The sequence below is a fragment of the Methylobacterium sp. Gmos3 genome, assembly GCF_056430985.1.
This window is the reverse complement of record NZ_JBWJYL010000011.1, coordinates 113,007-164,685: the sequence shown is the minus strand read 5'-3', so window position 1 is coordinate 164,685 and position 51,679 is coordinate 113,007. Positions and strand designations below refer to the sequence as shown.

Here is a 51,679-nt window from a genome sequence, read left to right as displayed (position 1 = left end):
TGCGAGCGAAGCGAAGCAATCCAGGGATCCGCCACATCCGTTCAGGTCCCGCTGCCCTGGATTGCTTCGCTGTCGCTCGCAAAGACGGTGAAGCAGGTGATCCGGATCAAACCGAAACCGCTCCAGTGCATAGCTGTGAGAACGGAGTGAGTGCGTCACTGTACTCGCCGAGCGGCGGACGAGACCCGCTCGCGTGGCTACGCGCTCTCGCGCCGCACACAAAAAAGGGGGCGGCAAAGCCACCCCCTTTCACCTCGACCAGCTTAGTATTAGCCGACGAAGTGGTAGTCCTGCGTGGACAGAGCCTTACCGTTCAGCGAGTTGATCTCGAAGTTGTAGTGCTGTCCGGTGTTGCTGTCCAAGATCGAGTAGTAGTAGAGCTTGGCGTCGCCGCCCGAGCCCGACTTGCCGGCACCGAGGAGCTCGAGGGTCGAATTGGCGCCGAAGCCCGAGAAGGAAATGAAGTCGTTCTCGTGGCCGATCACGGAACCTTCGCCGGCGCCGTGGAAGTCGGTGATGTAGGCGGCAAGCGAACCGAAATCCTTCGTCGCCGTGTCGGTCGTCTGGCCGAACTTGGCGGAAAGGATGAACGTGTCGTTACCAGCGCCACCGTAATACTGGTTGAAGTCGCCGTGTCCCTCGAGCCTATCGTTGCCCGTGCCGCCGGCCATCTTCTGGGTGCCGTCGACCTGGGTCTGGCCAGGCGCGCCCTGGATTACACCGTTCGCGTCGGGAGCCGTGGTCACACCATCAACAGTCGCCATTTTAACCCTCCTGATGCTCGTCGCTAGTCGGCCGTCTGTAGTGACGGCTCAAATTCCGACAACGCTTTATTGAAACGCCCGCATTGCCTAAACGGTTCATTAAGTATGCACAAACGCGATGTCAACTTGATAAGAGTTAAATTCGAGCTAAATTTAAGTCTTCGCGAATAATCCCCGCGAACTTCGAAAAAGAACAAAATTTATCGCGCGGCATCCCGCGTCGGGACTTGCCGGACCGTTCTGCTATTGCAACAGTCGCACAAATTTTCGCGCCGCAACAACGGCGGAAGTGGGATCTACGCGCGTCAACTGAGTAGTTGGCGACGGATTACGCAGTATCCGCGAGAGACCAGAGCCAGCTGCCAGGACGCGGCACGGTCGCCCTCAGGCCGGAGCGTGGCGCCGCTTCATCCCGGCGATCTCAGCGACCAGTTCGGCACATTCCTCGGGCAGGCACAGCCAGGTTGATGGATGCAGTGCGGCGAGGCGGTGTCTTTGCGCACGCAATGTGGCCAGGTCGAGGTCGCGGAACCAGGCTTCGAGCGACGCCTCGACCGGGTCCGCCAGCGTGACACCCACCCCATGAGCCGCGAGCCATCGGCCGGTCGCGGTGCGCGCGAGCGCCAGGGGGACAGCTCCGCCCCACCCGCTTTCGTACAGGCGGTTGGGAAGCAGCCACTCCGAGTTCTGCCCCTCCTCGAAGTAGTCGATGGCCCACGCAAAATCGACGCCACCGTAGATGTCGGCCAGATCTTCCGGGTTTCGATAAGCCCCCTCGAACCGCATGAACGGCTCGGCGGCGACGAGCGCCTCGAAATCGGGAAACACGGCCGCAGTCGGCCGACCGCGGACGATCACCTCAATGGCACCCGCGTGATCGCGGCTCAGCCGTGAGAGCAGGGCGAAACTCTTTAGACAGCGAATGGCACCGAACCATCCGATCCGCCAGGGTCTGCGCTCGTTGCGGTCCTGCCGGGGAGCCGCGACCTGCGCGCCCCCCAGGAAGACCTTGTTCTCCACGAGCCTCACCGGCAGGCGCACCGACGAGATCGGATCGAAATAATTCTCGACGAAGGCCGGCGAGCTCGTGAGCAGCAGCGAGGCGCGGCGTGCCAAGCGTCCCTCCACGCCCCGCAGGATCCGGCTGGCGGCCCCCTGCCCGAGCATGAGCCGGTGGATGTCGAGGCTTTCGTAGACGAGGGGGATGGGCGAGGCGCCGCGCACCGCGACGGCCACCGCCAGCATCTCGAGATTGCGCGCCATGATCGCGTCCGCTCCCTCGATGAAGGGACGCAGCCGCTTGGCCCCTGCGGCGGCCTTGATCGTGGCGACGGCCCGCGCCGCCATGCGGCCATCGGTGGTCTGGCCGAGATCGACCGGCGTGACGCCCTCGATCGGCGCCACCGACGCCTTGCGATGAAAGCCGATCAGCCTGACCTCCGCTCCGCCCATGCGAAGCATCGCGACGCGGCGGCGCACCGCCGGGTCGTTCAGGTCAGGCACAAAGTACGAAATCAGCACGAACCCGGCCCTGCCTCACCGATCTAACGAATAAGGGATGCGAAACGCAGTCCCGGATGACGGATGCCGGGGCCCGGCCTGGGGCGATCCCGCATGCTGCTTTGAATCAACGAAAGGCTGCGATAGACTGACAATCAAGCAACGTATGAGACGCAGGCGCCACAGGGGCATCTAAATCATGGGCGCCAGCCCGCGATAAACAACAGCCCAAGTCGTCCAAGCGCGTCCACTCAGTACTCATCCTTCCATCGCGCGCGCCATCGGGGCTCCGGCTCCTGCGGCGGGTCGGCGGATTGCCCGGCTATCGGCGCCGCCTCGTGGGATGCGGCATCGCGAGACAGCAGAGATCGGCCCCATCCGCATGTCCATGCCCTACCGCAGAGATGTCGACGGTATCCGCGCCGTGGCGGTCATGCCCGTCGTGCTGTTCCATGCGGGCTTCACGTTCATGTCCGGCGGCTTCGTCGGCGTTGATATCTTCTTCGTCATCTCCGGCTTCGTCATCACGTCGAAGCTCATCTCGGATATCGACGACGGGCGCTTCTCGATCACGAGCTTCTATGCCCGCCGGATCCGACGCCTGCTGCCCGCCATGGCCGCGATGCTCGCCGTGGTCTACGCGGTCGGTCTCGTCCTGCTCCTGCCGCCGGCCATGGCCGACCTGTGTTCCAGCATGCTGGCGACACTCGGCTTTTCCGCCAACATCTATTTCTGGAAGGCGAGCGGATACTTCGACGCCGCCGCCCAGACCCGGCCGCTGTTGCACATGTGGTCTCTCGCGGTCGAGGAACAGTTCTACCTGTTCATCCCGCTCCTCCTGGCATTCCTCCGGCTCCGCGCGCCGCGGATCCTGTGGCCGTTCCTCGCCCTCATGGCCGCCGTCTCGCTGGGCCTCAGCATCGCGATGGTCAGCGTGGCGCCGACGGCCAACTTCTTCCTGCTGCCGACCCGCGCCTGGGAATTGCTGGCCGGAGCCCTCGTCGCCGTCGCCCCGCTCCCACGGGTCGGCAACCGGCTCGTGCGCGATCTCGGGGGCGCCTCGGCGCTGGCGCTGATGCTCGTCCCGACGGTCCTCTATGACGAGACGTGGTCGTTCCCCGGCCTCACGGCGGTGGCCCCGGTCCTCGGCGCCGCCCTCGCCATCTACCTCGGCGGCAGCGGTCAAAGCGCGGTCACGCGGCTGCTCGGACACCGGGTGTTCGTCGGAATCGGGTTGATCTCCTACTCGCTCTACCTGGTCCATTGGCCGTTGATCGTCTTCACGCGCACATGGCTGTTGCGCGATCCCTCCATCGCCGAGGCGTTCCTCCTCGTGGCCGCGAGCCTCGTTCTGGCCTGGGCTTCGTGGAAATGGATCGAGACGCCGTTCCGCCGGGGACAGGGCGGCTTCGACAAACCCGCCTTCGTCGGCGCCGGCGCCGTCCTCGGCAGCCTTGCGATGCTCGCGGGCCTCGGCTTCGTCACGCGCGGCCTTCCGCAGCGGATGCCGGGCTTCGAGGCGCGGCCATCGATGCAGGCCAGCGCCAGCCCCTGGATGGACCGGCGCTGCTTCCTGGAGAACCAGGCGGCGAGCGATTGGGCCGGGCGCGACTGTATTCGCACGACCAAAGCCACGAACAACGCCCTGCTGTGGGGCGATTCCTTCGCCGCCCATTATATCGTCGGCCTCTTGGACAACGCCGATCGGCTCGATCAGAACATTGTTCAGTACACCTATGCCGGATGCCCGCCGGTCTTGAGTTACAAGTCTTACGCGCGGCCCGGCTGTGAGGCGTTCAACAACAATGTGTTCAAGGTCATCCGGGATTTCGATATCAAGACCGTGATCATCTCGGCGCGCTGGGACGGTCTTGGCCAGCGCGGCTTTTCCGGTATCGGCGAGACGGTCAAGCGCCTGAAGGACGCCGGCGTGACCGTGTATGTCATCGGACAATCGCCGATGTTCGCCTTCGACGTGAACACGCTGCACTATCGGGGCGCGGGTCAGGACGAGGCCGGCCATGCCAGCTGGTTCACGAGCTTCAACCAGCATCTCAACGCGCGCATCAAGGCGGAGGCGGGATCGTCGTTCATCGATCCGACCCCGACCTTCTGCGAGGGCGGCCGCTGCGACTACCTACGCGACGGCAAGACGCTGTTCAACGATTACGGGCATTTCTCCGCCACCGGCAGCAGCCTCGCCGTGCGAAGCTACTTCCCGATCTTCGCGAAGGCCGCCGGCGAGGCCGCAGCCCGCTGAGCGGACGCTGCCATTCATTAGATCAACGATCTCGCGACCGGAATGCCGGGCCGAGCCGGGCATTGTCTAACAATCTGCCGAAAACCCCTTGCGGAGCAGAGGATCGTTCGCAAGCGGTCCCTGTGAGCGAAGCAGCCTGCTCGAGAACGAGCCCCGGGATGAACCCGACAGGCTGGTGCGTACGTACTTTGCCGCCTTCAGGGGAACTGCGCGGAGCCTCGGATCTAAAGATCGCGCTCGCTCGTTTCGATGCGGCTGCGGGCGATTTCGGCCGCGGCTCGGTACTCTTCGTGATGGAGAATGGGATTAATATTGCCGCAGCGCCGACATCGCGAACGCTAGACGCCTGGCAAGTATCCCAGAATTTATATTGACCTACTCCGATTTTTTCTGAAACTGTTTGGCATGCGTGGGGCCACGTCACACCCGCAGGAAAATATGCGTCCTATCTCGATCGAGGGATTCGAACGGCCGAAGCGACTGCCCGAAGGGCCGGCGCCGATGCTCCAATGGATCAAGATCGCCGACCTGCTGGTCGATCCCGCCTACCAGCGTCCCATCGTCGGGCGCGGCCGGACGAACGTCGCACGGATCGCGCGCTCCTTCCGCTGGACCTTCTTCGCGCCGGTGGTGGTGTCTCCGGTGGAGGGCGGACGATTTGCGATCATCGACGGGCAGCACCGGACCACGGCGGCTGCCCTGTGCGGCTATGACACCGTGCCGTGCCAAGTGGTGATCGCGGCGCAGGGCGAGCAGGCGGCGGCCTTCAAGGCGATCAACGGGATGACGACCCCGATCACGCCGATGGCGCTCTATGCCGCCGCGCTGACCGCGCGTGAGGATTGGGCACTCGAGATCACGGAGATCTGCAAGAGCGCCGAGGTCAGCCTCCTCCGCTACCCCCTGGCCGTGGAGCGGCAGGCGCCGGGACAGACCATGGCCGTCGGCGCGCTCCGGGCCTGCCTGCGCCGCCACGGGCGCGAGACGCTGGTTCTGGCCCTGCGATGCGTGACGCAGACCCACAACAACATTCCGGGCGTGCTCTCGGCCCGGATGATCAAGGCCCTGTGCGAGGCCATCGCCCTCGTGGATGGCAAGGGCATCGGCGATGATCGCCTGATCCGCGCGGTCGATGCCATCGATCTCGACGCCATCCAGCAGGCCTCGCTGGACAACGCCGCCGCCACCGGCAAGGGGCCGACGCGGTCCCTGGCCGAGGATATCGTGGATCGCCTGTCGCGCGAGCTACGGCGCGACGCCGCCTAGTGCAGGGACGCCCTCACTCCGTTCATGCGTCCCTGCCCTAGATCCTTGTTTTTGCATCAATTTTTCCAGACACGGCTGACGCCTTCGTCTGGATCGATGCACGAGCGGCGGGTTGGCGTCCCTCACTGTGACGAGGGCTTGAACTCGTACTCGAACTTCAGCGCCACCTCGACCGTGTCGCCGGGCTGAAGGATCGTGTCCTCGTCCGCCTGCACGACCTGGGGCGGGGCGCCCGCCTCGTGGCGATGGACGGTGATTTCCGGCTTTCCGCCGCCGCCGCGCACGAGCTGCGAGCGCACCACGCCGGTGTAGAGGAGCTTCTCGCCCACCGAGGAGAGCTTCGCTTTCGTCTGGGCGAGCTTCACGCCCATGTCCTGAAGGTCGCGCAGGAGATCCGAGCGGCGCTGGTCCCGGAGGCGATCGATGGAGCGGGCCGCCTCGGCGCGGTCGCGCTTGGCCTTCTCGACCTCGACGCCGGTCTGGAGCGCGCGGGTGGACGTCGTGAGGCTGAGGCGGCGCGTGTCCAGCTGGCGGGACATCGGGACGACGCCGCGCTTGTTGAGGTCGGTGATCCGATCCACCTCCTCGGAGTCGAACTGCGCCGCCTCCTTCTCCTTCTGGTACTGGTCCTGGATGGAGATCAGGCGATCCTTCGTGATCTTCAGCGTATCCTGAAGGTGCGCCTCCTCCTTGTCGTAGTCGGCGCGACGCGTGGTCAGGAGGTCCTGTTCGGTCTTGAGGATGGTCTGCTGCACCGAGGGCGAGATCGGCAGCTTGTCGCTCGCCGGCAATTCGATGGTCGTCTTGCCGTCCAGTTCCGCGCGGAGGCGCGCATAGGCCACCTGCTCCTGGGCGAGTTCGACGTTGAGCGTCTCGTAGTCCCCGCGCAGCTCGGCGGTGGCGAGGATCGGGCTCTCCATGCGGAAACGCTGGAGATCGTAGCCCCCCGCGAGGGAGATGGCCTGCCGGACGCTGAGGCCGGGCGCGTAGTGCAACTCGCCGGGCTTGGCGACGTCGCCGGTCACGTAGACCGGCCGGTATTCGATGATGGTGACCGAGACCTCGTTTCCCGCGATCACGGTCTGCTGCTCGGCGCCCCCCTGGAGGCGCAGCGTCAGGGCCGTTCGGGGGATCAGCTCACGGATCTTGTCGCGCACCTCGGCGATCGTGTGCCCGCCCGCCGCGACATCGCCCACGAGGGGAACCGACACGTCGCCGTTGATGCCGATCGGCATACGCTGGCGCATCTCCGCGATGCCGGCCACGGAGAGTTCGAGCACGTCGCCCGGCTGGAGCCGGTACTCGGCCGCCTGAGCGTCCAACGAGACCGGAAACGTCGCGAGCAGGCCCACGATCAGTGGACGGAGCAGCCGGCCGAACAGGGAGCGTCCCTTCGCCGGGACGCGCATCGTGGTCCGGTCCCGGCGCGGTGCTGCACCCGTGACGTTCATGCTTCACGACTCCCGATCATGCCGGCAAGGCTGGACGCAGCCTTCACGCCTCGGCGTCGAAGCCGCCGCTGGGCTCTGCGATGCCGGGGACAATCCCACACCGCCCGGTCGGGCGGTGCGGCGATGCTAAAGCATTTTCCGCCGAAGTGGATGCCGGTACGGCCCAGGAAAACGCGGCGGATACAAAGAACTAAAGCACCGTCTGCAATCCGTGGATTACAGAAGGCGCTTTAGAGGCACATCGTTACCGTTCGCGCCATGCCTTGAAGACCTGCTCGGCGAGCGGCTTCGTCAGGTAGCTGATGACGGACCGGTCCCCGATCTGGAGATAGGCCTCCACCGGCATGCCCGGCACGAGGCGCGCCCCGTTCAGCCGTTCCTTCTGGTCCTCCGGCACCGAGATCCGCGCCGTGTAAAAGGGCGCGCCGGTCTTCTGATCGTTGCTGACGTCGGCCGAGACGCGGGTGACATGACCCTCGATCTGCGGCGTCGTGCGCTGGTTGAAGGCCGAGAACCGCAGCAGCGCCGTCTGTTCCAGGCGGACGTTGTCGATGTCGTGCGGCTGGATCTTCACCTCCACCGCCAGTTGGTCGGCGGAGGGGACGATGAGCATGGCCGGCTCGTTCGGCGTCACGAGGCCGCCGATCGTGTGGACGGTGAGCTGGTGGACGGTGCCGTCCTGCGGGGCGCGCATGTCGACGCGCTTCAGCTGATCCTCGGCGGCGATCCGCTTCTCGGATTGCTCCGACCACTTTCCACGCACCTCGGCGAGGTCCTTGCCGACCTCGGTGCGCATGTCGCTGTCGATCTGCAGGATCTGAAGCTCGGTCTCGCTGATCTTGCCCTTGGCCGACGCCATCGAGGCGGCCAGCTGCGCCCGCTCGCCGGTGAGGCGCACGGCGTCGCGTTCCAGCGCCGTGACACGGGCCAGCGGCACGAGGTTCTTGGCGTAGAGTTCGCGCACGCCCTTCAGCTCGGTCGAGATCAGCGCGATCTCGCCTTCCTTGGCGGAGCCCTGATCCTTCAGGCCCTGGATCTCCTGGCGCAGCTGGGCGATGCGCTCGCGCATCTGCGCCTTCTGGCCCTCGCGTCCGTGCAGGCGGGCGGAGAAGAGCCTCTGCTCGCCGTCGATCAGGGTGGCGACCACCGGATCGGTGGCGGCCCGCGCCGTGAGGGCGGGCGGGAAGACGACGCGCGCGTCGCCGTTGCGCTCGGCCTCGTCGCGGGCGCGCCGCGCATCGAGTTCGTCGAGCGCCTTGATGATCATGTCGAGGTTGGCGCGGGTCTGGGTCTGGTCGAGGCGGATCAGGACATCTCCGGCCTTCACGCGGCTTCCGTCGTGCACGAGCAGCTCGCCGACGACGCCGCCGGTCGGGTGCTGCACCTTCTTCACGTCGGATTCGACCACGAGTTGGCCCGGCGCGATCACCGCGCCCGAGATCTGCGTGAAGGTCGCCCAGCCGCCGATGCCGCCCACGAGGATCGCCGACACGAAGATCGCGAGGGCGACGTGGCGGTCGATCGAGCGTCGCGCCCGGCGTTCCCGCAGCTTGACGACGGGCGTCGGCCGGACCGGGACGAGGGACCGGTCGCCCTGAATGGCGGGGGTGGAGACCATCACGCACTCTCCTGCAGGGCGGGGGCCGCGGTCGGGGGGGTCACTTCCTGGGGCGCGACGGGCGGCGGCGCGTTCGGCACCGGGGCCATGAAGCGCTTGAGCACTTCGTCCTTCGGCCCGAACGCCTGCAGGCGGCCGTCGGTCATCAGCATCACCCGGTCGAGGGCCGCGAGCGCGCTCGGACGGTGGGCGACGACGACGCAGATGCCGCCGCGCATGCGCACGCCCATGATCGCCTGCGTGAGGGCGCTCTCGCCCTCGTGGTCGAGGTTGGCGTTCGGCTCGTCGAGGACGACGAGGAAGGGGTCGCCATAGAGCGCCCGGGCGAGGCCGACCCGCTGGCGCTGGCCGGCGGACAGGCCGGCGCCGCCCTCCCCGGTGCGGGTGTCGTAGCCCTCCGGCAGACGCAGGATCAGCCCGTGGACACCCGCCGCCTTGGCGGCGCGGACGATATCCTCGTCGGTGGCCTCGGGATCGAAGCGCGAGATGTTCTCGGCGATCGTGCCGGCGAACAGCTCGACCTCCTGCGGCATGAAGCCGATGTGCCGGCCGAGCTCGGTGCTCGTCCACTGGTCGAGGGCCGCCTCGTCGATGCGGACCTTGCCCGCCTGGCTCGGCCAGATGCCGACGATGGCACGCACGAGGCTCGACTTCCCCGAGGCCGAGGGGCCGATGATGCCGACACCCTGGCCCGCCTTCAGCTCGAAGGACACGTCGCGGACGACGAAGCGGTTGGTGCCGGGCGGCGCGATGCTCACGCCCTCGCAGGTCAGGGTCGCCTGGGGCGCCGGCAGGGACAGGAGCGTGGGCTCCGGCGGCAGGCGCTGCAATTGCTCGGAGAGGCGCTTCCAGGCCTGGCGGGTCTGCATGAAGCCCTTCCAGTTGGCGATCACCATCTCCGCCGGAGAGAGCGCCCGCGCGACGAGGATGGAGCTGGCGATGATGACGCCGCCGGTCGCCTGGTTTTCGATGACCAGCCACGCGCCAAGGGCCAGAACGCCCGATTGCAGCGCTCCCCGGAACACCTTTCCGGCGAAGGTGAAGCCGCCGCTCAGATCCGCGATGTTGCGGTGGCACTCCATGAACTCGTCGCTGTTGCCGGCCCAGCGGGCGATGAAGCGGCGGCGCATGCCCATCGCCGTCAGCACCTCGGCGTTGCGGCGCCCGGCCTCGGCGAGGCTGTTGCGGCTCACCGTGTACTGAACGACGGTCTTGAGGCGGTGCCCCGTCGTCCAGTCGGTCAGGGCGGTGATCGCGATCAGGACGATGATGCCGAAGACCGCCGCCAGCCCGACATACGGATGGAACATGGCGCAGATGATGATGTAGATCGGCATCCACGGAAGGTCGAAGAACGCCCCCGGTCCGGCGCCCGACAGGAAACCCCGGATCTGATCGAGATCGCGCAGCGGCAGAAGGCCGTCCGCCGGGGCCGAACCGCTCAGCGAGCTGCGCGAGATCACGTCGAAGACGCGGTCGGACAGGGATTCGTCGATGGCGATGCCGATCCGGGTGAGGATCCGGGCGCGCACGGCTTCGAGCAGGCCCTGGAAGGCGTAGAGCGTGAGGGCCAGGACGGCCAGCGCAAGGAGAGTCGGAACCGACCGGCTCGGGATGACGCGGTCGTAGACCTCGAGCATGAAGAACGATCCCGTGAGATACAGGATGTTCACGAGGCCGCTCATCCACGCGACCGTGAGGAACGCCCGCTTGCACTCACCGAGCGCCAGCCAGATCTCGTTTTGAACGCGCTTCTTCACGGTGCCGCTCGTGGTGATCAAGTCTTGGCGAACCTACCCGCCCAATATACGGAATTAAGGCGAGATCGATAACATTTTGCGGCAGGTATCGCCCGCCCGAAAACTTCACCGTGAGTGCGGCCCCGGCGCATCAGCGGAGCCGTGGCATTCGTTAGATCGCGTGCCTCAGGTGGCTGCGCCGCGCAGCGCCAGCCGCGTGGCCATCGCGACGAAGCCGGCCGACCAGCTGACATGCATCGCCGCCGCCGCCAGCCCCATGGCGAGGATGGCCGGATCGCGCCGCTGGACGCTCGCGACCAGGGACCAGCCGCCGTAGAGCAGCACCAGGAGCAGCGGCACCAGGGCGGCCGGCGGGAAGAGCGGCGCGGCGGCGAGACCCAGGAGGCCGCTCAGGCTCACGATGAGCGGCGCGACCTGCCGGAGCTTCGGCAGAGTCCGGTGGCGCAGCATGTTCTGCGCCCGGCCGCGCCCGTAATTGTAGTATTGCCGCGATAGGTCCTTGATCCGCGCCCGCGGATAATACGTGATCGTCGCCTCGGCGCAGAGCCAGATCCGGCCGCCAGCGAGGACCGCCCGGCGGTCGAACTCGGCATCCTCGTTGTGGGTGAAGCTCTCGTCGTAACCCCCGAGGGTCAGGAAGAAGTCGCGCCGGAAGGCGGCATGATGGCCGTGATCGACGAAGCGCGAGGTTGTGGCCCGGCGGTGGGCCGAGCCGCCATTGCCGAGGAGGCTGTTCTGCGCCGCCGCCACCGCGCGCTGGAACGGCACCAGCCCGACGGTGCGCATGGACACGACGACCGAGTCGGCCCCCGTGGTCTCCAGGGCCTCGACGCAGCGGGCGATGTAGTCGGCCTGGTAGTCGGCGTGGGCGTCGGCGCGGATCAGGATCTTGCCCGGGAAGCTGGAGGCGGCGGCGATGTTGATGGCCGCCGACTGGATGCGCCGGGGATTCGCTAGAACATGCACGGTGGGATGGGCAGCCGCCAGCGCCGCCGCGACCTCGCGCGTGCGATCCGTGCTGCCGCCGTCGAGGATCAGGATCGTGACCGGGCGGCCGAACTCCTGAGCAAGCAACGCCCGAATGCAGGCGTCGAGATGCTTCTCTTCGTTCAGGACCGGTACTGCGACCAGGACCCCATCATCCGTTGGAAGCATAAGCATCCCCCTACCGTGTATTGTTTTGGTAGAAAGATGCTTGGAGCATGTCAACGCTGTTTACGCATCGTTAACCAATGTAAAGGCGCGGCAAGTACCGATTCGGGCAAAAGACGATTAATATCGGGAGCCGCAGGAGCCATCTTGCCCGGGCGAGCCGCGCCTGGAACTATTTCGCAACCGTGATTTGATAGCTTTGCGGTTGGATCTTCGCGCCCATTCCCAGGTCGATGCGCACCGTGTCGCTGCCCTCGGCATCGGCATTGGCCTTGTAGCCGACGGCCATCGCCGGAACCTGCTTACCGGCGCAGTTCGCGGACGAGTCCGGCACGCGCAGCAGCCCCATCTTGACGATGATCATGCCGCGGGTGGGCGGCGTGACGATGGCCACCTGCGGCGCCGGCAGACCATTGCAGCTCGGATTGAGGTTGGCGAAGAGACCGATCTGCGTCTCGTCCCCGCTCTTCGCCTGCACGGCCCTCTCGCCGGTCAAGGGCTCCAGCGCGCGCGCGGGAACGGACGCAAATGCGACGCCCACGGCCAAGCAAAGCTGTGCACGCCGGAAAAACACAGAAATATTCATGGCCACCAATCTTCGCGCATTACCTCTGAGTACAATACAGAGTTAACCGCGAAATACAAAGACCATGGCCGACCTCGCCAAGCGTGGCGTTCAGGGCGCGGTAACGAGGCTGGCCTGACCCTGGGGCGTCACCTTGATCGTCCAGCGATAGGTGTTCTGCTTGCCGTTCGACAGCGTGATCGTGGCCTCGATGACGTCCTCTCCCACGAAATTGGGATAGGGGTAGTAGGAGATCGCCAGCGAACGCGAGTCGACGTTGGGACAGTTGCGGTCGGTCGGAATCGGATGGCGCGCGGCGCCGGCCCGCACGAGACCCTTCGCCGGCATCAGATTGATCCTGAGTTCGGGGAACGGGCCGGGCGAGCAATCGTCCTTCAGGGCGTAGATCGCGTCGAGCGCAACCCGCGTCCCCTGCTTCGTGGTGAAGGTGTGGGCGATGGTTTCGGCCCTCGCGGGCGTCACCACGACACCCGCTGCCATCAAGGCGACGGCCGCCAGTACAGGACGCATCGGGTCCTCCGGAAACGCAAAACTATCGCTTAAAAAAATACTCTATCTCTCCGGCGAGATATCAGTATCGATTACGGAACGCACAGGAATGACATCTTCACCATACAGTGAAGATCAAGTCCTCACCGAGGCGCTCCGGCGCAGATCCGGCGCGGTGCGGACTGGCGTTCCGGCCGTGGCCGCCGTCGCGGGCGCAGGATCCGGGAAGAGATGCGCGGGCAAGGCCCCGTAGCACGCCTCGGCCGCGAAATCGGCGCGGGCGATCTCGATCGCGGCGCGGCCGAGTTCCGCCCGCTTCCCGCGATCACCGAGGAGCCCGATCAGCCCCCCGGCGAAGGCCCCCGGATCGTCCTCGACGAGGACCGCCCCGCTCACCCGCTCGGCGATGCCCTGCACCGAGACCGAGGTCGCGACCACGGCCTTGCCCTCGCCCATGGCCTCGACCAGCTTGATCTTCAGCCCGGACCCGGCGGTGAGCGGCGACACGACGACGCCGGCCGCCGCGTAGATCGGCGCGAGGTCCGGCACGACGCCGAGGCACTGGACCCCGGCCGGCAGGCCGGAGATCGCGCGGGCGACGGAGCCGGCGATCTTCAGCACCGCGTTCGGCCGCGCGTCGGCGACCTGGGGCCAGACCTCCGCAAGGAACCAGTTGAGGCCGATGACGTTCGGCGCGGTGTTGCTGCCGACGAAGACCATCGTGTCGTCCTGCCCCGGCGCGGGGGCGGGCCTCACGGGCACCGCCATCGGCGTGACGATCACCGGCACGGCGGGCAGCCGCGCGGCCACGATCTGCGCCTCCTCCTGCTGGATCGCGAGGACGCCATCGGCGCGGGCGAGCAGCGCGAACTCCTCCTCCTCGGTGAGCAGGGCCACCGAATCGGCCGCGCCCGCCTTCTGGAACTGAGCCTGCCGGCTCGAGAACAGGTCGTGCATCACGATGAGGGCACGGGCATCGGGGCTGAGGGCATAGGGCCGCGCGGGCGCCAGGAAGGCGTAGTCGAGGAGCAGCGCGTCGGCGCCGCGCGCGGCGCGGGCGAGGAAGAGCTTGTCGCGCCGGGTGAGCGGGACGCTGATCGAATAGGGCGCGGGCGCGATGCGGCGGTGGCCGATCAGGCGCGCGCGCTTCAGCACGTCCTCCGCCACCGTGAGGAACGCCCGCAGCCAGACCTTCGGATCGCTGTTCACGAGATAGGAGCCGACGCGCACGCCCCCGTGCACGGCGAAGCCCTCGAAGCCCGCGCGGGTCCCCTCGACGATCTTCAGGAACGGCCAGCGGCCGAAGGTGGCCGGCGAGGGCGAGAGGTAATCGACCCGGTAGCCCCTGCCGCGCAGGTACGCGGCGATGCTGAGGAGATAGGCCGAGCTGCCGTTGGTCGGCCCGGCGATGCGCTGGCGGCTGAGCACCAGCACCCTCCGCCGCCGGTCCTCGCTCCGGCGCGTCGGGCGCAGCGTCGCGAGCAGCCGGCGGCCGAGAGCCAGGATGGGCATGCGCAGCAGCGGCAGGACCGAAGGATCCTCGCGCAGGGCGCGCAGCGCGCCCGGCAGCGAGCGGGTCTTCAGGGCGCGGATGAGATGCTCGAAGGCCAGCGCCCGCCTGAGCGAGGCGAGGCGGAACGCGTGCGCCGCCGCGATCTCCGGCCCGAGCGCCGCGTGGCGACGGATCAGCGCCTCCTCGGCGGCGATCAGGCTCAGGCACTCGGCCTCGCCGAAGCGGTGCGAGATCGACAGGCCGTGCTTGCGGTAGAAGTACAGAAGCTCGGGATAAAAGCGGAACCGACGGCCGGCGATCATCAGGCGCAGCAGCAGGTCGGAATCCTCGCCGATCCGCAGGCTTTCGTCGTAGCGGATGCCGGCCAGGGCCTTCGCCCGGATCAGCGGCTTGCAATAGCCGAGCACCGGCGCCGAGCCGTAGATGGCGTTGGAGCGGATGAAGTCGGGGACGCTCACCCAGAAGGCCGGAACGTCCCGCTCCAGCATGGTGCGGATCGCGGTCGAGGCCTCATCGAAGATCAGCAGGTCGTCGGCGGCGATGTCGGCGCCGTCCGCCTCGGCCGCGTCGATCAGGATGCGCAGGCGATCCGGGTGGATCATGTCGTCGCTGTCGACGATGGCGATCCACTCACCCCTCGCCGCGTCGAGGCCGCGGTTGCGCGCCCCGGCCGGACCGAGGTTGCGCTCCAGGGCGATGAGGCGGACGCGCCCGTCTCGGCCCGCGCATTCCTCGACGATGCGGACGCTGTCGTCGCCGGACAGATCGTCCACGACGATGAGTTCGAGGTCCCGAACCGACTGTCCGAGCACGCTGTCGATGGCGTGACGGAGATACGCGGCCCCCCGGTAATTCGCCATGACGACGGAGACGAGCGGGCGCGGGGTCTCGGGGATGCTCATGCTGCTCCGGGGATGGGACGGTCGGGTCGCGGCCTGTCCGGCGCGGTTGAGGCCGCGCCGGGGCCGTGCCTCAAGCGGCCTTCTGCGGCGGCGGGGCGTAGCGCTGCGGCCGCTTCGACATCCACGGCAGGTAGCGGCCGAGCCGCGTCTGCTTGCGCTCGTGCTGGCGCGGATCGACGCCGTTGAGGACCGCGCCGATCACCCGCGAGGTGTCGAGCTTGCCCTGCGAGACGACTTCGGCGAGCAGGCTCTTCTGGACCCGGTCGTAGCCGACCACCATGAGATAGGCATCGACGAGATCGCTCGTGGCGCGCACGTCGAGGAAGTCGGCCATCGGCGGGAAGTCGATGATGATGACGTCGTACTGCGTCTTGAGGGTGTTGAGCAGTTCGATGTTGCGCGGGTCGCGCAGCACCTCGGCGGTGTGCTCGATCGGATCCCCGACGATGGTGGGCAGGATGAAGAGCGGCAGGCCGCGCGTGCGCAGGGAGAACAGCCCGAGCGGCTGGCGGGCGGCGATGGCCTCCAGCAGGCCCTCCCTGGCGTCGGGCAGGAGCGTGCGCGACAGGAAGGGATGGCGCAGGTCCCAATCGAGCATGAGCACGCGCTTGCTGCTCTGGGCGAATTGGTGCGCGAGGTTGGAGGCGACGGTGCTCTTGCCCTCGCCCGAGACGGTCGAGACGATGCCGATCACCTTGCAGCCCTGGCCATCGGCCTGGTTCTGCTCCGTCACGAGCTTGATCTCGCGCATCGACTCGGAGGTCGCCGAGAGCGGGTGCGTGATCGTATCGAGCATGAAGGCCCGGGCGTCGCCCTCGTTCTGCGACCCGATGAGCCTGCGGAACCACGGCATCACGCCGGAGCGACGGGTATAGGACCGGATCCGCGGAACGGTCGCGATGCAGGGCAGGCCGGTGATCTGCTCCACGTCATTGGGCGTCTTGACGGTCCGCAGGATCAGTTCCCTCAGGAACGAGAAGGCGGTGCCGGCGAAGATGCCCAATCCGATGGCGGCGATCAGGACGACGAAGGTCTTGGGCCACGACTTGCCGAGGGGCGGCTCGGCCGGCACGACCACCCGTGCCTCGGAGATCGGGAACGACTGGTCCTGAACGGCCTGCGTGTATTTCTGGAGGAAGTTTCCGTAGAGCGCGCGATAGGTTTCGGAGGAGCTTTCCAGCGAGCGGAGTTCGACGCGCGACTGGTTCTGGACGGCCGCGTCCTGGACAAGGGCATCGAGCTGCTTGCGCAGGGTCTCCTCGCCGGAGCGCGCCACCTCGTAGTCGCTGCGGTAGCTCTCGGCGGTGCGCTGCAGCTCGCCGCGCAGCGAGCGCTCGAGTTCGGCCATCTCGTTGCGGGCATTCACGGCCGCCACGTGGTTCTGGCCGTACTTGGAGGAGATCTCCGCCTCGCGCTTGGCCGTGTCGAAATATTGCCCGCGCAGGCGGACGATGACCTGATTCTGCGCGAGGTCGGCGACGGCGCCGTCCTTCACGTCGCTGGCGAGGATCTGACGGATCCGGTCGTAGCGGGCCTTCGCTTCGGCGGTCTTCGACTGCGCGGCGCTGAGGCTGGAGTTAAGATCGCCGACCTGGCGCTCGGTCATGAGGCCCTTGTCGGTGTCGACGATCTTCATCCGAGCCTTGTATTCCTGCACGGCCCGGTCGGCGGCGGTGGCTTGATCGCGCAATTCCTTGAGGCGGGTCTGGAGCCATTCTCCGCCGCGCCGCGTGGTCTCGTACTTCGACGCCAGCTGCTCGGAGATGTAGCTGTCGGTGATCGCGTTCGCGAGGCGGGCGGACCGCTCGGGATCGGCCGTCCGCACCGTCACCTCGATGATGTTGGTGATGCCGATCCGCTTCACGTTGGTGAGGCGCATCAGGCGCTCGGCCAGATCGAGGTTGATCTGGGCCTGGCTCCAGGGCGCGCCTCCCCCGGAGAACAGGCCGAGGACCGCGCCCTTGATCCGCGAGACCAGGCTGCTCTCGTTGAGGTCGGTCGCGATGACCTTCGGACCCAGATGCTGGATCGCCGCCATGGCGGTCGCGCGCGAGCGAAGGATTTCGACCTGGCTCTCGACGATGGCGTTCAGGACCTGGGCATCCGTCGAGGTCTGCTGCTGCCGGAACAGCTCAGCTTGACGAAGGTCGATGAGGATGTCGCTGCTGGCGTCGTATTTCGGCGTCGCCACGATGAGGTACAGGCAACCCAACGCGACGACGGCCGCCGTCGACAGCACGACGGGCTTCCGCGACCGGCTGAGGAACGCCAACACGGCGGGAAGCCACGCGAACGGCTCCGTACCCTCATCCCGACCGTGGACGTACGTCAATGTACTGTCTTTGACATGAAGCATCGATCGGTCCTATCGCCGCGAGGACGCGTCTCTTAACACCATCACGCTCGCACGTTGCTGCAAATATATGGAATTCAAAAACCTTGCAATACTAATGCCACCCGACTTGTGCATAGAGTGAAGATGCATTGGTGTGGCCGAACTTATACAATCCATGTGCCAAGCCATGTGCCAAGCCATGCTCCAAGCCTTAAATGCCGACCCGGATGGCATAGCCAGCGAAGCGAAAAGCGGGCGAAAGGCGCCGCGCCATCTAAAGGATCGCCGGTGCGGTTCTAGCGTTTGGCTCCTCGACCGGGACGATCCGGTGGCAAGGAGCGGCGGGGTGTGACGCGACCGAGGCGCCGAAATCCCGCGATGCCGGCCTTGCGTGGGGCCGCCTTCGGTCTGGCGCTCCATGCGCCCGCCGCCATGGCAGCCACATGGGCTCAGGTGCTGGAAGGTCGCTGGACGGGGCCGGAGATGACCCTGACGATCGATCAAGGCGCCATCATGGCCAACCGCGATCCGAGCAAGCCGTTCGACTGGCAACCCTTCCGGATCGTGACGACCACGGGCACCATGGTCGTGTTCGACATCGGCCCCGACCGCTACATCGGCATCCTGGGACAGGACACCCTCTCGGTCACGCGGGCGGGATCGACGGGATCCTGGCAATTGGTGCGGGACCGGAGCGATCCCGCTCATCCGCCGGCGAGCGAGCGCAAACGTTAGATCGCCGGCCCTCAGAGACCGGAGGCCGCCACCGCCGAGCCGGGGGATGCGCCGAAACGCGAACGGGGCGGCCCCTCGCAGGACCGCCCCGTCGCGTTTCAAGCATTCGCCGATCGAAATCGGACAGTTATGGCTCAATCCGACACTATTGAGAAGATATCGCGATATCTTCCGATCTGCTTTCGCGTTTTCACCGCGAAGTCGATCAGTACTTGCGCACCAGCGGTGCCGGCGCGGGGGCCGGCGGCACGCCGAAGGCGTAGCGGAAGCCGACCGAGACGATGTCGACGCTCGAATCGACCACGCCCGCGAAGGCGATGTTGCCGATGTTGTAGTCGCGCCCGAGGCCCGCCAGGATCCGCGACTGGTTGACGAAGAGATGGGAATAGGCGGCGTTCAGCGTCAGCTGGTTGCTCCAGCGGTAGCTCGCGCCGACGTTCAGGCTGTAGCGGTCGCCGTCGGGCAGGCGCACCGAGCGGTTGCTGAAGTCGATGGGCGAGGTCTCGTAGCCGAAGCCGGCCCGCACGGTGAGCGCCTCGTTCACGTCGTACTCGCCGCCGATCGAGTAATAGTACCCGTCCTTGTAGTTGAGCGGCAGGTTGTTGACCGTCACGCCCAGCGTCTTCGACACGATGCCGACCGTGCCGAGCCTCGACCAGTTGTCCCACTCGAAGCCGAGGGACACGCGGGCCACCGGGCTCACCGCCTGGGTCAGGCCCACGCTGAGCTTGTCCGGGGTGTTGAGGCTGGAGCGCACTTGGCCCGCCAGGGGGGCCAGCGCCAGGATCGGCACGCCGATGGAGCCGTCGATGTCGTGGTGGACCGAGGAGCGGTAGCCGACACCGAACACGGTGCCTTCCCACGGGGTGATGGTGGCGCCGGCGGTGAAGCCCACGCCCCAGGAGTCGCCCTTCAGGAACGAGCTCGGGTAGAGTTGCGGCGGCACGCCCGGAAGCGGCAGGGCCTGACGCAGGGTCAGCCGGAAATACTCGATGTTGGGACCGGCGGCGACGGACAGCCACTCGTTGACCTTGAAGCCGATGACCGGGTTGATCGCCAGCGAGAAGATGCGCGACGACCGCCCGTAGACCTCGCCCGCCGAGACCTGATTCGGCTTGGTGGTGAGACCGAACGGCGCGTCCGTCGCGATGCCGAGCCAGAGGCGGTCGTTGATCTGGTAGGAGCTGGCGCCCGCCGGCAGGACGGCGCCCTGGCCGATGTCGCCGGAACCGCCGAGCGCGGCGAAGGCCGGGTTGGTGCCGGTGGTGGGGGTGATGGTGGCCGAGGGGCCGAGATAGGTGAGGTTCTGCTCGGTGACGAAGCCGGGCCGCATCGTGATGACGGCCGGGTTCCAGAACATCGAGGAGACGCCGCCGGAGCCCGCCGCCGCGCCCGCGAAGGCCATGCCTTCCGCCTGGGTGCTCTGCTCGCGAAGCCCGAACGCGCCGGCGAAGGCCGCCGTCCCGCCGAGAAGCGTCGCCATCAGCGCCGCCGACCCGATACGGGCGCCAAGCATCATCCTCATCCCAGTCCTCCCCAAGGAACGTGTTCGGTTCCGCCCTTTTCGGGCTTGTTCTTGCGATGGTTAATCTTGAGTTACCGAGATCAGTCGAAGACCCTCGGCTCAAGCACAGCGGGAAGACGCGCTAGCCTTCCCTATAGGTCAAGACGCTGCCGAAAGCGGAATAAAATTGCAAGCATGAATGGTCACGCTTGCTGGCCGCCGCCGCCATCCGGCATCGGATCTGCCCGCCTGTGACATTTTAACGTCAGGCGGAGCACCCGGCTTCACGGCGCAAGCCGGCACTATCGTGCGCTCGGCCGCTCTTGCGCACCCATAACGCATTGGGATATATGTTGACGTATACGTAAGGCACGACCGGCCGAAGCGAACGACCCCCGAGAGGGTCGCGCGGCGCAGGGAGGGGGACCGATGAGTGTTGCTTGCGCCCCCGGGCGCGTCACGGGTGGAGGGAGCCGGAAGACGGGCTCGTGGCCGCAATTGACGCTTCGCGCGCTCCGTGCCTACGGTGGCCGCAAGCAAGAGAAGGCCACCTGTGTCCGATCCGCTCTATACCGTGACACAGCTCGCCAACGACCTCAGCGTGACGGCGAGAACAGTCCGTTTCTACGAGGACAAGGGGCTCCTCAATCCGCAGCGTGTCGGGAATACGCGGGTCTACACGCATCGCGACCGGGCGCGGCTGATCCTCATCCTGCGGGGGAAGCGGCTTGGCTTCACCCTGCGCGAGATCAAGGAATATCTCGATCTCTACGATGCGGACCCGACGCGGCAGGAGCAGCTTCGCGCTCTGCTGAAGCGGGTGCAGAACCGCATCGACAGCCTGATCGAGCAGGAGAAGGCCCTGGTCGAAACCCTCGGCGAATTGCGCGCCATCGAGCAGCAGGCCCAGACCGCGCTGGCGGCCCAACAGCGGGGCTCGGCGCGCCGGGCGCGCTGAGGCCCGAAGCCTCCCAGCCCTCGCTCCACAGCACTCCGTCATTGCGAGCGAAGCGAAGCAACCCAGGGATGCGCCGCATCCCGAAGCGTCCCGCTGCCCTGGATTGCTTCACTGCGTTCGCAATGACGGCTCAGCGAGCCGCACCGTCGCGCGCTCCCCTCCCCGCCTTCCCCCACCATCGCGACCGTTCCGAGAGGACAGCATGACCAACGTGGTTATCGCGGGCTATGCACGCTCGCCCTTCACCCCGGCCAAGAAGGGCGCCCTCGCGAGGGTTCGGCCCGACGACCTCGCCGCGCAGGTGGTGCGCCGGCTCGTGGCCGAGGCGGCGATCCCCTCGAAGGAGATCGAGGACCTGATCGTCGGCTGCGCCTTTCCCGAGGGCGAGCAGGGCTTCAACGTCGCCCGGCTGATCGGGCTGATGGCCGACCTCGACCTCAGTGTCGGCGGCGTCACCGTGAACCGCTTCTGCGGCTCGTCCATGCAGTCGGTCCACATGGCGGCTGGGCAGATCGCGCTGGGGGCCGGCGAGGCCTTCGTCTGCGCGGGCGTCGAGAGCATGAGCCGCGTGCCGATGATGGGCTTCAACCCGATGCCGAACCCGGCCCTGCACGGGAAGCGCCCCGGCGCCTACATCGGCATGGGCGACACCGCCGAGAACGTCGCCCGCCGCTGGGAGATTTCCCGCGCCGATCAGGAAGCCTTCGCCGTGGCGAGCCATCGCAAGGCCGCCGCCGCGCAAGCCGAGGGCCGGCTCGCCGCCGAGATCGTGCCCATCGCCACCAAGGGCGGCACCGTCGAGACCGACGGCTGCATCCGGGCGGATGCCAGCGCGGAAGGGCTCGCCGGCCTGAAGCCCGCCTTCCAGCAGGACGGCTCGGTCACGGCCGGCACCTCGTCGCCCCTCACCGACGGCGCCTCGGCGGTGCTGGTGTGCAGCGAGGCCTTCGCCAGCCGCCACGGGCTGAAGCCCCTGGCGCGGGTCGCCGCCGTCGCCATCTCGGGCTGCGAGCCGGAGATCATGGGCATCGGCCCCGTCGCCGCCTCGCGGAAGGCCCTGGCGCGGGCCGGCATCACCGCCGACGCGCTGAGCGTGGTCGAATTGAACGAGGCCTTCGCCTCCCAGTCGATCGCCTGCATCCGCGACCTCGGCCTCGACGAGAAGATCGTGAACATCGATGGCGGCGCTATCGCGCTCGGCCATCCGCTGGGCGCTACGGGTGCACGCATCGTCGGCAAGGCGGCCTCGCTGCTCGCCCGCGAGGGCGGCCGCTTCGCGCTGGCCACCCAATGCATCGGCGGCGGCCAGGGCATCGCCACCCTTCTGGAGCGCGTGTGATGACCGGGATCCGCAAAGTCGCCGTCATCGGCGCCGGAGTCATGGGCTCCGGCATCGCCGCCCATGTCGCCAATGCCGGCGTACCGGTGCTCCTGATGGACATCGTCCCGGAGGGCGCCGCCGACCGGAACGCGCTGGCCAAGGGCGCCATCGCCAAAATGCTGAAGACGGAGCCCGCCGCCTTCATGTCGCCCCGCGCCGCCAAGCTGGTGGAGGCGTGCAACATCGAGGACCATCTCGACCGCTTGGCGGACGTCGACTGGATCGTCGAAGTGGTGATCGAGCGCCTCGACGCGAAGCAGGCCCTCTACCGCCGCATCGACGCGGTGCGCCGGCCGGGAACGGCGGTGTCGTCCAACACCTCGACCATTCCGCTCGCCGCGCTGATCGAGGGGATGCCGGACGCCTTCGCGAAGGACTTCCTGATCACCCACTTCTTCAACCCGCCGCGCTACATGCGGCTGCTCGAAGTCGTGACCGGCCCGAAGACCGATCCGGCGCTCGCCGCGGCGGTAATGGATTTCGCCGACCGCAAGCTCGGCAAGAGCGTCGTCGCCTGCAAGGACCGGCCGGGCTTCATTGCCAACCGGCTCGGCATCTTCTGGATCCAGAACGCCATCGCGGCGGCCGACGACCTCGGTGTGCCGGTGGAGGAGGCGGACGCCATCATGGGCCGCCCCTTCGGCATCCCGAAGACCGGCGTGTTCGGCCTCGTGGATCTCGTCGGCCTCGACCTGATCCCCCACACCACCAAGAGCCTGCGGGCGGCCCTGCCGGCGGCGGACGCGTTCCACGCCACCTACCGCGAGATGCCGCTGGTCACGAAGCTGATCGCGGAGGGCTATACCGGCCGCAAGGGCAAGGGCGGGTTCTACCGCCTGAACCGCACGAACGGGCAGAAGTCCAAGGAGGCCATCGACCTCAAGACCGGCGCCTATCGGCCCTCCGCCAAGGCGGACCTGCCCGAGTTGAAGGAGGCCAAGGGACCCCGCGCGGTGCTCGACCTGCCGGGCCGCGTCGGCGCCTACGCCTGGAGGGTCATCGGCCCGACGCTGGCCTACGCCGCCGGCCTCGTGGGCGAGGCGAGCGACGAGATCGCCGCCATCGATGAGGCCATGCGCCTCGGCTACAACTGGAAGTGGGGTCCGTTCGAGCTGATCGACAAGATCGGCGGCGCCTACGTGGCCGAGCGGCTGGCGAAGGACGGTCACGCCGTCCCGCCGATCCTGGCTGGGCTCGATGGCAAGACGTTCTACCGCGTCGAGAACGGCGAGCGGCAGGCCCTCACGGCCGAGGGCGACTACAAAAAAATCGTGCGCCCCGAGGGCGTGCTGCGGCTGGAAGACATCAAGCTCTCCGCCAAGCCGCTGCTCAAGAACGGCTCGGCCGCCCTGTGGGACATCGGCGACGGCGTGGTGTGCTTCGAGTTCACCTCGCAGGCGAACGCGCTGGATGAACAGATCATGGTCCTGCTCGGCAAGACCATCAAGCTCGTGAAGTCGCAGTACAAGGCGCTCGTGGTCTATAACGAGGGCTCGAACTTCTCGGTCGGCGCGAATCTCGGGCTCGCCCTGTTCGCCGCCAACATCGCCGCCTGGGGCGAGATCGAGAAGCTGGTCTCTGTCGGCCAGCAGACCTACGGGCAGCTGAAGTATGCCCCCTTCCCCGTAGTCAGCGCCCCCGCCGGGATGGCGCTCGGCGGCGGCTGCGAGATCCTGCTCCACTCGGACGCGGTGCAGGCCCATGCCGAGACCTATATCGGCCTCGTGGAAGCCGGCGTCGGCCTCGTGCCGGCCTGGGGCGGCTGCAAGGAAATGCTGGCCCGCTGGCAGGCCGCGCCGAAGATGCCGCGGGGGCCGATGCCCGCCGCCACCAAGGTGTTCGAGACGATCTCGACCGCCACCGTCGCCAAGTCGGCGGAGGAGGCCCGCGATCTGCTGTTCCTGCGCGAGAGCGACGGCATCACCATGAACCGCGACCGGCTGCTCGCCGACGCCAAGGCTAAGGCCCTGTCCCTGGTTGAGGGCTATGAACCGCCCCAGCCCGTGACGCTCACCCTCCCCGGCCCGGCCGGCGGGCTCGCCATGCGCATGGCGGCCGAGGGTTTTGCGCGACGGGGCATCGCCACCCAGCACGACCTCGTGGTCGCCGGGGAACTCGCGACGGTGCTCTCGGGCGGCGAGGCGGACACCCTCGATACCCTGGACGAGGAGGCGATCCTCGACCTCGAACGCGACAGCTTCATGCGCCTCGTGCGGACGGAGGCGACCCTCGACCGGTTCGAGAGCGTGATCGAGACCGGCCGCCCGGTGAGGAACTGACGAGATGCAGACCTACAAGGCTCCCCTGCGCGACATGCGCTTCGTGCTGAACGAACTGCACGGCAGTGCCGAGGCCCTGCCGGGCCATGAGGACTTCACCCCCGACATCGCCGACGCCATCCTCGAAGAGGCGTCGAAATTCTGCACCGAGCGGCTGCTGCCGCTGAACGCCTCCGGCGACGAGGAGGGCTGCCGCCTGGAGAACGGCGTCGTGCGCACGCCGAAGGGCTTTCCCGAAGCCTACAAGGCGTTCCGCGAGGGCGGCTGGACCGCCATGGGCGCGGACCCGGCCTATGGCGGCCAGGGCCTGCCGGCGGGCATCAACAAGCTGGTCGAGGAGATGATCTGCTCGACCAACCTCTCCTTCGGCCTCTATCCCGGCCTCAGCCACGGCGCCTATCAGGCGATCGAAGGCCACGCCTCGGAGGAGCTGAAGGCCGCCTACCTGCCCAAGCTCGTGGACGGCACGTGGTCGGGCACGATGTGCCTGACGGAAGCCCATTGCGGCACCGACCTCGGCCTTTTGCGGACCAAGGCCGTGCCGCAGGGCGACGGCTCTTACGCGATCACCGGCTCGAAGATCTTCATCTCGGCGGGCGACCACGACCTCACCGAGAACATCGTTCACCTCGTCCTGGCCAAGCTCCCCGACGCGCCGAAGGGCGTGAAGGGCATCAGCCTGTTCCTCGTGCCGAAGTTCCTGCCCCGCGCGGACGGCACGCCGGGCGAGCGCAACGGCGTCACCTGCTCCGCCCTCGAACACAAGATGGGCATCAATGCCTCGGCCACCTGCCAGATGTCCTTCGACGACGCCAAGGGCTGGCTCGTCGGCGAGCCGCACAAGGGCATGCGCGCGATGTTCACGATGATGAACAGCGAGCGCCTGTCGGTCGGCATCCAGGGGCTCGGCGCGGGCGAGGCCGCCTACCAGGGCGCCGTCGCCTACGCCAAGGAGCGGCTCCAGGGCCGGTCCCTTGTGGGGACCAAGCGGCCGGACCTGCCCGCCGATCCGATCCTCGTCCACCCGGACGTGCGGCGGATGCTGATGACGATCCGCGCCTACAACGAGGGCTGCCGGGCGCTCGGCGCCTGGGTCGCCCGCAGCCTCGACGTGATGGAGCACCATCCCGACCCGGCCGAGCGGCGCCGCGCGGAGGATTTCTCCGCGCTGATGACCCCGGTGGTGAAGGCGCTGTTCACCGATCTCGGCTTCGAGTCGGCGAGCATCGGCATGCAGGTCTATGGCGGCCACGGCTTCATCCGCGACCACGGCATGGAGCAATATGTCCGCGATGCCCGGATCTCGATGATCTACGAGGGCACCAACGGCATCCAGGCCCTCGACCTCGTCGGCCGCAAGCTGCCGGCCCATGCCGGGCGTTACCTGCGCAGCTTCTTCCACCCGGTCCTCGCCTTCCTCGACGAGGCCATCGAGGACGACGATCTGGCGCCGCTGGCCCAGCCGCTCGCCAAGTCCTTCGGCGCGCTGCAACTCGCCACCGCCCACATCGCCCAGAAGGGGATGACGGACCCGGAGGAGGCGGGCGCCGCCGCCACCGAGTACCTGCGCCTCTTCGGGCTGGTGGCCCTGGGCTATGTCTGGCTGCGCTCGGCCAAGGTCGCCCACACGGCGCTCAAGGCCGGCACCGAGGAGCGCGACTTCTACGAAGCGAAGCTCACGACGGCGCGCTTCTACATGGAGCGCATCCTGCCCCAGGTGGCGGGCCTGCTGGCGGCGGTGAAATCGGGCAAGGGCGCGATGATGGCGCTGGACGAGGCGATGTTCTGAAGGGGGGCTTCCGGCCGCTTCATGGGGGGAGCCCTGTGAATTTCGTCCCACCCTCACCATCATCCTGAGGTGCGGCGCGAGCCGCCTCGAAGGAGGGCTCCAGAACGCTCTGCGATCCCTGGAGCCCTCCTTCGAGGCCCGCCACGGCGGGCACCTCAGGATGAGGAACAGGTTGGGATTGGCTTTGCCCAACGCAACAACGGAGAGACACGAATGGCGGAACTCGGAACCCTGGTCGAGTCCATCGAGGAGCGCGCGGAGGCGCTGAGCACCCTCGGCTACAGGGTGCGGTTCGACCTTACCGACGGCGGCAGCATCCTTCTGGATGCCACCGGCGGCAAGGTGGACGTCTCCACCGCCGAGGGCGGAGAGGCCGATACGGTGATGAAGCTCAGCTCCGACAACCTGCTCAAGCTGGTGAACGGCAAGCTCAGCCCAATGATGGCCTTTTCCACGGGCCGGCTGAAGGTGCAGGGCTCGCAAGGCGTGGCGATGAAGCTCGCCGGGCTGCTCGACGCCTGACCACACTCCACTCCGTCTTTGCGAGCGCCAGCGAAGCAATCCAGGGGCGGCGGGCCGTCTCAGAATGCGGCGTGTCCCTGGATTGCTTCGCTGCGCTCGCAATGACGGTTGAGCTATCTCAGCCCCGCGCCCATTCCCGGAGGTCCGCGACGAACAGGTCGGGGACCTCCATCGCCGCGAAATGCCCGCCGCGCGGCATGTCCCGCCAGCGGGTCACGGCGTAGCCGCGCTCCACCCATTCCCGAGGCGGGGCGAGGGTGCGCGGATCGGGATAGGCGGCGAAGGCGGTGGGCACCGTGACGCGCGTGCCCTGCGGCATCCGCCGGGCGCCCTCCGCGCGGGCCCCGGCGTAGTACCACGTCGCGGTCCCGAAGCTGTCGGTGGCGAGGTAGAACAGGGCGTTGGTGAGCAGCGTATCCTTAGAGAACACTGCCTCGAACGGGCGCTCGCGCAGGTCGGCCCAATCGTGGAAGCGCTCCACCAGCCACGCCAGTTGCGCCACCGGCTCGTCGGCCATCGCGTAGTTCAGCGAGAGCGGCTTCGTGCCCTGCAGGTCAGCATAAGCGCCGAGCCGGGCCTGGGCGTCCACGGCGCCCTTGCGCCATCGCGTCTCCGCCTCGGTCGATGCCTCGGCATCGGGCTGGACCAGCAGGTAGTTGAGGTGGATCGCCTCAAGGCTCGCCGCATGCTCGAGGGCGAGCCACGCGGTGACGCCCGCGCCCCAATCGCCGCCCTGCGCGTGGTAGCGCGCGTAGCCCAGTTCCTCGCGCATCAGCCTGTCGAAAAGCCGCGCCGTGGTGCGCGGTCCGATCGGCGCCGTGGGCTTGCCGGAGAAGCCGAAGCCCGGCAGCGCGGGCACCACCACGTCGAACGCATCCTCCGCCCGGCCCCCGAAGCGCGAGGGAAAGGCCAGGGGCTCGATCACCTGCCAGAACTCGTAGACCGAGCCGGGCCATCCATGCGTGAGGAGCAGCGGACGCTTCCCCCGCGCCTCGCCCACCACGTGGACGACATGGATGTCGAGATCCTCGATCCGCGCCAGGAACCGCGGGAAGCGGTTCAGATCGGCCGCCGCCGCCTCGTGGTCGAACCCGTCGAGCCAATAGGCGCAGAGATCGCGCAGGACATCCGGGTCGCAGCCGTAGCGCCAGCCGGCGCCCTCGGGCAGGCGCGGCATCCGGTAGGCGCGCACCCGCTCCCGCAGCCACGCGAGACGGTCCGCATCCCAGGTCAGGGTGAAAGGCTGCATGTGAGGGTCCCTTGCTCTCGGCACGAGAAACGCGGGACAGACGCCGGGGCTGCATGACGCCCCGCTCATCGCGCGAGGATCCTCCGTGACCCTTTTTCTTCGCTCCCTCGGCCTGCTCGCCGCCCTGGCGCTCCCCGCTGCCCCGGCCGCGCGGGCCGAGACTGTGCTCCAGACGATGGACGCGGCCAACACCCGCTACTCGCCCCTCGCCCAGATCGACGCGGGCAACGTCGCCCGCCTCAAGGTCGCCTGGACCTTCTCGACCGGCGTGCTGCGCGGCCACGAGGGGGCGCCGCTCGTCGTCGGCACGGTGATGTACGTGCACACCCCGTTCCCGAACATCGTCTACGCCCTCGACCTCGCCCACGAGGGGAAGATCCTCTGGCGCTACAGCCCGCGCCAAGATCCGACCGTGATCGCCGTGATGTGCTGCGACACGGTCCATCGCGGGCTCAGTTACGCGAACGGGCGGCTGTTCCTGCAGCAGGCGGACACGACCCTCGTCGCCCTCGATCCGGCCACCGGCAAGGTCCTCTGGTCCGTCAAGAACGGCGATCCCGGCCGGGGCGAGACCAACACCGCCACCGTCCTGCCGGTGAAGGACGAGGTGATCGTCGGCCTGTCGGGGGGGGAATACGGCGCCCGCTGCCCCCTCACCGCCTACGATCAGGCGACGGGCAAGCTGCGCTGGCGCGCCTACGCCGTGGGGCCGGATGCCGATATCCTGTTCGATCCCGACAAGACCACGTCCCTCGGCAAGCCGGTCGGCCAGGATTCCTCCCTGAAGAGCTGGGAGGGCGACCAGTGGCGGATCGGCGGCGGCTGCGCCTGGGGCTGGTTCTCCTACGACCCCGACCTGAACCTCGTCTATTACGGCACGAGCAACCCCTCGACCTGGAACCCGGCCCAGCGCCCCGGCGACAACCGGTGGGCCGAGGCGATCATCGCCCGCGACGCCGACACGGGGGTCGCCCGCTGGGTCTACCAGATGACGCCCCACGACCAGTGGGACTTCGACGGCGTCAACGAGATGATCCTGACCGAGCAGGAGATCGGCGGGACCCGCCGCAAGGTGCTGACGCATTTCGACCGCAACGGCTTCGGCTACACCCTCGACCGGGCGACCGGCGCCCTGCTCGTGGCGGAGAAGTTCGACCCCAGCGTCAACTGGGCGACGAAGATCGAGCAGGACCCCGCCCGGCCCGATTACGGGCGCCCGGTCCTCGCCAAGCGCTACGCCCCCGAGGAGGCCGGCGAGGAGGAGGTCACGAAGGGCATCTGCCCGGGAGCGCTCGGCGCCAAGAACCAGCAGCCCGCCGCCTACTCACCGCAGACCGGCCTGTTCTACGTGCCCACCAACCACATGTGCATGGATTACGAGCCGTTCCGCGTCACCTACACCCCCGGCCAGCCCTATGTCGGCGCGACGCTGACCCTGCACCCGCCGGAGGGCGACAGCCATACCGGCGCGTTCATCGCCTGGGACGGCGCGAAGGGGCGCATCGCGTGGTCGAAGCCCGAGCCCTTCTCGGTCTGGTCCGGGGCGCTGGCGACGGCGGGGGGCGTGGTCTTCTACGGCACCCTGGAAGGCACCCTGAAGGCCGTCGATGCCCGCGACGGGCGCGAGCTCTACCGCTTCAAGACGCCCTCCGGCATCGTCGGCAACGTCACGACCTACATGGCGGACGGCCGGCAATACGTGGCCGTGCTCTCCGGCGTCGGCGGCTGGGCGGGAATCGGCCTCGCTGCGGGCCTGACCGACCCGGCGGATGGGTCCGGCGCGGTCGGGGGCTATGCCGCGCTGTCGCAATACACCGCGACGGGCGGGCAGCTCACCGTGTTCGAACTCCGGGACTAGAGCATTTTCCGCCGAAGCGGATGCCGGTTCGGCGCAAGAAAATGCAGCAAGTACAATGAGTTAGTGAATTTTCTGTGATCCATGGATGACAGAAAATGTCCTAGGGGCCTCACTCCGTCCCCTGTCCCCGCACGTAGCCGTGGGAGATCCGCCGCCCGCGCTCACGGATCGTGGCGTCGGCGGCGGCGAGGTCGTCCAGCGCATCCTCGATGGCATGGACCAGGGCGGCCCAGCCGTCCCGCTGGTGCGCCTGATAATAGGCCAGCGCGATGGTCTCCGCCTCCGTCAGCATCAAGATCGGCGCGGACGATTCGTTCGACAGCCCTCGCATCCCGCTCAACCTCCGCTAGAACATATCAAGAACAAAGCTCGACAGCCGATTCGGTTCAAGCCCTCGGCGAGCGATTGATGGAATCGCGGTGGACCTCTGTGGATCGTGGGGAAAAACAGCAGTGCCGACGCGGCTTTACAGGTTCCATTGCGTCGGCCCCGGCAGCGAGGTCGCCTTCGATCTGCGCGGGCGGCGGCTGCCGAACCTGGCGCAGGTACGCGCCCATGCCGACCGGGTGGCCCTCGCCCTAATGGAATCGGGCGATTCCGAGTGGACGCGCTGGATCGTCGACGTCCACGACGGCGACGGCCGCAGGGTGCTCGTCCGGCCGTTCACCCAGGTGCGGATCCGCCGGGCCGAGGGGGCGCCCTGAGGCGCAAGCGAAGCCGTTGAACCGTTTCGCACCACGATTGTGAGAGCCGATAACGCCCTGTGGAAAAACGGGTTTCCGGGTCTCGGGCGGCTTGGCCCATACCCGCCCGGCCACCATCTCGCCGCAGTTCGGGGGCCGGTGTATCCTCGCCGACACAGTCTTCCGAAGCGCTTTCCGCTAAAAGTCACTCGATCGGGACAGACTTCTGGGGACCGCACAATTATGAAGACGCTCGTTACCTCCCTGGCGATGTTCACGGCGCTCACCGCCGCCGCCACCGCCGCCGACCTTCCGCGCCGCGCGCCGCCGCCGATCTTCACGCCGGTTCCGGTGTTCACCTGGACGGGCTTCTACGCCGGTTTCAACGCCGGTTACGGCTTCGACGCCTCGTCGAACTCGACCCCGACCGTGATCGGCGTCTCGCCGGGCAACAACCTGTTCGCCGCCGGCAACGTGCCGACCACCGGCGTCATCGCCTTCTCGAACACCCGCAACAACGAAGGCTTCGTTGGCGGCGGTCAGATCGGCTACAACTACCAGTTCACCCCGGGTTCGGGTGTGGTCGTCGGTATCGAAGCTGACGCCCAGTACGCCGACTTCGGCGCCCAGCGGAACCGCTTCTCGGCCATCGCTCCGGCCGGCTCGGCTCTCGTCCCCGGCGCCCTCGTCTACAACCCGAACGGCCTGTCGGGCCTCGACTACTTCGGCACCGTCCGCGGTCGTCTCGGCTACGCCTTCGACCGCACCCTCGTCTACGCCACGGGCGGCTTCGCCTACGGTTCGGGCGGCGGCCGTCAGTTCGGCACCGGCGTGCGCTCCGACGACTTCCAGACCGGCTACGCTGTCGGCGGCGGTATCGAGTACGCTCTCCCGACCGACTCGTTCCTGAACTTCTTCAAGTCCTCCGCCGTGACGGTGAAGGTCGAAGGCCTGTACGTGAATCTCGACCAGGACCGCCGCACCGCCGGCGCGTTCGCCACGAACAACTTCGGTCAGACCATCACCACGACCTCCCCGGGCGTGACCCTGGTCTCCGGCCCGGCGAACCTCGCCCGCCGCAGCACCGAGTTCGCCGTGATCCGCGCTGGTGTGAACTACAAGTTCGGCACCTACTAAGATCGCACATCACCGCGCCGGTCCCGACTCGTCGGGGCTGGCCGGAATCAAGGGCACGGGGTTCCTCCCCGTGCCCTTTTTCGTTTGTGGAGCACGCCGCGACGCGAGCGCCGGCCCCATCGCGATTGTCAGCTTATTTGTCTGAGTATAGAACGGGTCTATTCGGCGAAGACGAAGCCGGGGAGACGCCGTATGGAGCACGGGACGCCTGCGATGCATGACGCAGCCGCCGTAGTAGGCAAGGCTGCGCGGGCGCCGTTCGGTACGCTTCCCGACGGCCGGGTGGTGGAGGAAGTCACCCTCTCCAACGGCAGGCTCACCGCGCGGATCATCGCCTGGGGGGCGGCGCTGCGGTGCCTCGACGTGCCGGATCGCGACGGGCATCCGGCCGACGTGCTACTCGGCTACGCCGACCTGCGCTCCTATCTCGACCGGCCGCAATATTTCGGCGCCAGCGTCGGGCGCTACGCCAACCGAATCCGGGGCGGGCGCTTCACCCTCGACGGGCGCGACTACACGCTGCCGACCAATGACGGGCCGAACACCCTGCATGGCGGCCCGGACGGGTTCGACCGGCGACTGTGGCAGATCGAGGCCCTGGAGGATGGGCAGACGCCCTCCGTCACGCTGCGCTACGTCAGCCCGGATGGCGAGGGCGGCTTTCCCGGGACATTGACGGCGCGCGTCACCTACACGCTCTCGGGCCCCGACACGCTGCGGATCGCCTACAGCGCGACCACCGACAGGCCGACCATCGTCAACCTGACGAACCACAGTTACTTCAACCTCGCGGGCGAGGCGTCCGGCCGCTCGATCCTCGACCACCTCGTCACGATCCCGGCGGAGCGCTACACGCCGGTCGATGCGACGCAGGTTCCGACCGGGGATCTGGCGCCGGTCGAGGGCACGCCGTTCGATTTCCGCCGTCCGCAGCGGATCGGCGCGCGCATCCGGGACGGACGCGAGGTCCAGTTGCTGCGCGGGCACGGCTACGACCAGAACTTCGTCGTCTCCGAGGCGCCCGTCGACGAGCCGCGCTTCGTGGCCCGCGTCGAGGATCCCGCCTCCGGCCGCGTGCTCGAAGTGGCGAGCACCGCGCCGGGGGTGCAGTTCTATTCGGGCAACATGCTCGATGCGACGAGCGCCGGGAAATCCGGCCTCGTCTACCGCCAGTCGGACGCCTTCGCGATCGAGCCCGAACTGTTCCCCGACACGCCGAACCAGCCGGGCTTCGGCTCGGCCCGGCTCGATCCCGGCGGCACGTACCGCAGCGTGATCACCTACCGTTTCCCATCCCCCTCCAGCCCTGATCGGACCGCCCGATGACCGACGCTCCCCGCAAGCTCCGCTCCCGCGCGTGGTTCGACAACCCGGACAACATCGACATGACGGCGCTCTATCTCGAGCGCTACCTGAATTTCGGCCTCAGCCTGGAGGAGTTGCGCTCCGGTAAGCCGATCATCGGCATCGCGCAGACGGGCTCGGACCTCTCGCCCTGCAACCGGCACCACCTCGTGCTGGCCGAGCGCATCCGCGAGGGCATCCGCGAGGCCGGGGGCATCGTCCTCGAATTCCCGGTCCACCCCATCCAGGAGACCGGCAAGCGCCCGACGGCGGGGCTCGACCGCAACCTCGCCTATCTCGGCCTCGTGGAATTGCTGCACGGCTACCCCCTCGACGGGGTGGTGCTCACCACCGGCTGCGACAAGACCACCCCGGCCTGCCTCATGGCGGCGGCGACCGTGAACATCCCGGCCATCGCCCTCTCGGTCGGGCCGATGCTGAACGGCTGGTTCAAGGGCCAGCGCACGGGCTCGGGCACCATCGTCTGGCGCGCCCGCGAGATGCTGGCGGCGGGCGAGATCGACCATGACGGCTTCATCAAGCTCGTGACCTCGTCGGCGCCCTCCACCGGGTTCTGCAACACGATGGGCACGGCCACGACCATGAACACCCTGGCCGAGGCGCTGGGCATGATGCTGCCGGGCACCGCCGCCATCCCCGCCCCCTACCGCGACCGGCAGGAGGCCGCCTACCGCACCGGCAAGCGCATCGTGGAGATGGTCGCCGAGGACCTGAAGCCCTCCGAGATCCTCACCCGCGACGCGTTCCTCAACGCCATCGTCGTGAATTCGGCCATCGGCGGTTCCACCAACGCGCCGATCCACCTCGCGGCCATCGCCCGCCACATGGGCGTGGAACTCGACGTCACCGATTGGCAGACCTACGGCCTCGACGTGCCGCTCCTCGTGAACCTGCAGCCGGCGGGCGCCTATCTCGGCGAGGATTACTACCGCGCGGGCAGCCTGCCGGCGGTGGTGGCGCAGCTGATGGGCCAGGGCCTGATCCGCGAGGGCGCGCTGACCGTCAACGGCCGCAGCATCGGCGAGAATTGCCGGAACGCGACCATCGAGGACGAGGACGTGATCCGCCCGTTCGACCGGCCCCTCAAGGCGGCGGCGGGCTTCCTCGTGCTGAAGGGCAACCTGTTCGACGCGGCGGTGATGAAGACCAGCGTGATCGGCGAGGATTTTCGCGCTCGCTACCTCTCGAACCCGGACGATCCGGAGGCCTTCGAGGGGCGCGTCGTCGTGTTCGATGGGCCGGAGGATTATCACCACCGCATCGACGACCCGTCCCTCGACATCACGCAGGACACGCTCCTCGTGATGCGCGGAGCGGGGCCGGTGGGCTATCCCGGCGCCGCCGAGGTGGTGAACATGCGGCCCCCCGCCAACCTCATCAAGGCGGGCGTCTTCGCCCTGCCCTGCCTCGGCGACGGGCGGCAATCGGGCACCTCGGCCTCGCCCTCGATCCTGAACGCCTCCCCCGAGGCGGCGGCGGGCGGCGGCCTCGCGCTGCTGCGCACGGGCGACCGGGTGCGGATCGACCTGCGCCGCGGCACCGCCGACATGCTCGTTTCCGACGAGGAGATCGCCGAACGGCGCAAGGCTCTGGAGGCGGCCGGCGGCTACGCCTATCCGGCCTCGCAGACTCCCTGGCAGGCGATGCAACGGGCCGTCGTCGGCCAGATGCACACGGGTGCCATCCTGGAGGGCGCGGAGGCGTTCCAGCGCATCGCTCAGACCAAGGGCCTGCCGCGCGACAACCACTGAGGGGAAACCTCAGGCCGTCTTCGACATCTCGATGTCGGCCAGGGCGAGGCGGATCAGTTCGGACATCGCCTCGCGGGCCACGCGGGGGTCGCCCGCCGCGATCGCCTCGTGCAGGGCGCGGTGCTCCGGCATCGGGTTGCGCGGCAGGGCGCGGAGGCGCTGCTTGTAGAGCGTCGTCCACGAGATGGCCGCCGCGATGGAGCTCGACAGGGACAGGAGCGGCGCATTGCGCGTCGCCTCCAGCACCGCGTGGTGGAAGGCCCGGTCCGCCGCGCGGCCCTCGGGCGCGGCGAGTCCGTGGCGGGCCATGTCGTCGAGCGCCCGGCTCATCCGCGCGAGGTCGGCCACCGTCCGGCGCTCGGCCGCCAGGGCGGCGGCGGCGGGCTCCACGATCTGCCGCAGCTCGAAGAGATCGCGGATGAAGGATTCGCTCGGCTCGGATTCGAAGGTCCAGGCCAGGACGTCGGGATCGAGCAGGTTCCAGCGGGTGCGCGCGCTGACCCGCGTGCCGATCTTCGGCTTGCTCTCCACGAGCCCCTTCGCGCTCAGGATGCGGATCGCCTCGCGATAGGCGGTGCGCGAGACGCCGAGCTGCTCGGAGAACTCGATCTCCCCCGGCAGCACGTCGCCGGGCGCATGGCGGCCGGCGAGGATCGCGATACCCAGGGTGCGGGCCACCGAGCCATGGATCCGCTGTCCGGCCGTGGCGGGGGGAAGCCCCACGCGCTCGCCGCCGCCCCCGCGTTCCACCGCCCCCTCCCCGCTTCGAAGCCAGACCCTGGAACTAAGCCGTTGATCCGCGCGAGCGCAAGGCGCGGGGGGCGTTGCGCGATGTCCGCCGCTCGTCGCCGAGGAGCGGCGTCACCGCGTCAGGGACGTATCCCGGTCGCGGTGGACGGTGATGTCGCTCGCGGGCGGCGAGGCGGCATCGGCCACGACGTGCACCGCCCCACCCCCGTCGAGGGCATGCCTGCGGATCCGCCCCGACAGGCCGGCGGGGGGCACGAAGGTCTCGCCGACCCGCAGCGCCGCCTCGTCCAGGCCGAGCCGGCTCGCCGCCCGGCCATTGACCACGCGCACCCGGCCCTGCGAATCCGTGACGACGATGCCCTGGTCGAGGGAATCGAGGGTGGCGCGCAGCAGCGCCCCCGCCTCCTCCGCCGCCTGCACCGATTGGGTGAACTCGGTGACGTCGAGGCAGATGCCGTGAATGGCGAGGAGCCTGCCGGCGGAATCGCGCTCGTCGATGCCGCGCACGCTGACATGGCGGACCTCGCCGTCCGGCCGCACGATGCGCGAGCGGTGCTCGTAGCCCCCGCGCGGCAGGCGCCCGCGCCCGTCGAGGGCGTGGAGGATGCGCCGCTCGACCTCGCCGCGGTCCTCGGGGTGATAGTAGCTGCAGTGGAGGTCGAGCGGCACCGGATCGAGGAGGGCGTTGCGGCCGAAGATCGCCGCGATGCCGGCCGACCACGCCAGCGCGCGCGAGGCGACGTCGAGGCGCCAGTGCCCGCACGAGGCGGTCTGCTCCGCGATCCGCCGGGCGGCCTGGGCCTGGGCGTGGCGGCTCTCGCTGCAGGCGAGGCACCGCTCGGCCTCCTCCGCGCGCAACGCTGCCGATGCGAGCCGCGCGGCCTCGCCAAGGCGCGTCCAGTCGGCCCCATCGGGATCGGCACGGCCGGCACCGTCGATCACGCACAGGGCGCCCGCCCAGCCGCCATCGGCCGTGTGCAGCGGAATACATGCGCAGAAGGCGGCCTCCTCGGAGAGGGCACGCAGAATCACGGGTTCCGCCCCACGCCCGAGGCCGCTGCGGAACGCCGGGCTGGCGAGGATGGCCCCGGCGCAGCGCCCGTCGAGCCCATCGAGCCCGGCGATCCGCAGACCCGCCGCCCCGTCGAGGACGGCGAAGCACGACGGCGCGCCGAGCATCGCCCTGGCGACGGCGCAGGCGGACGCGAGGAGCGCGATGCCCTCGTATGAGAAGTCAGGCGAGACGTGTACCGCGCGATTCAAGGGGCTCGATCTTTGCAAGACATGGCAGCCCGTCCGAGAGCGTCCTCGTCAATCGTTGGATCATCGCGCGAAGCAATGACGTCGGAAGGTGTATGATCCGTTTTAATCGGAACGCGCGCCAGCGGACCCGCACAACAATTGATGGCGGGCGATCCATAATTGTTTCTTACGGCGCCTCGATTGCGGCGACATCCATCGAACCGATTACTGCGAGCGTCGGCGAAGCCATCCAGGGCCGCACCGGAACGAGTCGGTTCAGCCGGCCTTCTCCAAGTCTTCCCCTCATCCTGAGGTGCGGCGAAGCCGCCTCGAAGGAGGGCTCCAGGGATCGCGCGGCAGGCCGGAGCCCTCCTTCGAGGCCCGCTGACGCGGGCACCTCAGGATGAGGTGAGTGGGTGGGGCCGCCTCACTGTGATCGGTAGGCATCCAGGGCAGCGGGACGTCTTATAGGGCGGCGCGTCGCAGGATGGCTTCGCCGCGCCGGCAATGACGTCCGAAGGAGGAGGGCCGGCCTCGGGAGGTGCCCCGAATGCGGTGCGTCCTCCCTCACATGACCGCAACGTGTGCCTTTCGGGTTACACCCTTGCCGAATGACCGAAAATCAATCATGGCGGTGCGCCTTCACTGGGGCGGATTTGAAACAGTGCAGCTTATGCTTGCAATAGTAGATCTATAGTCATCTCTTAGTAGTTTATCGTAGAACTGTGCCTCCGTTGCCCGCATCGCGATCGCGTGATAGGCATTTTCTGCAACCTATTCGAACGTATACAAACTGCCGAAAATTCCGAAGACCGTCTTTCGCTATCGTTTTCGGTGATCGAGTCTGCATGTCCAGTATACAACTCGAAATAGAATAACTGAAATCATCTCTAACCGAGATCGACAAAGTCATCGCTCCATGCCGGCTCGAAAGCCTGATGGATCGCTGTGCGCCGAGGGGAACCGAGATATGAAGCCGGGTGACAGCAAGCTTACCAACGGATGGCAGCTCGGCGGCCTCACCCGCTCACAGCGGCGGCTGATGATGGCGGCCCTGCGCCGGGCGCATCAGGTGCTCGGCATGAAGCGCCGGCAGGCGGGCATCGGCGCCTTCGGCGTCACGGGCGGCGCTGCGGCACGGATCGCCATCGGCATCCTCGGCGCCGGGGCAGCCCTGAGCGGCGGGGGCCTCGTCACCCCGGCCTTTGCCGTGGATGCGACTTGCGTGCGCGCGGGCAACACCAGCTCGGCCTCCGGCACCGCAGCCGGCAACTCGACGGCGGTCGCCTGTGGAGACCAGGCGAACGCAACGGGCTCCTACACGATCGCCATCGGCTATATCGCCAACGCGTCCGCCAGCTCGGCCATCGCGCTGGGTGGCGTGGCGAACAGCGCGGACAGCCTCGCGCTCGGTAACCAGGCTTCCGCGCTCGCCATTGGAGCGATCTCGATTGGCGGAACGGGCGACTACGTCAATACCGTGATGGGAGACTACGCCATCGGCATGGGAGCCGGTGCGAGGGTCGATGCGAACTCGACCGGAGCCGTCGCCATCGGCCAAAACGCGAAAGCCTCTTACGGGTTAGGCGCGATCGCGCTCGGCCAGGGCGCGAACGCTGCCGGCACCGCCAGTACTTCGGCTTATTCGGCCATCGCCATCGGCAGGAACGCCAAGGCGAACGCCGCCTCCGCGATTGCCTTTGGTGCATTGGCGAACGGCAACGGCGCGCAGTCGATGGCCATGGGCAACGGCGCGACCGCCAGGGACGTCAGCGGCATCGCCCTGGGAACGGGGAGCAATGCCGGCACCAACGCCAGCTACGCGGTGGCCATCGGCGATAGTGCGAGGGTCTTTGGCGCCTCGGGCGCGCATGGCGACTATTCGGTGGCGCTCGGCGCCGGGTCGCGCGCGCTGTACGCGGCGCGCGGTGTCTCCGTGGGCAATAACGCACAGGTCAACAGCGATTCCGGCCAGAATTTCTCCGACGACTCTGCCGCGGTCGGCTCTCAGTCCGTTGTGACGAACTCGGCCCGCGCTATCGCGATGGGCAATTACGCGCAGGTCAGCGGCAATACAAACGTCAGTAACGGCCTCTCCGACGATTCCGTTGCGATCGGCACGTTATCCAAGGTGACGACCTCGTATCGATCCATCGCCATCGGCAAGAACGCGGAGATCGTCGGCCTTGCCGCCGCCAATACCCCCGCCGACGATGCCCTGGCGATCGGCACGTCGTCCAAGGTGGAGTACTCGCATGGCGCGATCGCCATCGGCCATGGCGCCATCGTCGACGGCTCCACGAGCACGCATTCGGAACAGGCCATCGCCATCGGCGAAAACGCGGCCGTAGCCGCAGACTCACCCTCCGCCATCGCCCTCGGCTTGAATTCCCAAGCCGGCGCGACCAATGCGATAGCGCTGGGCAAGAACGCGATTGCCGTCGGCGACTCGTCGCTGGCCTTAGGTCCGAGCACGATCGGCAACGGCTACTCGACGGTGGCCATCGGTGACAGCGCGAATGCCGGCTATGCCAACAAGAGCATCGTCATGGGCGTTGGCGCAACCGCCACCGCCACGAGCGGCGACAGCCTGTCGAATGTGATCGTGATGGGCACCGTGGCGAGGGTCGGACCCGGCGCCAGCGGATCGATCGTGATGGGCACGGGCGCGAACGTCCAGGATTACGACGCGGTCGCCATAGGTACGGGCGCCGCGATCAACGACCACGCCACCTTCGGGATAGCCATCGGACGTGACTCGTCCATCACCGGCACCGCGAACGCAAGTTCGATAGGAGCCATTGCGCTCGGCGTCTCATCGGGCGTGACCAACGGCTATGTTGCGATTGCCATCGGCGCCGGCGCGCATGTCTTGGGCGATTCGTCCAACATGACCGCCGCCTCTTCCATGGCGGTAGGCGTAGATGCCTTGGTGTCGAACGCGGCGAGCGCGATCGCCATCGGCTCCGGTGCCAGGATCAACGGCGATGCAAACACGCATTCGGACTCGGCCATTGCCATCGGTGACTCGGCGTCCGTGGTCGCGGGATCGACAGATGCCATCGCCTTCGGCAAGTCCGCCAATGCTGGCGCGAGCGGCGCGGTCGCCCTCGGCGTGAACACGATTGCCGACGGGACCAACGCGGTGGCCTTCGGCTACGGCGCGATTGCCCACGGCGACTCGTCGCTGGCCTTCGGCAACGGCGCGAATGCCGGCTATGCCAGCAGCAGCATCGTCATGGGCACCAATTCATCCGCCGGCGGCACCGTATCGGATGTCATCGTGATGGGCACCAACGCGACGGCCGGAAGCGCCGCCGGCGGCGCGATCGCCATGGGGTCGAACGCCAACGTCCAGGACAACAACGCGATCGCCATCGGTACGGTCAGCAACGTCGGCACCAACACCGGCTACGGGGTGGCCATCGGATATGCCGCGTCCGTCACCGGCACCGCGAACGTGGGTTCAGCGAGTGCGGTGGCGATCGGCACCCAAGCGTCCGTGAGCAACGCGTGGGGTGCGCTCGCAATCGGCGGCTACGCTCATGTCTCGGGTGATGCCTCCAATCCGACTGCCGCCTTCTCCACGGCGATCGGCTACCTCGCCGCGGTGTCGAACTCAGCGAGCGCGATCGCCATCGGCAACGGGGCCGCCATCGACGGCACCCCAAACTCGCATTCGGACTGGGCCATCGCCATCGGTAACGGGGCGTCCGTGCAAGCGGGATCGTCAGCGGCCGTCGCCCTCGGCTATGATGCCTTTGCCGCTGGGAGCAGCGCGGTGGCCCTGGGCTCGAACGCCTATGCCGCTGCGAGCAACGCGGTGGCCATCGGCGTGAACACCGTTGCCAAGGACGGTGAGGCGGTCGCGATCGGCTCCGGCAATTTGGCCAGCGGCAACGGCGCGGTCAGCATTGGCGATCCGAACTACGCCTCGGGTTCCGGCGCGGTCGCGATGGGCGGCAACAATATCGCCAACGGCGACGGCACGGCCACCGCCACCACCTCCAACGCCGCCCAGGGCGCCGTCGCCATCGGTTGGCACAACACCGCCGTCGGCCAGGGCTCCGTGGCCATCGGCAACCTATCCAGCGCCCTCGGCACGGGCAGCCTCGCCTTCGGCGACACCGCCAACGCCATCGTCGCCAACGGCATCGCCCTGGGCAGCGGCTCCGTCGCCTCCACCGCCGCAGGCGTCGCCGGCTACGACCCGAGCACCAAGGCCGCCTCGGCCAGTACCACCGCGACCTGGGTCGCCACCGCAGGCGCCCTCTCGATCGGCAACGGCTCCACCGTCACCCGGCAGATCACCGGCGTCGCCGCCGGCACCAACGACACCGATGCCGTCAACGTCGCCCAGCTCAAGAGCGCCATCGGCCTCATCCCCGCCAACAGCGGCTCGGGTGGCACGGGCGGTTCGGGCGGTTCGGGCTCGGGTGGCTCTGGCTCCGGCGGTTCGGGATCCGGTGGCTCTGGCTCCGGCGGTTCGGGCTCCGGCGGTTCGGGTTCGGGCAACTCCAGCGCCCCCGTCACCTACGTGAGCCCCGGCGGCACCCCGAGCAGCACCCCGACCAACACCGTCGCCTTGGCCGGTGGCACCAGCGGACCGGTGACGCTCCAGAACGTCGCCGCCGGCACCAACCCCACCGACGCCGCCAACGTCGGACAGGTCAACGCCGCGAACCGCGTGGCGGTGAAGTACACCCTCGACAACAACGGCAACCCGACCAACGCGGTCGCCTTCGCGGGCAACGGCAGCGGCACAGTGGCGCTCCAGAACGTCGCCGTCGGCACCAACCTCACCGACGCCGTCAACGTCGCCCAGTTGCGCAACGCGGTGAACGCGGTTGCGGGCGGCGGCAGCCTGGCCGCCGTCACCTATGTCAGGGACCCGATCACCGGCATGCCCACCAACACCCTCTCCCTGACCGGCGACGGCTCGGGCAGCGCGGTGAGGATCACCAACCTCGCCGCCGGCACTGCCGACGGGGATGCGGTCAACTATGGGCAGGTGAAGAACAACGTCGCCTACGACACGGACAGCAGCGGCAAGCGCACGGGGACCCTCACCCTGGGCGGCGCCAACTCAGCGCCGGTCCGGCTGGCCAACCTCGCGGCTGGCACGGCGGATACCGACGCGTCCACCATGGGACAGGTCAGGCAGGTCAAGGCGGACGCCTTCGCCTACACCGACAGCCAGGTCGCCGGGGCGCGGAGCTACACCGACAGCCAGGTCGCCGGGGCGCGGAGCTACACCGACACCCAGATCGGTGCCCTGCGGGACTACACCAACACGGCCCTCAGCAACCTCAGCGGCCAGATCCGCAACGCGCGGACCGAGGCGCAGGCTGGGATCGCGTCGGCTTCGGCGCAGTCGCAGCTCCGCTACATCGACCGGCCGGGCGTCGTGTCGATGGCGGCCGGGTTCGGCGGCTACAAGAGCGCCACCGCCTTCGCGGCCGGCGTCGGCTGGACTTCACAGGACGCGAAGTGGCGGGCCAACGCCTCGGTGGGCATCCCGCTGAACCGTGGCAACAGCCCCACCTGGGGTGTCGGCGCCGCCTTCGCCTTCGACTGAGGTCGGAGAGGTCCATCAAGGGGGATCCGGCGCGCCGCGCGCGCCGGATCCCGGCCACCACGCCCGGCGATGGGCATGACCGGTGCTGTGCCGAGGGGATATGCGCAACTTGCTTCGTCCGGTTGAGTGGGCCGCCCGCCTTCGGCGGACCAGGGCGGTCCCGATGGCGATCCCGGTTGCGCGGGCCCTGATCGCGGTGACGCTGAGCGCCGGCGCGGCACGGGCGGAATCGCTGCAACTCGCCACCCTCAGTGCCGAGGGGGCCACGATCCCGGGCGACCGGATGACGGTGATCCGGCCCTACGGGTCCTGGGTGCTGCAATGCGACCTGTCGGTGAGCCAGAACCGGCGCCTCTGCGCCGTGGAGCAGACCCTGGAACGTCCCGGTGCGGCGGCCGTGTGGCGCCTCGCCCGGACGGCCGATGATCGCAACGTTCTGGTCTGGTCGCTGCCGCCCCACCTGAACACGGCCCAGGGCCTCACGGTGAAACTCGACGGGTTCGCGACGACGGTCTCGACCTGGAACTGCCAGGTGGCCTGCATCGCCATCGTCCCGCTCTCGCCCACCCTGCAATCGCTGCTCTTCTCAGCCGCGACGGTGGAGATGGACTACGTGACCAAGGCGGGCCAGCGGATGGTGCTGGCCGGTCGGATGGACGGGTTCCGGCAGGCGATCCAGGCGGCGGCGGACGATCCGTTCGGCAAGCGCGTCCCCGTCGCGACGGCGGCGGCGGCAACCGCCCCGGCGAGCGTGAAGCCCAAGAAGCCGGCGGCCCCACCCCGCCACCCCGCCCCGGCCCCCGCCCCCGTGACGGCCGCAGAGTGAGCAGCGTTTTCCGGCGGGGGTAACGTCCGGAGGTCCGCGAGACCCAGGGGCTTCACCCCTGGACCCCACCGAAGGACCCGTCCTTCGGGATCCTCAGACCAAGCCGAGCTTCTGGGCGAGACCGATCCGCTGGAGCTTGCCGGTGGCGCCGCGCGGGATCTCCGGCAGGATGACGATCTTCGCCGGCACCTTGAACGGCGCCAGCCGCTCGGAGGCGAAGCCCCGGATTTCCTTTTCCTCCGCCGCCACGCCCTCGCGCAGGACGATGGCGGCCGCCACCTCTTCCCCGAGCTTGTCGTGCGGCAGGGCGAAGGTCACGCATTGCAGCACGGCCGGATGGTCGAGGAGGATCTCGTCGACCTCGCGCGGGCTGATCTTCTCGCCGCCGCGATTGATGATCTCCTTGAGGCGGCCGGTGATCGTCAGGAAGCCGTCTTCCGAGAGGGTGCCCTGGTCGCCGGTGCGGAACCAGCCCTGGCGGGTGAAGGCCTCGGCATTGGCCTTGTCGTTGTTCTCGTAGCCGGCCATCACGTTGGGGCCGCGAATGACGATCTCGCCGGTCTCGCCGGTCGGCAAGGGCTCGCCGTCCGAGTCGACCACCGCGATCTCCGGCCCCGCCGCGAGGCCGACCGAACCGGGGCGGTTCTTCTTCGGCGGGAGCGGGTTGCAGGCCATCTGGTGGGCGGCCTCGGTCATGCCGTAGGCCTCGATCACCGGAGCGCCGAAGGTCTCCTCCAGCTCGCGCAGCACCTGGGGCGGCAGCGAGGCGGACGAGGAGCGGATGAAGCGCAGCGGCGTCGCGGCGATGATCTCGCGGTTGCGCCCGGCGCGGCCGAGGATCGCTTGGTGCATCGTCGGCACGCCCGTGTACCAGGTGGGCTTGGCCTCCTCCATCCACGAGAAGAACTTGAGGGCGTTGAAGCCCGGCGTGCAGCAGATCTGCCCGCCCGCCGAGAGCGGCGCCAGGGTGCCGGCGATCAGCCCGTGGATGTGGAACAGCGGCATGATGTTGAGGCCGCGATCCTCCGCCGTGAAGGCGAGGCTCGTGCGGATGTGCCGGGCCGAAGCGCAGACATTGCCCTGGCTGAGGGGCACGATCTTCGGGCGCGAGGTGGTGCCGGAGGTGTGCAGCACCAGGGCGATGTCGCCCTCCTCGGCGAGGCCGCCCTGGGCGGGGGGCGCCCCGGCCTCCCCGGAGAAGGACAGGGTGAAGCTGCCCGCGCCCTGCTCGGGGGTGGGCTTCAGGCGGGCCACCGCCATGCCGAACTTCTCCGCGACGGCGACAGCCGGAGACTCGCTGCCCTCGGCCACGATCAGCAGCTTCGCCCGCAGGTCGTTGAGGTAGAATTCGAACTCATCCGCCTTGTAGGCCGGGTTCAGCGGGGCCGAGGTGGTGCCCGCCGCCACCGCGATGAAGGCGGCGGCCATCTCCGGCCCGTTCGGCAGCACGATGGCGACCCGCTCGCCCCGGCCGATGCCCCGGGCGTTGAGGTCGGCGACCGTGCGGTCGGTCAGCGCGCGCAGATGCCCGAAGGTCAGCGGCACGCCGCCGGGGCTCGTGAGGGCGGGCGCCTCGTCCGCGCCCGCGTCGATGAGATCACGAAGGGTGGTTGCGGAAGCGGGCACGTCGGTTTCCTCGGATAATCAGGCAGAGACGATGGAGAGGCGACCGTTCGCCCGTTCCAGGCTCTGCGCCAGGAGGCGCATCAGCGCGTAGACGCTGTCGATATGGGGCGTCGCCACCCCGACGAGGCGGCCGAGTTCAATCACCGAGCCGACCAGGGCTTCGAGCTCGATCGGGCGACCGGCCTCGACGTCCTGCAGCATCGAGGTCTTGTGCGCGCCGACCTTCTCGGCCCCCGCGATGCGCCGGTCGATGCCGACCCGGAAGGTGATGCCGAGCGTGTTCGCGATCTGCTCGGCCTCCTTCATCATCGCCGTGGCGAGCGCCCGCGTGTCGGGGAAGCGGCAGATGTCCTCCAGGGTTGCGTGGGCCAGCGCGGAAATCGGGTTGAAGCTGAGGTTGCCCCACAGTTTCAGCCAGATCTCGGCCCGGATGTCGCTGGTGACGGGGGCCTTGAACCCGGCCTTGGTCAGGCGCTGCGAGATGGCGAGCACGCGCTCTGACTTGGAACCGTCGAGTTCGCCGAGGCCGAAGCGGTTGCCCTCGATCACCTTCACCGTGCCGGGATCGGTGAGGACCGCCGCCGGGTAGACCACCGAGCCGATGACCCTGCGCGGGTCGAGGTGCTGCGCGATGAGCCCGCCGGGATCGGCGGTCTCCAATTGCGTGCCCTCGTAGGGGCCGCCATGGCCCCCGGTGAAGTACCACCACGGGATCCCGTTCTGCATCGTCACGACGCTGGTCTCGGGACCGATCAGGTGCTTGAGGTCGGCGGCGATGGGGCCGACCTGATGCGCCTTCACCGTGAGCAGCACGAGGTCGTGCGGCCCGGCCTCCTGCATCGAGCGGGTGGCCTTCACGGAGCGGGCGTGAAGCTCGCTCCCGTCCTCCTCGATCAGCTTGAGGCCGTCGCGGGCGATGGCCTCCGCGTTCGAGCGGGCGATGAAGGTGACGTCCTCGCCGGCTTCCGCCAGCTTGACGCCGAGATAGCCGCCGATGGCGCCGGCGCCGACGATCGCGATGCTCATGACACTTCGCTCAGGACTCTGGGACGTCTACGGGAGATTTCAGGGTACGGTAGGGGAGCGCCGCCCCGCTTGCCAGGGGGGCGGTGCTCTTGCCTCAATGGCTGCGCGCCACGAACCGCGCCCGCATCGGCTTCAGGACGAACATCGCGAGGAACGCCGCCAGGAAGGCCATGCCGGAGGCGACGTAGAACACCATCTGCCAGCTGCCGGTGTGCGTCTGGATCAGCAGGAAGACAGGCAGGAGGAGCGAGGCCGTGCCCTTGGCGGTGTAGAGCAGGCCGGCATTGGCGGTGGCCTGCCGGTCGCCGTAGGTGTCGGCGCAGGTCGAGGGGAACAGCGAGTAGATCTCGCCCCAGGCGAAGAACACGAGGCCGGTGAGCATCACGAAGGCGAAGGGGTGGTGCGCCAGCAGGCCCAGCGCCAGGATGCCGACGCCCTCGATGGTGAAGGCCAGCACCATGGTGTTCTCGCGCCCGATCCGGTCCGAGACCCAGCCGAAGAAGGGCCGCGTCACGCCGTTCAGCACCCGGTCGATGGTGAGCGCGAAGGTCAGGGCCGGCAGGGTCAGGCCGAGGATCGAGACCGGCACGCCGTCGACCTGGAAGTCACGGGCGATGGGGGCGAGGGAGGCGGTCGCCATCAGGCCGCCGGCGGCCATCAGCACGAACATCAGGTACATCAGCCAGAAGACCGGCGTGCGCACCATCTCGGACGGCCCGTATTGCCGCCGCGTGATGGCGTTGGCGACGGTGCGGCCGGCGAGCATCCGGTCCTTGTAGCCGGCGTCAGGGGCCGCGAGCAGTTGCGCGGCGATCATCACCACGATGCCCTGGCCAAGGCCGAAGACGAGGAAGGTGTGCTCGTAGCCGCTGTCGCGGATCATCGCCGCGATCGGCACGACGGTGAGTGCCGAGCCCGCGCCGAACCCGGCGGCGGTGAGGCCGGCAGCCAGGCCGCGCCGGTCGGGGAACCACTTCAGGGCGTTGCCGACGCAGGTGCCGTAGACGGCGCCCGCGCCGATGCCGCCCACGGCCGCCGCCGCGTACAGCATCGCGAGGGAATCGGCATAGGCGCTCATGGTCCAGCCGATGGCGCAGAGGGCGCCGCCGATCAGCGTCACGATCCGCGGGCCGTAGCGGTCCACGAACCAGCCCTCGATCGGCACCAGCCACGTCTCGGTGACGACGAAGATCGTGAAGGCGACCTGGATCGCCGCCTTGCCCCACTGATACTTGTCGTTGATCGGGTTCACGAACAGCGTCCAGCCGTACTGCATGTTCGCGATCATCGACATGCAGAGCACGCCGAGGGCGAGCTGACCCCACCGCCCAAGGGCGGGGGCGCGAACCCCGGCGGTGGCGAGGTCGGCGGAACCCCGCGCTGGATCTGCGGCTGGCATAGCCATGTAAGGCAGGCTCCTCTGCAACCCGAATGCTGAGCGCCAAGGTTCTAATGCAGTAAATAAACGATACAATATGCCAGTGCGGCAGATGACCGATTGTAGAGCGGCAAAATATTTAGCCGCCGCTCGGAAAAATTTGAACTGCGGCGCAGCAACCTGTGTGCGCCGCAACAGGAGCGGAGAGCAACACCGCTCTGCACCCTCCGCCGTATCGCCCCGCGCATGACGGGAGCATAAGGCGCGCGCTCGGAAACGGTTGGACGCAAGAAGGACGGACGTGAGATGGACGCGCGCAGGGTCGAGGACGCGCTGAGTGCCACCGGGCCGGTGGCGCCGATCGACGGGGCTTCGCCGGTGACGGTACCGCCGGGTCCGGCCCGCGCCGACACGACGACGACCTACGGCATCCTCGCCGCGCTCAGCCTCTCGCACCTGCTGAATGACCTGATCCAGTCGCTGGTGCCCGCGATGTACCCGCTCCTGAAGACCAGCTTCGCGCTGGATTTCGGGCAGATCGGCCTCATCACCCTCACCTTCCAGCTGACCTCTTCGCTGCTCCAGCCGGTGGTCGGCCTCTATACCGACAAGCGCCCGAGCCCGTTCTCCCTCACGGTGGGGATGGCCTGCTCGCTCCTTGGCATCGTGCTGCTGGCGAGCGCGTGGTCCTACGCCGCGCTGCTGGTCGCCGCCGGGCTCGTGGGCATGGGCTCCTCGGTGTTCCACCCGGAATCCTCGCGCATGGCGCGGGCGGCCTCCGGCGGGCGCTACGGGCTGGCGCAATCCGTGTTCCAGGTCGGCGGCAATACGGGGCAGGCGCTCGGGCCGCTGCTCGCCGCCTTCATCGTGGTGCCGAACGGCCAGCACAGCGTGATCTGGTTCTCGCTGGCCGCGCTGGCGGGCATCGGCGTGCTCGCCTGGGTCGGGCGGTGGTACCAGGCGCGCCTCGCGGCGGGCAAGCGCGGCGCGAAGGCCGGCGCGCCTGTTCAAGTCCTGCCGCGGGGGCGGATCGCGGCGACCATCGCCATCCTGATCGGGCTGATCTTCTCCAAATTCTTCTACATGGCGAGCTTCAGCTCATACTACACGTTCTACTTGATCGACCGCTTCCATGTTTCGGTGCAGACCTCGCAGCTCTGCCTGTTCGTGTTCCTCGGCGCGGTGGCGACGGGCACGCTGGTCGGCGGCCCGGTGGGCGACCGGATCGGCCGCAAGGCGGTGATCTGGGGCTCGATCCTCGGCGTGCTGCCCTTCACCCTCGCCCTGCCCTATGTCGGCTTCTGGCCGACCGTGGCGCTGACGATCCCGATCGGGATGATCCTGGCCTCGGCGATGCCGGCGATCCTCGTCTACGCGCAGGAATTGCTGCCCGGCCGGGTCGGGCTGGTGAGCGGCCTGTTCTTCGGGCTGTCCTTCGGGATGGGCGGGCTCGGCGCGGCGGTGCTCGGCGAGGTGGCGGACCATACGAGCATCGGCTTCGTCTACCGGCTCTGCGCCTTCCTGCCGGCCATCGGCCTGCTGGCGGCGTTCCTGCCGCGCATCAGGCCCGCGCGGTAGCTACCATCGCGACCACGGCGGCGCCCATGCAGGCCGTGGCGAGCCAGCCGAGGGCCCGCAGCGGCCCGCGCACGGCGAAGCGGCCCATGATGTCGCGCCGTCCGGCGGCGAGCATCATCACCGCCATGATCGGCACGGCGATGACGCCGTTGACCACGGCGCTCCAATAGAGGGCGCGGATCGGATCGACCGCGCCGAGGCTGATCGCCATGCCGATGAGGGTCGCCAGCGCCACCGTGCCGTAGTAGGCCCGCGCCTCCAGGAGGCGGCGGCCGAAGCCCACGGGCCAGCGCCGCGCCTCGCCGACCGCATAGGCCGCCGAACCGGCGAGGACGGGCACGGCGAGGAGGCCGGTGCCGACGATGCCGAGGGCGAAGATCGTGGCCGAGAACGGCCCGGCGAAGGGCTGCAGCGCCTCGGCGGCCTGGGCCGAGGTGGCGAGGTCGGTGATGCCGTGCGGATGCAGCACGGCGGCGGTCGTGACCATGATGGCGAGCGCCACGGCGTTCGAGAAGGTCATGCCGACGAGGGTATCCACCTCGATCCGGTGGAGGGCGGCGCGCCCCTGCTCCGGCGCGTGGAGCAGGTCCCTGCGTCGGGGAAAGGCGCCGAGATCCTCGGCTTCTTCCGCCGCCTGCCAGAAGAACAGGTAGGGGCTGATCGTCGTGCCGAACAGCGCCACCAGCGTCGTGAGACTCGCCCCGTCCGTTCCGAGGCGCGGCACGGCCATCGCCCGGGCGAGGTCCCACCACTCCACGTTCGCGCAGACCACCACGCCGAGATAGGCGAACAGGCTGAGGGTCAGCCATTTCAGCACGGCGACGTAGCGGGCGTATTGCAGGGCGAGCTGCATGAAGGCGCAGATCCCGGCAAAGATCAGCCCATAGAGCCAGCGCGGCCCCGGCACGAGCAGCGCGAGGGCATCGGCCATGGCGCCGAGATCGGCCCCGAGATTCAGGATGTTGGCGACGAGGAGCAGCAGCACCACGCCCTGGAGCAGGCCGTTCGGGTAATGCGCGCGCAGCACGCCGGCAATGCCGTGGCCGGTGGTGCGGCCGATCCGGGCGGCGACCATCTGCACCGCCGCCATCAGCGGCAGGGTGTAGAGCATGGTCCAGCACAGGCCGTAGCCGAGTTGCGCCCCGGCCTGGCTGTAGGTGGCGATGCCGCTCGGATCGTCGTCGGAGGCGCCGGTGATGAGGCCCGGCCCGAGCACCCGCAGGAGGCGAGGCTTGGACGAACCGACGGTCGGGCTGATCCCCTCCGGGTCGTCCGCCTCGGCCGTGGCCGCCGGCGCCGGCCCGCTCACGCGAACCGGCCCAGGCCCAAGCCCAGACCCAAGCCCGCCTGAACGCCCGGCCTGCGGGCCGGCATCTCGATCACCTCGCAGCTGTCGGCCCGCATCCGCCAATCGGCGATGCCGGCGGCCTCGCAGAACATCGCCTTGGCGGCAAAGGCGGCCGAGACGTCGGAGCGGGCGGTGACGAGGACCCGCTCCTGCACGGCACGCCGGTCGTGCCCCGTCGAATCGGGGACCACCTTGTGGAACGACACGAGGTATTGGCGCATGGATCGGCTCCGCTCTCGGACGGGCCATCCTCCCTCATGAAAGGAGGACTGCATTGATCCAGCGCAACCCCGCGTCAGGTGCGCCAGGGATGGGCCGGGAGTTCCGTTTGGCCGATGGAGCGGGCACCGGCCTCCGCGACCGCGTGGTCGTTCTCGACGGTCGAGCCGCTGACGCCGATCGCCCCGGACATCACGCCCTCCGAATCGACGATCGGGATGCCGCCGGGGAAGGTGATGAGCCCGTCGTTCGAGTGCTCGATGCCGTAGAGCGGGCCGCCGGGCTGGGAAAGCTGCCCGATCTGGCCGGTCATCATGCCGAAGAACACGGCGGTCTTGGCCTTCTTGTGCGCGATGTCGATGGAGCCGACCCAGGCATCGTCCATCCGGTGGAAGGCCTTCAGGTTGCCGCCCGAATCCACCACCGCGATGCACATCTGCGTCCCGAGGTCCTTCGCCTTCGCCTCGGCGGCCCGGATGGCCGTGAGGGCCTGGTCGATGGTGACGTGCATGGCGTTCTCCTCCTGATGGGGCCGCCGAGGCTATAGGAGCCGCCATACCTCATCAATGCAGGAGCGCGGGGCCTTTCGGCGATGACCTTCGGCTTGATCGACTTTCGATCATACTTGAGATTTAGTCACCCACCATCGCCGTGTTCGCGAGAGATCGCCACGTGAAAAACCTTACGTGGCGTCGGTAAATACCCTCATTTATCCGTCCACCAAATGAAGCCTCGTTCACCATGTTCTTCAACTAAGTTACCAGCAACGGCACTGGCTGCCCGTGAGCGAGTTTGAATTCAGACATGCTGATTACTGAGTTCAATTTTGCTGCTTTCATTCTGCGAGATCATGGGGTAGATGAGTCGTATAGCGTAATTCCGTGAGTCGGACGGCGGCAGGCAAGCGCCGTACGGGATGCGTATGGGGAGCCAACGTCATGTCGAGCCTCGCCGAGGCAACGTCGTCCAGGGCGAACGGCTTTGCCGAACGCCGCGCGATCGCCCGCGCCAATGCGAACTGGTTTCGCAAGCTGGCCGTCCGCGCCTTGCGGGACGGCTGCCCCGGCGCCGTGCAGCGGGCCGCGAACGCGCGCAAGGCGGCGCGGCTCGTCCTGGCCCAGGCCCGCCGCGAGGCGATGGTGCGGCATATGATGGAATCGGCCGCCCAGCTCATCTCCTGAGGCGCGCCGCCGGCCTTTGCGCTGGATCAATGCGGTCCTTCCCGTAACCGGGCAAGCCGGGGCTTTGGCCCCGGGCGAGCCCCGGTTTCCGCAGGGAGTGGACCCATGACCGACCGCACC

The 51,679-nt window shown here is 68.2% G+C and carries 39 protein-coding genes (1 of these 39 running past the window's edge); 18 read left to right on the top strand and 21 right to left on the bottom strand.

Annotation, left to right across the window (positions count from 1 at the left end):
- Positions 1-269 precede the first annotated feature (269 nt).
- Together ACS5Q7_RS22050 and ACS5Q7_RS22045 are read right to left on the bottom strand one after the other, a co-directional pair.
- Positions 270-764 (bottom strand): hypothetical protein, encoded by a 495-nt coding sequence (locus ACS5Q7_RS22050; protein WP_478341407.1) that lies wholly within the window; start codon positions 762-764, stop codon positions 270-272.
- Between the two features lie 384 nt (positions 765-1,148).
- Positions 1,149-2,285, bottom strand: coding sequence for a glycosyltransferase (locus ACS5Q7_RS22045; protein WP_478341406.1), 1,137 nt, complete (start codon positions 2,283-2,285; stop codon positions 1,149-1,151).
- 367 nt (positions 2,286-2,652) lie between these two features.
- On the opposite strand from ACS5Q7_RS22045, the gene ACS5Q7_RS22040 reads away from it, so the two are divergent.
- Together ACS5Q7_RS22040 and ACS5Q7_RS22035 are read left to right on the top strand one after the other, a co-directional pair.
- Positions 2,653-4,524, top strand: a complete 1,872-nt coding sequence (locus ACS5Q7_RS22040) for an acyltransferase family protein (protein WP_478341405.1) — start codon at positions 2,653-2,655, stop codon at positions 4,522-4,524.
- 501 nt (positions 4,525-5,025) lie between these two features.
- Positions 5,026-5,790 (top strand): DUF6551 family protein, encoded by a 765-nt coding sequence (locus tag ACS5Q7_RS22035; RefSeq protein ID WP_478341404.1) that lies wholly within the window; start codon positions 5,026-5,028, stop codon positions 5,788-5,790.
- Between the two features lie 122 nt (positions 5,791-5,912).
- Here ACS5Q7_RS22035 and ACS5Q7_RS22030 read toward each other — a convergent pair whose 3' ends face one another.
- From ACS5Q7_RS22030 to ACS5Q7_RS21995, 8 genes are all read right to left on the bottom strand, one after another.
- Positions 5,913-7,241, bottom strand: a complete 1,329-nt coding sequence (locus ACS5Q7_RS22030; protein ID WP_478341403.1) for a polysaccharide biosynthesis/export family protein — start codon at positions 7,239-7,241, stop codon at positions 5,913-5,915.
- 244 nt (positions 7,242-7,485) lie between these two features.
- Complete coding sequence (locus ACS5Q7_RS22025) at positions 7,486-8,859, bottom strand: HlyD family type I secretion periplasmic adaptor subunit (protein WP_478341402.1); 1,374 nt, start codon at positions 8,857-8,859, stop codon at positions 7,486-7,488.
- The gene (locus ACS5Q7_RS22020; protein WP_478341401.1) at positions 8,859-10,640 is read right to left on the bottom strand and encodes a type I secretion system permease/ATPase; all 1,782 of its coding nucleotides are present in this window, start codon (positions 10,638-10,640) and stop codon (positions 8,859-8,861) included. Before ACS5Q7_RS22020 ends, ACS5Q7_RS22025 begins: the two co-directional genes overlap by 1 nt.
- Positions 10,641-10,784: 144 nt before the next feature.
- Positions 10,785-11,774 (bottom strand): glycosyltransferase family 2 protein, encoded by a 990-nt coding sequence (locus tag ACS5Q7_RS22015; RefSeq protein ID WP_478341400.1) that lies wholly within the window; start codon positions 11,772-11,774, stop codon positions 10,785-10,787.
- Positions 11,775-11,943: 169 nt separating this feature from the next.
- Positions 11,944-12,357 (bottom strand): hypothetical protein, encoded by a 414-nt coding sequence (locus tag ACS5Q7_RS22010; RefSeq protein ID WP_478341399.1) that lies wholly within the window; start codon positions 12,355-12,357, stop codon positions 11,944-11,946.
- A 90-nt stretch (positions 12,358-12,447) separates the two neighbouring features.
- Positions 12,448-12,867 (bottom strand): hypothetical protein, encoded by a 420-nt coding sequence (locus ACS5Q7_RS22005; RefSeq protein WP_478341398.1) that lies wholly within the window; start codon positions 12,865-12,867, stop codon positions 12,448-12,450.
- 114 nt (positions 12,868-12,981) lie between these two features.
- A complete protein-coding gene (locus ACS5Q7_RS22000; protein WP_478341397.1) occupies positions 12,982-15,261 on the bottom strand; it encodes a glycosyltransferase in 2,280 nt (759 codons plus the stop codon).
- A gap of 70 nt (positions 15,262-15,331) precedes the next feature.
- Entirely contained in the window at positions 15,332-17,617 is a 2,286-nt protein-coding gene (locus ACS5Q7_RS21995; protein ID WP_478341396.1) for a nucleotide-binding protein, read from the bottom strand.
- Between the two features lie 357 nt (positions 17,618-17,974).
- Between ACS5Q7_RS21995 and ACS5Q7_RS21990 the strand changes: the two genes are divergently transcribed.
- Positions 17,975-18,331, top strand: a complete 357-nt coding sequence (locus ACS5Q7_RS21990; protein WP_478341395.1) for a hypothetical protein — start codon at positions 17,975-17,977, stop codon at positions 18,329-18,331.
- Positions 18,332-18,536: 205 nt separating this feature from the next.
- Here ACS5Q7_RS21990 and ACS5Q7_RS21985 read toward each other — a convergent pair whose 3' ends face one another.
- Positions 18,537-19,847, bottom strand: coding sequence for an OmpP1/FadL family transporter (locus tag ACS5Q7_RS21985; RefSeq protein ID WP_478341414.1), 1,311 nt, complete (start codon positions 19,845-19,847; stop codon positions 18,537-18,539).
- Between the two features lie 541 nt (positions 19,848-20,388).
- Between ACS5Q7_RS21985 and ACS5Q7_RS21980 the strand changes: the two genes are divergently transcribed.
- From ACS5Q7_RS21980 to ACS5Q7_RS21960, 5 genes are all read left to right on the top strand, one after another.
- On the top strand, positions 20,389-20,793 hold the full coding sequence (locus ACS5Q7_RS21980; RefSeq protein ID WP_243952162.1) for a MerR family transcriptional regulator: 405 nt from the start codon (positions 20,389-20,391) through the stop codon (positions 20,791-20,793).
- A 202-nt stretch (positions 20,794-20,995) separates the two neighbouring features.
- Positions 20,996-22,132: a thiolase family protein gene (locus ACS5Q7_RS21975; protein WP_478341394.1), complete on the top strand. Its 1,137-nt coding sequence runs from the start codon at positions 20,996-20,998 to the stop codon at positions 22,130-22,132.
- On the top strand, positions 22,132-24,453 hold the full coding sequence (locus ACS5Q7_RS21970; protein WP_478341393.1) for a 3-hydroxyacyl-CoA dehydrogenase/enoyl-CoA hydratase family protein: 2,322 nt from the start codon (positions 22,132-22,134) through the stop codon (positions 24,451-24,453). The genes ACS5Q7_RS21975 and ACS5Q7_RS21970 overlap by 1 nt, the downstream gene beginning before the upstream one ends.
- 4 nt (positions 24,454-24,457) lie before the next feature.
- Positions 24,458-26,242 carry an acyl-CoA dehydrogenase C-terminal domain-containing protein gene (locus ACS5Q7_RS21965; protein WP_478341392.1) on the top strand — a complete coding sequence of 595 codons (1,785 nt, stop codon included), beginning with the start codon at positions 24,458-24,460 and terminating at the stop codon, positions 26,240-26,242.
- A 213-nt stretch (positions 26,243-26,455) separates the two neighbouring features.
- Entirely contained in the window at positions 26,456-26,764 is a 309-nt protein-coding gene (locus tag ACS5Q7_RS21960; protein WP_478341391.1) for an SCP2 sterol-binding domain-containing protein, read from the top strand.
- 118 nt (positions 26,765-26,882) lie between these two features.
- Here the strand turns inward: ACS5Q7_RS21960 and ACS5Q7_RS21955 are convergent, their stop codons facing one another.
- Complete coding sequence (locus ACS5Q7_RS21955; RefSeq protein WP_478341390.1) at positions 26,883-28,013, bottom strand: epoxide hydrolase family protein; 1,131 nt, start codon at positions 28,011-28,013, stop codon at positions 26,883-26,885.
- Positions 28,014-28,098: 85 nt separating this feature from the next.
- Here ACS5Q7_RS21955 and ACS5Q7_RS21950 point away from each other — a divergent pair, with 85 nt between their 5' ends.
- On the top strand, positions 28,099-29,871 hold the full coding sequence (locus tag ACS5Q7_RS21950) for a methanol/ethanol family PQQ-dependent dehydrogenase (RefSeq protein WP_478341389.1): 1,773 nt from the start codon (positions 28,099-28,101) through the stop codon (positions 29,869-29,871).
- Positions 29,872-29,980: 109 nt separating this feature from the next.
- Here the strand turns inward: ACS5Q7_RS21950 and ACS5Q7_RS21945 are convergent, their stop codons facing one another.
- Positions 29,981-30,202, bottom strand: a complete 222-nt coding sequence (locus tag ACS5Q7_RS21945) for a hypothetical protein (RefSeq protein WP_478341388.1) — start codon at positions 30,200-30,202, stop codon at positions 29,981-29,983.
- Between the two features lie 121 nt (positions 30,203-30,323).
- On the opposite strand from ACS5Q7_RS21945, the gene ACS5Q7_RS21940 reads away from it, so the two are divergent.
- The 4 genes from ACS5Q7_RS21940 (at position 30,324) to ACS5Q7_RS21925 (ending at position 34,807) form a co-directional block, all read left to right on the top strand.
- On the top strand, positions 30,324-30,575 hold the full coding sequence (locus ACS5Q7_RS21940; RefSeq protein WP_478341387.1) for a DUF6894 family protein: 252 nt from the start codon (positions 30,324-30,326) through the stop codon (positions 30,573-30,575).
- Between the two features lie 222 nt (positions 30,576-30,797).
- Positions 30,798-31,691 carry an outer membrane protein gene (locus ACS5Q7_RS21935; RefSeq protein WP_478341386.1) on the top strand — a complete coding sequence of 298 codons (894 nt, stop codon included), beginning with the start codon at positions 30,798-30,800 and terminating at the stop codon, positions 31,689-31,691.
- Between the two features lie 213 nt (positions 31,692-31,904).
- A complete protein-coding gene (locus tag ACS5Q7_RS21930) occupies positions 31,905-33,017 on the top strand; it encodes an aldose epimerase family protein (protein WP_478341385.1) in 1,113 nt (370 codons plus the stop codon).
- The gene (locus ACS5Q7_RS21925; RefSeq protein WP_478341384.1) at positions 33,014-34,807 is read left to right on the top strand and encodes an IlvD/Edd family dehydratase; all 1,794 of its coding nucleotides are present in this window, start codon (positions 33,014-33,016) and stop codon (positions 34,805-34,807) included. Before ACS5Q7_RS21930 ends, ACS5Q7_RS21925 begins: the two co-directional genes overlap by 4 nt.
- Positions 34,808-34,816: 9 nt before the next feature.
- On the opposite strand, the gene ACS5Q7_RS21920 is transcribed toward ACS5Q7_RS21925, so the two are convergent.
- Together ACS5Q7_RS21920 and ACS5Q7_RS21915 are read right to left on the bottom strand one after the other, a co-directional pair.
- Positions 34,817-35,557 carry a FadR/GntR family transcriptional regulator gene (locus ACS5Q7_RS21920; protein WP_478341383.1) on the bottom strand — a complete coding sequence of 247 codons (741 nt, stop codon included), beginning with the start codon at positions 35,555-35,557 and terminating at the stop codon, positions 34,817-34,819.
- Between the two features lie 111 nt (positions 35,558-35,668).
- Positions 35,669-36,820, bottom strand: a complete 1,152-nt coding sequence (locus ACS5Q7_RS21915; protein ID WP_478341382.1) for a PAS domain-containing protein — start codon at positions 36,818-36,820, stop codon at positions 35,669-35,671.
- Positions 36,821-37,769: 949 nt separating this feature from the next.
- On the opposite strand from ACS5Q7_RS21915, the gene ACS5Q7_RS21910 reads away from it, so the two are divergent.
- Positions 37,770-42,377 (top strand): beta strand repeat-containing protein, encoded by a 4,608-nt coding sequence (locus ACS5Q7_RS21910; protein ID WP_478341381.1) that lies wholly within the window; start codon positions 37,770-37,772, stop codon positions 42,375-42,377.
- A gap of 163 nt (positions 42,378-42,540) precedes the next feature.
- Entirely contained in the window at positions 42,541-43,203 is a 663-nt protein-coding gene (locus ACS5Q7_RS21905; protein WP_478341380.1) for an invasion associated locus B family protein, read from the top strand.
- Positions 43,204-43,296: 93 nt separating this feature from the next.
- Here the strand turns inward: ACS5Q7_RS21905 and ACS5Q7_RS21900 are convergent, their stop codons facing one another.
- The 3 genes from ACS5Q7_RS21900 to oxlT all read right to left on the bottom strand — a co-directional run bounded on the left by ACS5Q7_RS21900 (position 43,297) and on the right by oxlT (position 47,260).
- Positions 43,297-44,829 (bottom strand): acyl--CoA ligase, encoded by a 1,533-nt coding sequence (locus ACS5Q7_RS21900; RefSeq protein ID WP_478341379.1) that lies wholly within the window; start codon positions 44,827-44,829, stop codon positions 43,297-43,299.
- Positions 44,830-44,847: 18 nt separating this feature from the next.
- A complete protein-coding gene (locus ACS5Q7_RS21895) occupies positions 44,848-45,855 on the bottom strand; it encodes a 2-dehydropantoate 2-reductase (RefSeq protein WP_478341378.1) in 1,008 nt (335 codons plus the stop codon).
- A 94-nt stretch (positions 45,856-45,949) separates the two neighbouring features.
- A complete protein-coding gene (gene oxlT, locus ACS5Q7_RS21890) occupies positions 45,950-47,260 on the bottom strand; it encodes an oxalate/formate MFS antiporter (protein ID WP_478341377.1) in 1,311 nt (436 codons plus the stop codon).
- A 279-nt stretch (positions 47,261-47,539) separates the two neighbouring features.
- Here oxlT and ACS5Q7_RS21885 point away from each other — a divergent pair, with 279 nt between their 5' ends.
- Positions 47,540-48,811, top strand: coding sequence for an MFS transporter (locus tag ACS5Q7_RS21885; RefSeq protein ID WP_478341376.1), 1,272 nt, complete (start codon positions 47,540-47,542; stop codon positions 48,809-48,811).
- On the opposite strand, the gene ACS5Q7_RS21880 is transcribed toward ACS5Q7_RS21885, so the two are convergent.
- From ACS5Q7_RS21880 to ACS5Q7_RS21870, 3 genes are all read right to left on the bottom strand, one after another.
- The gene (locus tag ACS5Q7_RS21880; RefSeq protein ID WP_478341375.1) at positions 48,795-50,120 is read right to left on the bottom strand and encodes an NRAMP family divalent metal transporter; all 1,326 of its coding nucleotides are present in this window, start codon (positions 50,118-50,120) and stop codon (positions 48,795-48,797) included. The two genes, ACS5Q7_RS21885 and ACS5Q7_RS21880, sit on opposite strands and share 17 nt — an antisense overlap.
- Positions 50,117-50,380 (bottom strand): hypothetical protein, encoded by a 264-nt coding sequence (locus ACS5Q7_RS21875; protein WP_478341374.1) that lies wholly within the window; start codon positions 50,378-50,380, stop codon positions 50,117-50,119. The genes ACS5Q7_RS21880 and ACS5Q7_RS21875 overlap by 4 nt, the downstream gene beginning before the upstream one ends.
- Before the next feature lie 74 nt (positions 50,381-50,454).
- Positions 50,455-50,889 (bottom strand): GlcG/HbpS family heme-binding protein, encoded by a 435-nt coding sequence (locus ACS5Q7_RS21870; RefSeq protein ID WP_478341373.1) that lies wholly within the window; start codon positions 50,887-50,889, stop codon positions 50,455-50,457.
- A 427-nt stretch (positions 50,890-51,316) separates the two neighbouring features.
- Between ACS5Q7_RS21870 and ACS5Q7_RS21865 the strand changes: the two genes are divergently transcribed.
- Positions 51,317-51,559 carry a hypothetical protein gene (locus ACS5Q7_RS21865; RefSeq protein ID WP_478341372.1) on the top strand — a complete coding sequence of 81 codons (243 nt, stop codon included), beginning with the start codon at positions 51,317-51,319 and terminating at the stop codon, positions 51,557-51,559.
- Positions 51,560-51,664: 105 nt separating this feature from the next.
- Positions 51,665-51,679 carry the beginning of a BON domain-containing protein gene (locus tag ACS5Q7_RS21860; RefSeq protein WP_478341371.1) on the top strand. It continues 420 nt past the right edge of the window, so only the first 15 of its 435 coding nucleotides appear in the window; it begins with the start codon at positions 51,665-51,667; its stop codon lies off the right edge, out of view.

Excerpts from the sequence above, each read along its gene's own strand:
- ACS5Q7_RS22035 (WP_478341404.1), top strand. The coding sequence starts at position 5,026 with ATGCTCCAATGGATCAAGATCGCCGACCTGCTGGTCGATCCCGCCTAC.
- ACS5Q7_RS21870 (WP_478341373.1), bottom strand. The coding sequence starts at position 50,889 with ATGCACGTCACCATCGACCAGGCCCTCACGGCCATCCGGGCCGCCGAG.
- ACS5Q7_RS21930 (WP_478341385.1), top strand. The coding sequence starts at position 31,905 with ATGCATGACGCAGCCGCCGTAGTAGGCAAGGCTGCGCGGGCGCCGTTC.
- ACS5Q7_RS21975 (WP_478341394.1), top strand. The coding sequence starts at position 20,996 with ATGACCAACGTGGTTATCGCGGGCTATGCACGCTCGCCCTTCACCCCG.
- ACS5Q7_RS21935 (WP_478341386.1), top strand. The coding sequence starts at position 30,798 with ATGAAGACGCTCGTTACCTCCCTGGCGATGTTCACGGCGCTCACCGCC.
- ACS5Q7_RS22005 (WP_478341398.1), bottom strand. The coding sequence starts at position 12,867 with ATGCGTCCTGTACTGGCGGCCGTCGCCTTGATGGCAGCGGGTGTCGTG.
- ACS5Q7_RS22040 (WP_478341405.1), top strand. The coding sequence starts at position 2,653 with ATGCCCTACCGCAGAGATGTCGACGGTATCCGCGCCGTGGCGGTCATG.
- ACS5Q7_RS21905 (WP_478341380.1), top strand. The coding sequence starts at position 42,541 with ATGGCGATCCCGGTTGCGCGGGCCCTGATCGCGGTGACGCTGAGCGCC.
- ACS5Q7_RS21970 (WP_478341393.1), top strand. The coding sequence starts at position 22,132 with ATGACCGGGATCCGCAAAGTCGCCGTCATCGGCGCCGGAGTCATGGGC.
- ACS5Q7_RS22030 (WP_478341403.1), bottom strand. The coding sequence starts at position 7,241 with ATGAACGTCACGGGTGCAGCACCGCGCCGGGACCGGACCACGATGCGC.
- ACS5Q7_RS21875 (WP_478341374.1), bottom strand. The coding sequence starts at position 50,380 with ATGCGCCAATACCTCGTGTCGTTCCACAAGGTGGTCCCCGATTCGACG.
- ACS5Q7_RS21955 (WP_478341390.1), bottom strand. The coding sequence starts at position 28,013 with ATGCAGCCTTTCACCCTGACCTGGGATGCGGACCGTCTCGCGTGGCTG.
- ACS5Q7_RS22025 (WP_478341402.1), bottom strand. The coding sequence starts at position 8,859 with ATGGTCTCCACCCCCGCCATTCAGGGCGACCGGTCCCTCGTCCCGGTC.
- ACS5Q7_RS21910 (WP_478341381.1), top strand. The coding sequence starts at position 37,770 with ATGAAGCCGGGTGACAGCAAGCTTACCAACGGATGGCAGCTCGGCGGC.
- ACS5Q7_RS21960 (WP_478341391.1), top strand. The coding sequence starts at position 26,456 with ATGGCGGAACTCGGAACCCTGGTCGAGTCCATCGAGGAGCGCGCGGAG.
- ACS5Q7_RS22000 (WP_478341397.1), bottom strand. The coding sequence starts at position 15,261 with ATGAGCATCCCCGAGACCCCGCGCCCGCTCGTCTCCGTCGTCATGGCG.
- ACS5Q7_RS21895 (WP_478341378.1), bottom strand. The coding sequence starts at position 45,855 with ATGAGCATCGCGATCGTCGGCGCCGGCGCCATCGGCGGCTATCTCGGC.
- ACS5Q7_RS22010 (WP_478341399.1), bottom strand. The coding sequence starts at position 12,357 with ATGAATATTTCTGTGTTTTTCCGGCGTGCACAGCTTTGCTTGGCCGTG.
- ACS5Q7_RS22015 (WP_478341400.1), bottom strand. The coding sequence starts at position 11,774 with ATGCTTCCAACGGATGATGGGGTCCTGGTCGCAGTACCGGTCCTGAAC.
- oxlT (WP_478341377.1), bottom strand. The coding sequence starts at position 47,260 with ATGGCTATGCCAGCCGCAGATCCAGCGCGGGGTTCCGCCGACCTCGCC.
- ACS5Q7_RS22050 (WP_478341407.1), bottom strand. The coding sequence starts at position 764 with ATGGCGACTGTTGATGGTGTGACCACGGCTCCCGACGCGAACGGTGTA.
- ACS5Q7_RS21925 (WP_478341384.1), top strand. The coding sequence starts at position 33,014 with ATGACCGACGCTCCCCGCAAGCTCCGCTCCCGCGCGTGGTTCGACAAC.
- ACS5Q7_RS21985 (WP_478341414.1), bottom strand. The coding sequence starts at position 19,847 with ATGCTTGGCGCCCGTATCGGGTCGGCGGCGCTGATGGCGACGCTTCTC.
- ACS5Q7_RS21990 (WP_478341395.1), top strand. The coding sequence starts at position 17,975 with ATGCCGGCCTTGCGTGGGGCCGCCTTCGGTCTGGCGCTCCATGCGCCC.
- ACS5Q7_RS21945 (WP_478341388.1), bottom strand. The coding sequence starts at position 30,202 with ATGCGAGGGCTGTCGAACGAATCGTCCGCGCCGATCTTGATGCTGACG.
- ACS5Q7_RS21885 (WP_478341376.1), top strand. The coding sequence starts at position 47,540 with ATGGACGCGCGCAGGGTCGAGGACGCGCTGAGTGCCACCGGGCCGGTG.
- ACS5Q7_RS21995 (WP_478341396.1), bottom strand. The coding sequence starts at position 17,617 with ATGCTTCATGTCAAAGACAGTACATTGACGTACGTCCACGGTCGGGAT.
- ACS5Q7_RS21865 (WP_478341372.1), top strand. The coding sequence starts at position 51,317 with ATGTCGAGCCTCGCCGAGGCAACGTCGTCCAGGGCGAACGGCTTTGCC.
- ACS5Q7_RS21965 (WP_478341392.1), top strand. The coding sequence starts at position 24,458 with ATGCAGACCTACAAGGCTCCCCTGCGCGACATGCGCTTCGTGCTGAAC.